At 73.1% G+C, this 57671-nt stretch carries 47 protein-coding genes and 1 riboswitch (1 of these 48 running past the window's edge); of the genes, 33 read left to right on the forward strand and 14 right to left on the reverse strand.

All coding sequences use genetic code 11. From position 1 onward, the window contains the following. Positions 1–91: 91 nt before the first annotated feature. Positions 92–2554: a DNA topoisomerase (ATP-hydrolyzing) subunit A gene (locus ACIRPP_RS30670; protein WP_403649641.1), complete on the reverse strand. Its 2463-nt coding sequence runs from the start codon at positions 2552–2554 to the stop codon at positions 92–94. Between the two features lie 836 nt (positions 2555–3390). Here ACIRPP_RS30670 and ACIRPP_RS30675 point away from each other — a divergent pair. The 4 genes from ACIRPP_RS30675 (at position 3391) to ACIRPP_RS30690 (ending at position 8197) form a co-directional block, all read left to right on the forward strand. Further along, on the forward strand, positions 3391–4764 hold the full coding sequence (locus ACIRPP_RS30675) for a M16 family metallopeptidase (RefSeq protein ID WP_403649644.1): 1374 nt from the start codon (positions 3391–3393) through the stop codon (positions 4762–4764). Then, complete coding sequence (locus ACIRPP_RS30680) at positions 4761–6149, forward strand: M16 family metallopeptidase (RefSeq protein ID WP_403649647.1); 1389 nt, start codon at positions 4761–4763, stop codon at positions 6147–6149. Before ACIRPP_RS30675 ends, ACIRPP_RS30680 begins: the two co-directional genes overlap by 4 nt. 201 nt (positions 6150–6350) lie before the next feature. Further along, a riboswitch (cyclic di-AMP (ydaO/yuaA leader) is annotated at positions 6351–6512 on the forward strand. 12 nt (positions 6513–6524) lie between these two features. After that, positions 6525–7298 (forward strand): M23 family metallopeptidase, encoded by a 774-nt coding sequence (locus tag ACIRPP_RS30685; RefSeq protein WP_403649650.1) that lies wholly within the window; start codon positions 6525–6527, stop codon positions 7296–7298. Positions 7299–7501: 203 nt separating this feature from the next. Then, positions 7502–8197 carry a GntR family transcriptional regulator gene (locus ACIRPP_RS30690; protein ID WP_403649653.1) on the forward strand — a complete coding sequence of 232 codons (696 nt, stop codon included), beginning with the start codon at positions 7502–7504 and terminating at the stop codon, positions 8195–8197. Positions 8198–8354: 157 nt separating this feature from the next. Here ACIRPP_RS30690 and ACIRPP_RS30695 read toward each other — a convergent pair whose 3' ends face one another. After that, entirely contained in the window at positions 8355–8636 is a 282-nt protein-coding gene (locus ACIRPP_RS30695; RefSeq protein WP_205079543.1) for an HPr family phosphocarrier protein, read from the reverse strand. A 177-nt stretch (positions 8637–8813) separates the two neighbouring features. Here ACIRPP_RS30695 and ACIRPP_RS30700 point away from each other — a divergent pair, with 177 nt between their 5' ends. From ACIRPP_RS30700 to ACIRPP_RS30715, 4 genes are all read left to right on the forward strand, one after another. Then, positions 8814–11639: a GNAT family N-acetyltransferase gene (locus ACIRPP_RS30700; RefSeq protein ID WP_403649656.1), complete on the forward strand. Its 2826-nt coding sequence runs from the start codon at positions 8814–8816 to the stop codon at positions 11637–11639. Positions 11640–11736: 97 nt separating this feature from the next. Further along, entirely contained in the window at positions 11737–12324 is a 588-nt protein-coding gene (locus ACIRPP_RS30705) for a DUF5998 family protein (protein WP_403649659.1), read from the forward strand. After that, entirely contained in the window at positions 12324–13553 is a 1230-nt protein-coding gene (locus ACIRPP_RS30710) for an alkaline phosphatase family protein (protein WP_403649663.1), read from the forward strand. The genes ACIRPP_RS30705 and ACIRPP_RS30710 overlap by 1 nt, the downstream gene beginning before the upstream one ends. 79 nt (positions 13554–13632) lie before the next feature. Then, the gene (locus ACIRPP_RS30715) at positions 13633–14283 is read left to right on the forward strand and encodes a thymidine kinase (RefSeq protein WP_403649666.1); all 651 of its coding nucleotides are present in this window, start codon (positions 13633–13635) and stop codon (positions 14281–14283) included. Between the two features lie 150 nt (positions 14284–14433). Here the strand turns inward: ACIRPP_RS30715 and ACIRPP_RS30720 are convergent, their stop codons facing one another. The 3 genes from ACIRPP_RS30720 to ACIRPP_RS30730 all read right to left on the reverse strand — a co-directional run bounded on the left by ACIRPP_RS30720 (position 14434) and on the right by ACIRPP_RS30730 (position 18408). Further along, positions 14434–15321, reverse strand: coding sequence for a PhzF family phenazine biosynthesis protein (locus ACIRPP_RS30720; protein ID WP_403649669.1), 888 nt, complete (start codon positions 15319–15321; stop codon positions 14434–14436). A gap of 183 nt (positions 15322–15504) precedes the next feature. Next, the gene (locus tag ACIRPP_RS30725) at positions 15505–17637 is read right to left on the reverse strand and encodes an SDR family NAD(P)-dependent oxidoreductase (protein WP_403649672.1); all 2133 of its coding nucleotides are present in this window, start codon (positions 17635–17637) and stop codon (positions 15505–15507) included. 21 nt (positions 17638–17658) lie between these two features. Next, positions 17659–18408 (reverse strand): TetR/AcrR family transcriptional regulator, encoded by a 750-nt coding sequence (locus tag ACIRPP_RS30730; RefSeq protein ID WP_403649675.1) that lies wholly within the window; start codon positions 18406–18408, stop codon positions 17659–17661. Between the two features lie 56 nt (positions 18409–18464). Here ACIRPP_RS30730 and ACIRPP_RS30735 point away from each other — a divergent pair, with 56 nt between their 5' ends. Next, a complete protein-coding gene (locus ACIRPP_RS30735) occupies positions 18465–19997 on the forward strand; it encodes an MFS transporter (RefSeq protein ID WP_403649678.1) in 1533 nt (510 codons plus the stop codon). Between the two features lie 244 nt (positions 19998–20241). Here ACIRPP_RS30735 and ACIRPP_RS30740 read toward each other — a convergent pair whose 3' ends face one another. Then, complete coding sequence (locus tag ACIRPP_RS30740; RefSeq protein WP_403649681.1) at positions 20242–21042, reverse strand: VOC family protein; 801 nt, start codon at positions 21040–21042, stop codon at positions 20242–20244. Positions 21043–21370: 328 nt separating this feature from the next. Between ACIRPP_RS30740 and ACIRPP_RS30745 the strand changes: the two genes are divergently transcribed. Beyond that, a complete protein-coding gene (locus ACIRPP_RS30745) occupies positions 21371–22222 on the forward strand; it encodes a sulfurtransferase (protein ID WP_403649684.1) in 852 nt (283 codons plus the stop codon). A 261-nt stretch (positions 22223–22483) separates the two neighbouring features. On the opposite strand, the gene sepH is transcribed toward ACIRPP_RS30745, so the two are convergent. The 3 genes from sepH to ACIRPP_RS30760 all read right to left on the reverse strand — a co-directional run bounded on the left by sepH (position 22484) and on the right by ACIRPP_RS30760 (position 26444). Next, positions 22484–23533: a septation protein SepH gene (gene sepH / locus ACIRPP_RS30750; RefSeq protein WP_403649687.1), complete on the reverse strand. Its 1050-nt coding sequence runs from the start codon at positions 23531–23533 to the stop codon at positions 22484–22486. A 393-nt stretch (positions 23534–23926) separates the two neighbouring features. Then, positions 23927–25246: a D-arabinono-1,4-lactone oxidase gene (locus ACIRPP_RS30755; protein ID WP_403649690.1), complete on the reverse strand. Its 1320-nt coding sequence runs from the start codon at positions 25244–25246 to the stop codon at positions 23927–23929. Continuing rightward, positions 25206–26444 carry an MFS transporter gene (locus ACIRPP_RS30760; protein ID WP_403649693.1) on the reverse strand — a complete coding sequence of 413 codons (1239 nt, stop codon included), beginning with the start codon at positions 26442–26444 and terminating at the stop codon, positions 25206–25208. The genes ACIRPP_RS30755 and ACIRPP_RS30760 overlap by 41 nt, the downstream gene beginning before the upstream one ends. 148 nt (positions 26445–26592) lie before the next feature. On the opposite strand from ACIRPP_RS30760, the gene ACIRPP_RS30765 reads away from it, so the two are divergent. Together ACIRPP_RS30765 and ACIRPP_RS30770 are read left to right on the forward strand one after the other, a co-directional pair. Further along, positions 26593–27720, forward strand: coding sequence for a ferrochelatase (locus tag ACIRPP_RS30765; RefSeq protein ID WP_403649696.1), 1128 nt, complete (start codon positions 26593–26595; stop codon positions 27718–27720). An 8-nt stretch (positions 27721–27728) separates the two neighbouring features. After that, positions 27729–28544, forward strand: a complete 816-nt coding sequence (locus ACIRPP_RS30770) for an inositol monophosphatase family protein (RefSeq protein ID WP_403649699.1) — start codon at positions 27729–27731, stop codon at positions 28542–28544. A gap of 123 nt (positions 28545–28667) precedes the next feature. Here ACIRPP_RS30770 and ACIRPP_RS30775 read toward each other — a convergent pair whose 3' ends face one another. Continuing rightward, entirely contained in the window at positions 28668–28841 is a 174-nt protein-coding gene (locus tag ACIRPP_RS30775) for a hypothetical protein (protein WP_192232477.1), read from the reverse strand. Between the two features lie 438 nt (positions 28842–29279). Between ACIRPP_RS30775 and ACIRPP_RS30780 the strand changes: the two genes are divergently transcribed. The 4 genes from ACIRPP_RS30780 to ACIRPP_RS30795 all read left to right on the forward strand — a co-directional run bounded on the left by ACIRPP_RS30780 (position 29280) and on the right by ACIRPP_RS30795 (position 32843). Next, entirely contained in the window at positions 29280–29933 is a 654-nt protein-coding gene (locus ACIRPP_RS30780) for a response regulator transcription factor (RefSeq protein ID WP_055494404.1), read from the forward strand. A gap of 4 nt (positions 29934–29937) precedes the next feature. Continuing rightward, positions 29938–31185 (forward strand): sensor histidine kinase, encoded by a 1248-nt coding sequence (locus ACIRPP_RS30785; RefSeq protein WP_403649703.1) that lies wholly within the window; start codon positions 29938–29940, stop codon positions 31183–31185. Positions 31186–31576: 391 nt separating this feature from the next. Further along, positions 31577–31873 carry a DUF4193 domain-containing protein gene (locus ACIRPP_RS30790; protein ID WP_003993510.1) on the forward strand — a complete coding sequence of 99 codons (297 nt, stop codon included), beginning with the start codon at positions 31577–31579 and terminating at the stop codon, positions 31871–31873. Between the two features lie 13 nt (positions 31874–31886). Next, on the forward strand, positions 31887–32843 hold the full coding sequence (locus tag ACIRPP_RS30795) for a hypothetical protein (protein ID WP_403649706.1): 957 nt from the start codon (positions 31887–31889) through the stop codon (positions 32841–32843). Between the two features lie 169 nt (positions 32844–33012). Here ACIRPP_RS30795 and ACIRPP_RS30800 read toward each other — a convergent pair whose 3' ends face one another. Next, the gene (locus ACIRPP_RS30800) at positions 33013–33477 is read right to left on the reverse strand and encodes a DUF3093 domain-containing protein (RefSeq protein ID WP_164332959.1); all 465 of its coding nucleotides are present in this window, start codon (positions 33475–33477) and stop codon (positions 33013–33015) included. Between the two features lie 57 nt (positions 33478–33534). Between ACIRPP_RS30800 and ACIRPP_RS30805 the strand changes: the two genes are divergently transcribed. From ACIRPP_RS30805 to ACIRPP_RS30840, 8 genes are all read left to right on the forward strand, one after another. Further along, positions 33535–34119: a PaaI family thioesterase gene (locus ACIRPP_RS30805; protein ID WP_192233280.1), complete on the forward strand. Its 585-nt coding sequence runs from the start codon at positions 33535–33537 to the stop codon at positions 34117–34119. Continuing rightward, positions 34116–34676 carry a dUTP diphosphatase gene (gene dut, locus ACIRPP_RS30810; protein ID WP_403649709.1) on the forward strand — a complete coding sequence of 187 codons (561 nt, stop codon included), beginning with the start codon at positions 34116–34118 and terminating at the stop codon, positions 34674–34676. The genes ACIRPP_RS30805 and dut overlap by 4 nt, the downstream gene beginning before the upstream one ends. 1 nt (position 34677) lies before the next feature. Next, positions 34678–35436 carry a DUF3710 domain-containing protein gene (locus tag ACIRPP_RS30815; RefSeq protein ID WP_403649712.1) on the forward strand — a complete coding sequence of 253 codons (759 nt, stop codon included), beginning with the start codon at positions 34678–34680 and terminating at the stop codon, positions 35434–35436. A gap of 137 nt (positions 35437–35573) precedes the next feature. Further along, a complete protein-coding gene (locus ACIRPP_RS30820) occupies positions 35574–36272 on the forward strand; it encodes an ABC transporter ATP-binding protein (RefSeq protein WP_403649715.1) in 699 nt (232 codons plus the stop codon). Positions 36273–36443: 171 nt separating this feature from the next. Continuing rightward, positions 36444–38996: an ATP-binding protein gene (locus tag ACIRPP_RS30825; RefSeq protein ID WP_403649718.1), complete on the forward strand. Its 2553-nt coding sequence runs from the start codon at positions 36444–36446 to the stop codon at positions 38994–38996. Then, a complete protein-coding gene (locus ACIRPP_RS30830; protein ID WP_403649721.1) occupies positions 38993–39673 on the forward strand; it encodes a response regulator in 681 nt (226 codons plus the stop codon). The genes ACIRPP_RS30825 and ACIRPP_RS30830 overlap by 4 nt, the downstream gene beginning before the upstream one ends. Before the next feature lie 262 nt (positions 39674–39935). Then, complete coding sequence (locus ACIRPP_RS30835) at positions 39936–40334, forward strand: OB-fold nucleic acid binding domain-containing protein (protein ID WP_164332785.1); 399 nt, start codon at positions 39936–39938, stop codon at positions 40332–40334. Between the two features lie 3 nt (positions 40335–40337). Beyond that, the gene (locus ACIRPP_RS30840) at positions 40338–41153 is read left to right on the forward strand and encodes a DUF3159 domain-containing protein (RefSeq protein ID WP_403649725.1); all 816 of its coding nucleotides are present in this window, start codon (positions 40338–40340) and stop codon (positions 41151–41153) included. A gap of 127 nt (positions 41154–41280) precedes the next feature. Here ACIRPP_RS30840 and ACIRPP_RS30845 read toward each other — a convergent pair whose 3' ends face one another. Together ACIRPP_RS30845 and ACIRPP_RS30850 are read right to left on the reverse strand one after the other, a co-directional pair. Next, the gene (locus ACIRPP_RS30845; RefSeq protein WP_164332783.1) at positions 41281–41958 is read right to left on the reverse strand and encodes a TrkA family potassium uptake protein; all 678 of its coding nucleotides are present in this window, start codon (positions 41956–41958) and stop codon (positions 41281–41283) included. Beyond that, complete coding sequence (locus ACIRPP_RS30850; RefSeq protein WP_403649728.1) at positions 41958–42629, reverse strand: potassium channel family protein; 672 nt, start codon at positions 42627–42629, stop codon at positions 41958–41960. Before ACIRPP_RS30850 ends, ACIRPP_RS30845 begins: the two co-directional genes overlap by 1 nt. A gap of 612 nt (positions 42630–43241) precedes the next feature. On the opposite strand from ACIRPP_RS30850, the gene ACIRPP_RS30855 reads away from it, so the two are divergent. The 6 genes from ACIRPP_RS30855 (at position 43242) to ACIRPP_RS30880 (ending at position 51911) form a co-directional block, all read left to right on the forward strand. Next, entirely contained in the window at positions 43242–44162 is a 921-nt protein-coding gene (locus ACIRPP_RS30855; RefSeq protein ID WP_403649731.1) for an adenosine kinase, read from the forward strand. A gap of 585 nt (positions 44163–44747) precedes the next feature. After that, entirely contained in the window at positions 44748–46793 is a 2046-nt protein-coding gene (locus ACIRPP_RS30860; RefSeq protein ID WP_403649734.1) for an APC family permease, read from the forward strand. A 69-nt stretch (positions 46794–46862) separates the two neighbouring features. Further along, positions 46863–48191, forward strand: coding sequence for a class I SAM-dependent RNA methyltransferase (locus ACIRPP_RS30865; RefSeq protein ID WP_403649738.1), 1329 nt, complete (start codon positions 46863–46865; stop codon positions 48189–48191). A gap of 605 nt (positions 48192–48796) precedes the next feature. Then, a complete protein-coding gene (locus ACIRPP_RS30870) occupies positions 48797–49339 on the forward strand; it encodes a PadR family transcriptional regulator (protein ID WP_164347331.1) in 543 nt (180 codons plus the stop codon). Then, a complete protein-coding gene (locus ACIRPP_RS30875; protein WP_403649741.1) occupies positions 49336–50130 on the forward strand; it encodes an ABC transporter ATP-binding protein in 795 nt (264 codons plus the stop codon). The genes ACIRPP_RS30870 and ACIRPP_RS30875 overlap by 4 nt, the downstream gene beginning before the upstream one ends. A 2-nt stretch (positions 50131–50132) precedes the next feature. Further along, positions 50133–51911: an FtsX-like permease family protein gene (locus ACIRPP_RS30880; protein ID WP_403649744.1), complete on the forward strand. Its 1779-nt coding sequence runs from the start codon at positions 50133–50135 to the stop codon at positions 51909–51911. Positions 51912–52135: 224 nt separating this feature from the next. Here the strand turns inward: ACIRPP_RS30880 and ACIRPP_RS30885 are convergent, their stop codons facing one another. Further along, on the reverse strand, positions 52136–53749 hold the full coding sequence (locus tag ACIRPP_RS30885; protein ID WP_403649747.1) for an MFS transporter: 1614 nt from the start codon (positions 53747–53749) through the stop codon (positions 52136–52138). Between the two features lie 581 nt (positions 53750–54330). On the opposite strand from ACIRPP_RS30885, the gene ACIRPP_RS30890 reads away from it, so the two are divergent. The 3 genes in view from ACIRPP_RS30890 to ACIRPP_RS30900 are tightly spaced (at most 2 nt apart) and all read left to right on the forward strand, a layout consistent with a single transcriptional unit that may run on beyond the window. After that, positions 54331–54762 carry a hypothetical protein gene (locus ACIRPP_RS30890; protein ID WP_403649762.1) on the forward strand — a complete coding sequence of 144 codons (432 nt, stop codon included), beginning with the start codon at positions 54331–54333 and terminating at the stop codon, positions 54760–54762. Beyond that, positions 54752–55417: a hypothetical protein gene (locus tag ACIRPP_RS30895; protein WP_403649750.1), complete on the forward strand. Its 666-nt coding sequence runs from the start codon at positions 54752–54754 to the stop codon at positions 55415–55417. The genes ACIRPP_RS30890 and ACIRPP_RS30895 overlap by 11 nt, the downstream gene beginning before the upstream one ends. A gap of 2 nt (positions 55418–55419) precedes the next feature. Next, positions 55420–57671: the beginning of a putative T7SS-secreted protein gene (locus ACIRPP_RS30900; protein WP_403649753.1), read on the forward strand. Its footprint extends 2428 nt past the window's final position; the window shows 2252 of its 4680 coding nt (coding positions 1–2252); its start codon is at positions 55420–55422; its stop codon lies off the right edge, out of view.

Here is a 57671-nt window from a genome sequence, read left to right on the forward strand (position 1 = left end):
AGCACCCCAGACCCTTCATCTGGACCAAGACCGCCGACGAGATCCTCGACAAAGTCGCCGCCTACTGCCGACGAATCTCCGACTCAGGTCACTAGACCTGGACCGGCCCGGCGACCACCGACACCGGCTTGCCCAGGGACACGCCCGAGCCGTCGCGGCGCGGGTCGGGCTCCGGCAGGGCGACGGCCGCGCCGTTCTTCTGCGAGGCACGGGCCGGCGCGGGGCCGACCCAGGCCAGGGACAGGCAGTCCTCGCTCTTCAGGAACCGCTGGCAGCGCACTCCGCCGGTGGCCCGCCCCTTGCGCGGGTACTGGTCGAACGGGGTCAGCTTGGCCGTCGTCTGGACGGAGTCGTCCAGCGTGCCGCGCGATCCCGCGACCGTGAACACCACCGCGTCCGCCGAGGGGTCGACCGCGGTGAAGTGGATGACCTTGGCGTCCGCGGACAGCTTCACGCCCGCCATCCCGCCCGCGGCCCGGCCCTGCGGGCGGACCTGGGCGGCCGGGTAACGCAGCAACTGGGCGTCGTCGGTGACGAAGACCAGGTCCTCCTCGCCCGTGCGCAGCTCGACACCGCCGACGATCCGGTCACCGTCCCGCAGCGAGATGACCTCCAGCTCCTCCTTGTTGGAGGGGTAGTCGGGCACCACCCGCTTGACGACGCCCTGTTCGGTGCCGAGCGCCAGACCGGGCGACGACTCGTCGAGCGAGGTCAGACAGACGACCTCCTCCTCGGCCTCCAGGGAGACGAACTCCGCGAGGGGAGCCCCGCCCGCCGTGTTGGGCACCGGCATGTCCTCGGGGAGCTGGGGGAGGTCCACGACGTTCAGCCGGAGCAGACGGCCCGCAGAGGTGACCACCCCGACCTCGCCGCGGGCCGTGGACCGCACCGCCGAGACGATCACGTCGTGCTTGACCCGCTTGGCGGGCGCCTTCTCCGGGAACGGCTCGTCGTTCGCCGTACGGGCCAGCAGGCCGGTCGAGGACAGCAGCACGCGGCACGGGTCGTCCGCGACCTGCAGGGGCACGGCGGCGGCCGGCGTACCGGCCGAGTCCAGCAGCATCGTGCGCCGGTCGTTGCCGAACTTCTTCGCCACCGCGGACAGTTCGGCGGACACCAGCTTCCGCAGCTCCGCGTCGGAGTCCAGGATCCGGGTCAGCTCCTCGATCTCCGCGTTCAGCCGGTCCTTCTCCGCCTCCAGCTCGATGCGGTCGAACTTGGTGAGGCGGCGCAGCGGCGTGTCGAGGATGTACTGCGTCTGGACGTCGCTGAGCGAGAACCGCTCCATCAGGCGCTGCTTCGCCTCGGCGGAGTTGTCGCTGGAGCGGATCAGCCGGATGACCTCGTCGATGTCCACCAGGGCCGTGAGCAGGCCCTCCACGAGGTGCAGCCGGTCGCGCCGCTTGCCGCGACGGAACTCCGAGCGCCGCCGCACGACGGTGAAGCGGTGGTCGAGATAGACCTCCAGGAGCTCCTTCAGGCCCAGCGTGAGCGGCTGGCCGTCCACCAGCGCCACGTTGTTGATGCCGAAGGACTCCTCCATGGGCGTCAGCTTGTACAGCTGCTCCAGGACCGCCTCGGGCACGAAGCCGTTCTTGATCTCGATGACCAGGCGCAGCCCGTGCTCACGGTCGGTGAGGTCCTTGACGTCGGCGATGCCCTGGAGCTTCTTCGAACCGACCAGGTCCTTGATCTTGGCGACGACCTTCTCCGGGCCGACCGTGAACGGCAGCTCGGTGACCACCAGGCCCTTGCGGCGCGCGGTCACGTTGTCCACGGTGACCGTCGCGCGGATCTTGAACGTGCCGCGGCCCGTCCGGTAGGCGTCGCGGATCCCGGACAGGCCCACGATGCGCCCGCCGGTGGGCAGGTCGGGACCCGGCACGTGCTTCATCAGGGCGTCGAGGTCCGCGTTCGGATACCTGATGAGGTGGCGGGCCGCGGCGACGACCTCGCGCAGGTTGTGCGGCGGCATGTTGGTGGCCATGCCGACGGCGATGCCGGAGGCGCCGTTCACCAGGAGGTTCGGGAACGCGGCGGGCAGCGCGACCGGTTCCTGCTCCTGGCCGTCGTAGTTGGGGGCGAAGTCGACCGTGTCCTCGTCGATGGACTCGGTCATCAGGCTGGTCGCCTCGGCCATCCGGCACTCGGTGTACCGCATGGCGGCCGGCGGGTCGTCGTTGCCCAGGGAGCCGAAGTTGCCGTGGCCGTCGACCAGGGGGACCCGCATGGAGAACGGCTGCGCCATGCGCACCAGGGCGTCGTAGATCGACGCGTCGCCGTGCGGATGCAGCTTGCCCATCACCTCGCCGACCACGCGGGCACACTTCACGTACCCGCGCTCCGGCCGCAGACCCATCTCGTTCATCTGGTAGACGATGCGGCGGTGTACCGGCTTGAGTCCGTCGCGCGCGTCCGGCAGGGCGCGGGAGTAGATGACCGAGTAGGCGTACTCGAGGAAGGAGCCCTGCATCTCGTCGACGACGTCGATGTCGAGGATCTTCTCCTCGTACGGGTCGTCGGGCGGCGGGGTCTTCGTGCTGCGGCGGGCCATCGCTGCCGGCTCCTTGCTGAGCGTGGGACGGATCTGACGCGGACCATTGTGGACCGCCGCACCGACAACCGGGACCAGGACCCGGTGCGGGACGTCCGGTGCGGGCGGGGTCGTGGCGGCGCGAGCAGAGTACGCGCCCACCGGGCCGAACCGTCGCGCGGGCTCCGGCAACCCGCCCTCCGGGGACGTCCGCAGCGGGCCGCACGGGCCACCGGATCCCTCCCGGGCGGGACACCGGATCCCGTCCGCGCGGGACCCCCGGCCCCCCGCGCGCGGGACCCCCGGCCCCCCGCGCGCGGGGCGCCCGGCAGCCCTCACGCGGGACGTCCGCCCTCACGCGCGCGGGCCCGCCGGCAGCCCGCGCGGGCTGCCCGGCACCCCCACGCGGGACGTCTGGCCTCAGTGCGCGCGGTCCCGCCGTCTGCCGGTGCGAGCGCTCCCCGCCCTCCAGCCCGCTCGGACCCGCCGGCCGCCCGCGCGGGCGGCCCCGGCCCCCACGCCACCCCTCACGCGCGAGACGTCGGCCCCCACGCGCGCGCAGACCGGGCCGCCCGCGCGTGAGGGAGGGCTCCGCCGGCGGCCCCCGGAGGAGCCACACAACCCGAGGCACGCTCCCGGGCAGGCGCCCCGCCCGCCACCCCGGCCGTCGCGGGCACTCCGCCCGTCCCGGGCACCGCACGCGCGCCACCACGCGCCACCACGCGCCCCGGGTTCTCGCTGTGGGCGTAGCCCGTGGCCTCCGGGAACTTCGCCGGTCCTCCGGACGCTTGCATACAGTGGCAGGACCGGCAGAAACGGCGGGTGGGACCACCGCCTCCGCGATCGAAGGGACGTACATGCCCATGGGTCACACGGCCACAGCCCAGGCAGGCTCCGGCGGCCTGACAGCGACCGAGCACCGCCTGGCCAACGGCCTGCGCGTGGTGCTCTCCGAGGACCACCTGACCCCGGTCGCCGCGGTGTGCCTCTGGTACGACGTCGGTTCGCGCCACGAGGTCAAGGGGCGCACCGGCCTGGCTCACCTCTTCGAGCACCTGATGTTCCAGGGCTCCGCCCAGGTCAAGGGCAACGGTCACTTCGAACTGGTCCAGGGCGCGGGTGGCTCGCTCAACGGCACCACCAGCTTCGAGCGCACCAACTACTTCGAGACCATGCCCGCCCACCAGCTGGAGCTCGCCCTCTGGCTGGAGGCCGACCGCATGGGCTCCCTGCTGGCCGCCCTGGACGAGGAGTCCATGGAGAACCAGCGCGACGTCGTCAAGAACGAGCGCCGCCAGCGCTACGACAACGTGCCCTACGGCACGGCGTTCGAGAAGCTGACCGCCCTCGCCTACCCGGAGGGCCACCCCTACCACCACACGCCCATCGGCTCGATGGCGGACCTGGACGCGGCGACCCTGGAGGACGCCCGCCAGTTCTTCCGCACCTACTACGCGCCCAACAACGCCGTGCTCTCCGTCGTCGGCGACATCGACCCCGAGCAGACGCTCGCCTGGATCGAGAAGTACTTCGGCTCCATCCCGTCCCACGACGGCAAGCCCGAGCCGCGCGACGGCTCGCTGCCGGACGTGATCGGCGAGGAGCTGCGCGAGGTCCTCGTGGAGGAGGTGCCCGCGCGGGCGCTGATGGCCGCCTACCGGCTGCCCGAGGACGGCACCCGCGCGTGCGACGCGGTGGACCTGGCGCTCACCGTCCTCGGCGGAGGGGAGTCGTCGCGGATCTACAACCGTCTCGTGCGGCGGGACCGCACCGCCGTCGCGGCCGGGTTCGGTCTGCTGCGGCTCGCCGGGGCGCCCTCCCTGGGCTGGCTGGACGTCAAGGCGTCCGGCGACGTCGAGGTGCCGGTGATCGAGGCCGCCATCGACGAGGAGCTCGCCCGGTTCGCCGAGGAGGGCCCCACGGCCGAGGAGTTGGAACGCGCCCAGGCCCAGCTGGAGCGCGAGTGGCTGGACCGGCTCGGAACGGTGGCGGGCCGCGCCGACGAACTGTGCCGGTACGCCGTCCTGTTCGGCGACCCGCAGCTCGCCCTGACCGCGGTGAGCCGGGTCCTCGACGTGACGGCCGAGGAGGTCCAGGAGGTCGCCAAGGCCCGCCTGCGCCCCGACAACCGCGCGGTGCTCGTCTACGAGCCCCTCGCCGCCGGGGACGAGGCACCCGCCCAGGCCGCCGCGGCCGCCGGCACCGACGAGAACGAGGAGGCGGCGAAGTGACCGAGCTCGCCACGATGGACTTCCACCCCCGGCCGCAGGCGGGTGACGCCAAGCCCTGGGCCTTCCCGGCCCCCGAGCGGGGCACGCTCGACAACGGCCTGACCGTCCTGCGCTGCCACCGCCCCGGCCAGCAGGTCGTCGCCGTCGAGGTGGTCCTCGACGCGCCCCTCGACGCGGAACCGGCCGGCCTCGACGGCGTCGCCACGATCATGGCGCGGGCCTTCTCCGAGGGCACCGACAAGCACTCCGCCGAGGAGTTCGCCGCCGAACTCGAGCGCTGCGGCGCCACCCTGGACGCCTTCGCCGACCACCCCGGCGTCCGCCTCACCCTGGAGGTGCCGGCCTCGCGGCTGGCCAAGGGCCTGGGCCTGCTCGCCGACGCCCTGAGGGCACCCGCCTTCGCCGACAGCGAGATCGAGCGTCTGGTCCGCAACCGCCTCGACGAGATCCCGCACGAGCTGGCCAACCCCTCCCGCCGGGCGGCCAAGGAGCTATCCAAGGAGCTGTTCCCCGCCGACGCGCGCATGTCGCGCCCCCGGCAGGGCACCGAGGAGACCGTCGCGAGCATCGACTCGGCGGCCGTGCGCGCCTTCTACGAGAAGCACGTGCGTCCCGCCACGGCCACCGTCGTGGTCGTCGGCGACCTGACCGGCGTCGACCTCCCGGCGCTGCTCGGGGACACGCTCGGCGCGTGGACCGGCTCGCCGGGACAGCCCCGGCCGGTGCCGCCCGTGATCGCCGACGACACCGGCCGGGTCGTGATCGTGGACCGTCCGGGAGCCGTCCAGACGCAGCTGCTCATCGGCCGCGTCGGCGCCGACCGGCACGACCGGGTGTGGCCCGCGCAGGTGCTCGGCACGTACTGCCTCGGCGGCACCCTCACCTCCCGCCTGGACCGCGTCCTGCGCGAGGAGAAGGGCTACACCTACGGCGTCCGCTCCTTCGGCCAGGTCCTCCGGTCCGCGCCGGACGGCACGGGCGCGGCCATGCTCGCCATCAGCGGCTCCGTGGACACCCCGAACACCGGGCCCGCGCTGCAGGACCTGTGGAACGTGCTGCGCACCCTCGCCGCCGACGGGCTGACCGACGACGAGCGGGACGTCGCCGTGCAGAACCTGGTGGGCGTCGCACCCCTGAAGTACGAGACGGCGGCGGCGGTCGCGAGCACCCTCGCCGACCAGGTGGAGCAGCACCTGCCCGACGACTACCAGGCCGAGTTGTACCGCCGGCTGGCCGCGACCGGCACCGTGGAGGCCACCGCGGCGGTGGTGAACGCCTTCCCGGTCGACCGGCTGGTGACCGTCCTGGTCGGTGACGCCGCGCAGATCAAGGCGCCCGTGGAGGCGCTCGGGATCGGCGAAGTGACCGTGGTGGCGGCCGAGTAGACCGCCGCGGCGGCACTCCCGCGTGGGGGCCCTGGTGACGAGAACGTCACCAGGGCCCTCTTATGCCCGAATTGAGGCGGAGGCTGCCTGTCTGCCCTGTGGCATGCGCTACAAAAACCGGGATCCGTTTGGGGATTGACCCGCCTCCCGCATAGCTTCGTGCGGGCTGTTCGTCAGGCAGTGCGCCGCGTCCGCGGCACCGGACAGTCATCGCCGAGTCCCCGTACGGCGCGAGCCAGGGGAGCCGGGGACCCACCGTCCCTGGGGTGAATCGGGCGCCCGCGCGTGTCGCGAGGGGGTCCGTAGGAGACCTTCCTGCTCCGAACCCGTCAGCTAACCCGGTAGGCGAGAGGGAAGGAAAGGACCAGCCTGTACATGGCGTTCACCCGCGCCACCGGCAAGCACCGCCGCCCCGGCCGCATCCACCGCGGCACCGCTCGTGCGGCGGGCGTCGCGGCCCTGACCGGCAGCGGCGTCGTCGGCTCCCTCGCGGCACCCGCGCTGGCCGCCGAACCCGCCGCGGCCCAGACCGGTATCACCCCCGTCATCACCCTCGGCGACACCGTCGCCGACCGGATCGACGCCCAGGCGGCCGCCCAGCACGAGGCCGCCCGTGAGGCCGCCGAGGCCGAGGCCCGCAAGGCGGCCGAGGAGGCCGCGCGCGAGAAGGCCGCCAAGGAGGCCAAGAAGGCCCGCGCCGAGAAGGAGCGCGCCGCCCGCGAGGCCGAGCGGGAGCGGCTCAACGCCTTCGTCTCGCCGATCCCGGGCTCCTACGTGTCCACCGGCTACAAGACCGGCGGCGCCGTCTGGTCCTCCGGCAGCCACACCGGTGTCGACTTCCACGCCGCGAACGGCACGCCCGTCCAGTCCGTCGGCGCCGGCACGGTCGTCGAGGCCGGCTGGGGCGGCGCCTACGGCAACCAGGTCGTCATCAAGATGCACGACGGCACGTACACCCAGTACGGCCACCTGTCGTCCGTCAATGTCTCGGCCGGCCAGCAGGTCGCCCCGGGCCAGCAGATCGGCCTCTCCGGCTCGACCGGCAACGTCACCGGCGCGCACCTGCACTTCGAGGCCCGCACGAGCGCCGACTACGGCTCGGACCTCGACCCGGTCGCCTACCTCCGCGCGCACGGCGTCTCCCTCTGACGGGTGCGCGGGCAGGCCCCGCGCCCACCCGGAACACCGCACGGCCCCGGCTCCCCGAGCCGGGGCTTTCGCGTTCCTCCGAATGTTGTCCAAAAAACAGGCATGAATGGTCCCTCGGCATCAATCAATCCGGTGAATTGCAATAGAGTCACGGAACGGACGCCTGACGACGGCGTTGCACGGGAAATAGCCGGAGGTCGCCCATGCGTGTTCCCGCACATTCACTGTGCGCCGCCGTCCGGGACGACATCGTCGCGGGAGTCCACGCGCGCGGAAGCCGGCTCACCGAGGAACTCCTGGCGCGCCGCTACGGCGTGTCCCGGGTCCCGGTGCGCGAGGCGCTGCGGACGCTGGAGGCGGAGGGGTTCGTGGTGACCCGGCGGCACGCGGGCGCGTGCGTCGCCGAGCCCACCGAGCGGGAGGCCGCGGACCTGCTGGAGATGCGTCTGCTGCTCGAACCCCTCGGTGCCGCCCGCGCGGCCCAGCGCCGTACCGACGCCCACCTCAAGGTGCTGCGCGGCCTCGTCCGCCTGGGCCAGGAGCGGGCCCGCCAGGGGAGCAGCGACGACCTGCGCTCCCTCGACGGCTGGTTCCACGAGACGCTGGCCCAGGCCGCGGCGAGCCACGCCCTGGCCTCGACCCTGACCGGGCTGCGCCACAAGATCGCCTGGATGTACGCCGTGGCGGAACCGGCCGACCCGGCCCCGACCTGGACGGAGCACGGCCTGATCGTGGACGCCGTGGCCCGCGGCGACGGGGAGCGGGCCCGGGCGGCCACCGCCCAGCACCTGGAACGGGCGCACGCCGCGCACCGGCTGCGTCCCGCCTCCGGCGCCGGACCCGCGGAGCGTGTGAGGACCTCGAAACATTCCGTCAACACACCGGGCGTACGGAATTAATACGGGCGCGGTATACAAAGAGGCGCGTAATTCGGGGGGTCCCTTTTCCTGCCCGGAAAAGGGAATGCGAAAGGCCCGCCCGGAGAACCGGGCGGGCCTTTGTGCCGATGCGGTGCGCGTCGGACGGGTGACGGTCACCGTGAAACGGGTCCGGGTGTCAGACCGTTTCGGGCAGTTCCTCGAGGCCCTCGGCGACCAGCTTGGCGAGCCGGTCCAGTGCGGCGTCCGCGCCCTCGGCGTCGGACGCGAGCACGATCTCCTCGCCGCCCTGGGCACCCAGGCCCAGGACGGCCAGCATGGAGGCCGCGTTGACGGGGTCGCCCCCGGCCTTGGCGATCGTCACCGGGACGCCTGCGGCCGTGGCGGCTCGGACGAAGATGGAGGCGGGGCGGGCGTGGAGACCCTCGGCCCAGCCGACGTTGACGCGGCGCTCAGCCATGTGATGCTGCCCTTCGCTGCTCAGGGTTGTCTAGACCAGTTTCCCATATGGTGAAGCATGCCGGCGCGGCACCTGCTCCCGCTCCGGGCACAGGGCCGGACCGCGGCCTCGGCCCTGCCCTGCGCACCCATAGCCTGCCTCGCGCCGTCGCCGGAAGCGAGCCGTACGCTGGGGCCCATGCAGACCTCCTCGGACCGGCACGAGTACCCCGCTCACTGGGAGGCCGACGTGGTGCTGCGCGACGGCGGCACCGCCCGCGTCCGCCCCATCACCGTCGATGACGCGGAGCGCCTGGTCAGCTTCTACGAGCAGGTGTCGGACGAGTCGAAGTACTACCGCTTCTTCGCGCCCTACCCGCGCCTGTCCGCGAAGGACGTCCACCGCTTCACGCACCACGACTTCGTGGACCGGGTGGGACTCGCGGCCACCGTCGGCGGCGAGTTCATCGCCACCGTACGCTACGACCGGATCGGCGCCGACGGGACGCCCGCATCCGCCCCGGCCGACGAGGCCGAGGTCGCCTTCCTCGTCCAGGACGCCCATCAGGGCCGTGGCGTGGCCTCCGCCCTCCTCGAGCACATCGGTGCGGTCGCGCGGGAGCGCGGCATCCGCCGGTTCGCCGCCGAGGTGCTGCCCGCCAACACCAAGATGATCAAGGTGTTCACGGACGCCGGGTACACCCAGAAGCGCAGTTTCGAGGACGGCGTCGTCCGCCTGGAGTTCGACCTGGAGCCCACCGACCGCTCCATGGCCGTGCAGCGGGCGCGCGAGCAGCGGGCCGAGGCGCGCTCCGTCCAGCGCCTCCTGTCGCCCGGCGCCGTCGCCGTGATCGGCACCGGCCGCACCCCCGGCGGCGTCGGCCGCAGCATCCTCGACAACATCCGGGACGCGGGCTTCACCGGACGGCTGTACGCCGTCAACAAGGCGCTCCCCGAGGGCACGGAGGAACTGGACGGGGTGCCCGCCTTCCGCTCCGTGCGGGACATCGAGGGCCCCGTCGACCTGGCGGTCGTCGCGGTCCCCTCCGACCGCGTGCCCGAGGTCGTCGCCGAATGCGGCGCACACGGCGTCCAGGGACTTCTCGTGGTCTCCGCGGGCTACGCCGAGTCCGGCCCCGAGGGACGCGAACTCCAGCGGGCCCTGGTCCGGCAGGCGCGCACCTACGGCATGCGGATCATCGGCCCGAACGCCTTCGGCGTCATCAACACCGCGCCCGACGTCCGGCTCAACGCCTCCCTCGCCCCCGAGCCGCCCCGCCCCGGCCGGATCGGCCTGTTCGCCCAGTCCGGCGCCATCGGCGTGGCCCTGCTGTCGCGCCTGCACCGGCGCGGCGGCGGCGTCACCGGGGTCACCGGCGTGTCGACCTTCGTCTCCTCCGGCAACCGGGCCGACGTCTCCGGCAACGACCTCCTGCAGTACTGGTACGAGGACCCCGACACCGACGTCGTCCTCATGTACCTGGAGTCCATCGGCAACCCGCGCAAGTTCACCCGCCTCGCGCGCCGCACGGCCGCCGCCAAACCGCTGGTCGTCGTCCAGGGCGCCCGGCACGGAGCGGGACCGCGCGGCCACGCGGTCCGCGCCACCCGCCTGCCGCACGCCACGGTGTCCGCGCTGCTGCGCCAGGCCGGGGTGATCCACGTCGACACCATCACGGAACTCGTCGACGCGGGCCTCCTCCTCGCCCGCCAGCCGCTGCCCGCCGGCCCCCGGGTCGCGATCCTCGGCAACTCCGAGTCCCTGGGCCTGCTCACCTACGACGCCTGCCTCGCCGAGGGCCTGCGCCCCCAGCCCCCGCGGGACCTCACCACCGCGGCCTCGGCGGCCGACTTCCACGACGCACTGGCCGGGGCCCTGGCCGACGACACCTGCGACGCCGTCGTCGTCACCGCCATCCCGGCCGTGGGGGAGGGCTCGGTCGGCGACGCCGCGCTCGCGGACGCCCTGCGCTCGGCCGCGGCCGCCGCCCCCGCCAAGCCGGTCCTCGTCGTCCACGTGGAGCTCGGCGGCCTCGCCGAAGCCCTCTCCGCCGCGGCGAGCACCGCACCGCAGCCCACGGCCGGCCCCCCGCCCGTGCCCCGCACCGCCCAGCCCTCCCCGGTCCCCTCCGACGGCCCCCGGCCCGCACCGCCCGAGGGCGCCCACCTCATCCCCGCCTACCCGGCCGCCGAACGCGCCGTCCGCGCGCTGGCGCACTCCGTCGAATACGCGCAGTGGCGCCGGGACGCCGCCGACCCCGGCAAGGTGCCCGAGTACGACGACATCGACGAGAAGGCCGCCGCCGCCCTCGTCGACCGGCAGCTCACCAGCGGCCAGGGCCTCACCCTCGGCCAGGACGAGACCTGCGACCTGCTCGGCACCTACGGCATCCACGTGCACCGCGCGCTGCCCGCCCCGAACCCCGACGCCGCCGCCGGGGCCGCCCGCAGCCTCGGCTACCCCGTCGCCCTCAAAGCCACCGCCCCCCACCTGCGCCACCGCGCCGACCTCGGCGGCGTCCGCCTCGACCTCGCCGACGAGGAACAACTGCGCAGGGCGTACACCGAACTGACGGAGCTGTTCGGCACCCCCGAGGAGCTGCGGCCCGTCGTGCAGGGCATGGCCCCGCGCGGCGTCGACACCATCGTCCGGGCCGTCATCGACCCGGCCGCCGGGGCCGCGCTCTCCTTCGGGATCGCCGGGCCGCCCTCGCAGCTGCTCGGCGACATGGCGCACCGCCTGATCCCCGTCACCGACCGGGAGGCCGGGTCCCTGGTCCGGGCCATCCGGACCGCACCGCTCCTCTTCGGCTGGCGCGGCTCCGCCCCCGTCGACACCCCCGCCCTGGAGGAACTGCTGCTACGGGTGTCCCGGCTGGTCGACGACCACCCCGAGGTCGCCGCGGTCACCCTGGAGCCCGTCGTCGTCGCACCGCAGGGCCTGAGCGTGCTGAGCGCCTCCGTGCGCCTGGCCCCGCCGCCCGCCCGCGACGACCTCGGCCCCCGCACCCTCCCCGCCTACTGACGTACCGGCCGGGCGCCCCGGCCGCCGCCGAGAGCCGCGGGAACCCGAGGACACGGAGCGGTGCCTCGCAGTCAGCGGTCCCCCGTAGGATGGGCGCATGGCCAAGACCAGTACGACGACCCAGGGGCTGCGGGCGGCGATCGAGCGCAGCGGCTACTACCCGGCCCTCGTGGCCGAGGCGGTGGAGGCCGCCGTGGGCGGCGAGCCCATCCGGTCGTACCTGGTCCATCAGGAGACGACGTTCGACCAGAACGAGGTGCGGCGGCACGTGACCGTGCTCGTCCTCACCGGCAACCGCTTCATCGTCAGCCACACCGACGAGCAGTCCGCCGACAGCACCTCCCCGACGCCCTACGCCACCACGTCCACCGAGTCGGTCAAGCTGAGCCGGATCTCGTCCATCGTGGTCAGCCGCGTGGTCGCCAACCCGGAGTCGTACACGCCCGGCACGCTGCCGCGCGAGGTCGTGCTCACCATCGGCTGGGGCGCCGTCTCGCGCATCGACCTGGAGCCCGCGGCCTGCGGCGACCCCAACTGCGAGGCCGACCACGGCTACACGGGCAACTCCACGGCCGATGACCTCAGCCTGCGGGTCAGCGAGGCCGGCGACGGCCCGGAGACGGTGCGCCAGGCCCTGGCCTTCGCGCAGGCGCTCTCCGAGGCGACCGCGGACCAGACGCGCTGATGGCGTACCCCACGCAGCCCACGCCTCCCGCGCGGCCCACGGCCACCACCGGCTGGGGGTCCCACCCCGAGCCCCTCGCCCCGGACACCGCGCCCGTGCCCCAGTACGGCAGCGGATCGCTCGCCGACCTGCTGCCCACCATCGCCGCCGGCATGGACGTACCCGGCACCACCGCCGCCATCGCGGAACTCGCGCCCGCCGACCGGTGCTGCGTGTTCCTGATCGACGGACTCGGGTGGGAGCAGCTGCGCGCCCACCCCGACGAGGCGCCGTTCATGACGTCCCTGCTGGCCGCCTCGCGCGGTGGCACCGGCCGCCCGATCACCGCCGGCTACCCGGCGACGACCGCCACCTCCCTGGCCTCCGTCGGCACCGGCCTGCCGCCCGGCGTGCACGGCCTGCCCGGCTACACCGTCCGCAACCCGGACACCGGCGAGCTGATGAACCAGCTCCGCTGGCAGCCCTGGACCCAGCCCGCCGCCTGGCAGCCGTATCCCACGATCTTCGAGCTGGCCCACCGGGCGGGGGTCCACGCCGCGCAGGTCTCCTCCCCGGCCTTCGTCAACACGCCGCTGACGAAGGTCGCGCTCAGCGGCGGCACCTTCCACGGGCGGCTGTCCGGCGAGGAGCGCATGGACCTGGCGGCCGGACAACTGGCCGCCGCCGACCGCTCCCTGGTTTACACGTACTACTCCGACGTCGACGGCGCCGGCCACCGCTTCGGCGTGGACTCCGACACCTGGCGCGGCCAGCTCATGTACGTCGACCGCCTCGTCCAGCGCCTGGCCGAGCAGCTCCCCGCGCGCAGCGCGCTCTACGTCACCGCCGACCACGGCATGATCGACGTGCCTTTCGACGAGGAGCACCGCATCGACTTCGACGCGGACTGGGAACTGAGCGCCGGGGTCGCCCTGCTCGGCGGCGAGGGCCGTGCCCGGCACGTGTACGCCGTGCCCGGCGCCGCCGGCGACGTGCTGGCCTGCTGGCGCGAGGTGCTCGGCGAGCAGTTCTGGGTCGCCTCGCGCGACGAGGCGATCGCGGCGGGCTGGTTCGGCCCGCGGGTGGACGAGCGGGTGTACGGGCGCATCGGCGACGTGATCGCCGCGGCGCGCGACGACGTCCTGCTGATCGCCTCCGAGCGGGAGCCGAAGGAGTCGGCGATGGTCGGCAACCACGGTTCGATGACCCCTGCCGAGCAACTGGTCCCCCTGCTCGAAGTACGCTCCTGAGGCCCGCACCACCCCAGCCGACCCCGCACACCCACCACCGGAACCCGCCCGATCCTGGCCGAAAGGTGCCCGACCCCCCATGCCCGAGCTGGTGTTCTTCTCCGGAACCATGGACTGCGGGAAGTCGACGCTGGCTCTGCAGATCGAGCACAACCGTTCGGCCCGCGGCCTGGCGGGGGTCATCTTCACCCGCAACGACCGGGCCGGCGAGGGCAAGTTGTCCTCCCGCCTCGGCCTCGTCACGGACGCGGTTGAGGTCGGGGAGGGCGCCGACCTCTACGCCCACCTGGTCGACCACCTCTCGCAGGGCGGACGCGCGGACTACGTGATCGCCGACGAGGCGCAGTTCCTCGACCCCGAGCAGATCGATCAACTCGCCCGCGTGGTGGACGACCTGGACATCGACGTCTACGCCTTCGGCATCACCACCGACTTCCGTACCCGCCTGTTCCCCGGCTCGCAGCGGCTCGTGGAGCTGGCCGACCGGGTCGAGGTGCTCCAGGTGGAGGCCCTGTGCTGGTGCGGCGCCCGCGCCACCCACAACGCCCGTACGGTCGGCGGGGTCATGGTCGTCGAGGGCGCCCAGGTGGTGGTGGGCGACGTCACCGACTCCGCCGACGAGGTCGGCTACGAGGTGCTCTGCCGCCGCCACCACCGCCGCCGCATGACCGCGGCCACGGCCCGCGCGGCGGCCCTGTCCCCGGACGTCCTGCCGGTGCCGACCGCCTGACGGGTCGCGCCCGGCCGACCCGTTCCGGCGCCGCCGACACTCCGACCGGGCGCGGCCAGGCGGATGCGGGCTGCCGCGTCGCCGGCCGCCGCAACGCCCGCCGTCAGCCGATTCGGGTACCCGCGTCGTCGGCCGCCGCACCGCGCGCCGTCAGCCGATCTGGGTTCCAGCGCCGCTGATCCGGGTCCCCGCGCCGCCGACCCGGACGCGCGGGTCCCCCGCGCGCAGCGTCACCGTCAGCTCGCCCCGACGGCCCAGGTCCTCGCCCTGGTGCAGGGTGAGGACGGCGTCCGCGGGGACCAGGCCCAGCTCACGTGCGTACGCGCCGAACGCGGCGGCCGCGGCACCGGTCGCCGGGTCCTCCACGACACCGCCCACCGGGAACGGGTTCCGCACGTGGAACACGTCGGCCGACTCCCGCCACACCAACTGCACCGTGGTCAGGTCCAGGCGCTGCATGAGCGCCTCCAGGCGGGCGAAGTCGTAGGCCAGGTCCGCGAGGCGGGCCCGGGTCGCCGCCGCCAACACCAGATGGCGGGCCCCGGCGAAGGCGATCCGGGGCGGGAAGTCCGGATCGAGGTCGGCGGACGGCCAGCCGAGCGCGGCCAGCGCCTCCGTGAGATCGGCGGCAGCGACCTCCGCCACCCGCGGCTCGACACTGGTGAGCGTGGCCCGCAAGGCCCCGTCCACCTCGGTCACCTCCACCGGTACGGTGCCGGCCCGGGTGGCGAACACCAGCTCCCCGGGGCCGGTCCGCTCGGCGAGCGCGACCGCCGTCGCGACGGTCGCGTGCCCGCAGAACGGCACCTCCGCCCTGGGACTGAAGTAACGGATGCCGTACGCCCGTCCGCCGAGTCCCTCGGGGGGCGCGGTCAGGAACGCGGACTCCGAGTACCCTAGCCCGGCGGCGATGGCCAGCATCTCGTCGTCGCCCAGTCCGGTGGCGTCCAGGACGACACCGGCGGGGTTCCCGCCGTCGGGGGTGCTGGAGAAGGCGGTGTAGTGCAGCACTTCGGGCTTCGGCGTGTTCGTCGTCATGATCCGGCCAACACCGGCCGGGGCGCGGCTGTTCCGGCTGCGGGTCCGGCCCGGGGCCGGGGCCAGGCTGCGGTCAGGCGGGTCCGCGCGCGGGTGGCCGCGCGCGGCCGGTGCGTACGTGTCCCCTTCGTGCGGCCTTCGTGGAGCCGGACACCCGGAGCACAGAGGGGCAGGTCGCCGTGCTCAGCCCGAGTGTCCGTGCCGGCGTCGCAGGCCCTCGGCGAGCGGGGCCTTCGCGAAAGCGCCGGCCGCGAGGCGGGAGGCGACGGTCCGCCGCACGATCCGGTCGGCCAGCGCCGGCACGTGCCGGGCGAGCGCCATCTCCGTCCGGCCGCGGCGGGTCGTCGCCACGTCGCGCGGGGCGCGCCGGACCGTGACCGCGGAGACCACCGCGGACACCACCCCGTCCAGGGGCTCCGGCCGGGACACCCCGTCCAGGGAGAGGCCCGCCTCGCGTGTGCTGTCGTGGATCGGGCTGCGCACCATGCTCGGGTAGACGGTCGTCACGCCGACGTGCGTGCCGACCTCCAACCGCAGCGTGTCGGCGTACGCGGCGAGCGCCCGCTTGGAGACGCCGTAGGCGGCGGCCAGCGGCAGCGGCAGCAGCGCCATCCGCGAGGCGATGAACACCACGCGGCCCCGGGCGCGTTCGAGGTGCGGCAGCGCGGCGGCCGTCACCTCCCAGGCGCCGAGCAGGTTGAGCCGGATCTGCTGGTGCACCTCGTCCGAGGGCCGCAGTTCCGCGGGCGCCGGTCCGCCCCGGCCCGCGTTGTTGACCAGCACGTCGACGCCCCCGCCGAGCAGCCGGACCGCCTCGTCGACCGCCTTGGTCACCGACTCGGGGTCGGTCAGGTCGCAGCCCACCACGGGCACCGGTGCCGTCCCGTCCGCCACCAGGTCCAGCCCGACGACCCGCGCGCCGAGTGCGGTGAACCGTTCGCCGAGCGCCCGGCCGAAGGTTCCCGACGCGCCGGTCACCAGCACCCTGCGCCCGTCCATCCGGGGGGCCGTGCGCCTCCCTGCCGTCAGGTCCCGGGCCACCTGGCGGAGGTAGCGGTCCACGTCGATGCGCATGTGCGGACGCTTCGCACCCCACCGTTCCCGCGCCGCCTGGAGTTCCGAGGTGACCTCGGCCAGCATCCGGTCCCGGTGCGGCCTGCGCAGCCGTCCGGACAGATGTGCGGCCAGCAGTCTGCCCTGCGCCTCGACGACCGGCAGCGCCGATCCCGTGGACTGCATGAGGCCGACGAAGGACAGCGCGGGCTCGTCGAGCGGGAACACGTGCCGGTACAGGGACAGCCGCGCCGGATCGGGCACCAGCTCCGGGTCGAGGAAGGGAACGGTCGCCCGGTACCCGGTGCACCACAGGACGTGGTCCACCTCGTCCTCGCGCCCGTCCGTGAAGCGCACCCGGAGTCCGTCGAAGCGCTCGATGCCCGCCCGTACGCCGATCCGCCCGGCCGCCACCAGCGCCGGGACCGTGTCGCTCAGGGTCGGATGGTCCTGGAGCACGCCCTCCGGCGACGGGGGCAGCGCCGGCCCGTCCTGCCCCCGGGCCGCCAGCCGCAGCATCGCCTGGGAGACCTGCTGGCGCAGCCGCCACGGCAGGACAGCCGCGAGCGCGCCGTTCCACTGGTCGGTGGGACGGCCCAGCAGCCGCTTGGGCAGTACCCACACGCCGCGCCGGGCCGACAGCAGCACCTTGCCCGCGTGTCCGGCCAGCTCGGTGGCGATGTCCATCGCGCTGTTGCCGGTGCCGACGACGAGCACCCGGCGGCCGGCGAACGCGGTGGGCTCGCGGTACGCATGGGCGTGCGAGGACGCGCCCGCGAAGGTGCCGGGGTACGGCGGTTCGGGCAGACTCGGGGTGTGGTTGTGGCCGTTCGCGACCACCAGATGCGCGACGGTCTCCTCGAACCGGCCCTCGGGCCCGTCTAGTTCGAGCAGCCAGCCCTCCCCGGAGCGCCGCGCGGTGACCAGCTCGGTGTTCATGCGGTAGTGCCGCGGGACGCCGAAGCGCTCCGCGTACTCCCGCACGTACGACAGGAGCTGGGAGCGCGAGGGGTAGTCGGGCCACTCGGCGGGCATCGGGTGGTCGCTGAACTCGGTGCGCGGCTTCGACGTGTTGAGCCGCAGCCCCTCGTAGGCCGCGGTGTCGTCGGAGAGCCGCCACAGGCCGCCCAGTTCCGCGGCGCGCTCCACGCCGAACACCTCGACGCCCGCCTCCAGGAGGGCCTTGACCGCTGCGATGCCCGCGACCCCGCCCCCGACGACGGCCACCCGTCCCGGCCCCGCCGTGTCCTGCTCCGCGCCCATCGCCTCGCGCCCTTCGCCGCCCTAATCCAACGTGCGAGGGATTATTACCTCCGGACCGGCGCCGGCACCAGACCCCGCCGGTCCGCCGGCCGGCGGCGGACCGTACAGCGCGTCGAGGAAGCGGCGCACCCACAGGCGGAACTCGTACCGCTCGCGCTCGCGGTCGGCGGGGGAGGCCGCGGCCAGCGCCGTGACGTGGCCGTGCGCGGCCCACACCAGGCTGCGCACCGTGACGTGCGGGGTCGTCTCCCGGATCGTCCCGGCCTGGGCCGCCTCCAGCAGGGCGCGTTCGACCTCCCCGTACAGCGGCAGCGCGTACGCGCGGTCCAGGCCGCCGCCGCGCGTCGGGTCGAGCCAGCGGCGCAGCCACAGGAACGTCGTGTGCGGGTGTTCCTCCAGGAAGTCCACGAAGCCGTCGGCGAGCGCCCGCAGCGCCGCGGCCAGCGGCGGACCCCCCTCCGTGGCGGCCCGCCCGAGATCCGCCACCAGCGGGGCGAGCGCCGCCCGCTCCGCTTCGTGCACCCGCTCGAAACAGGCGTCGTACAGGACGTCCTTCGCCGGGAAGTGGTGGTGCAGGCTCGACACGTCGATGCCCACCCGCGCCGCGATGTCGCGCAGCGACGTCCCCTCCGCCCCCCGCGCCGCGAACAACGCAGTGGCCTCCCTCAGGATCAGCTCGCGGGTTGGGGGCCCGTCCCGCTCCGCGCGCCGGGGCCTGCCCGGCCCGCGCCGGGCGGGCCGCTCATCGGGTGTCTGACCGCTCTTCCTCATCCGGCCCAGTCTGGCTAGGATCCGCAGACCTCGCAATCAAGCAGTTGGGGGATTTCATGAGCGCTACCACCGGGTCCGAAGCCGTTCCCCCCGGACACGGGGCGCCCCCCGCTGCCGACACGGACACCGCCGACACGGACACCGCCGACACGGACACCGCCGGGATCGACACCGCCGACACGGACACCGCCGGGATCGACACCGCCGGGACCGACACCGGGGGCGGCGCGGAGGTGCCCCGCGCCGCCCTCCTGCGCTACGCCCTCGGCTCAGCCGGCATGGGCGTCTACGTGACCGTCCCCGGGCTGCTGCTCCTCTACTTCCTCACCGACACCCTCGGAGTGGCGCCGTGGCTGGCCGGACTGGCGCTGCTGTTGCCGAAGGCCGTCGACATCGTTCTGCACCCCTTCGTCGGCTCCCTCTCCGACCGCGAGCGCGCCCGCCGGGGCACCCGACTGCGGCTGCTGACGGCGGGCTGCGCGCTCGCCCCGGCGTTCGTCGCGCTGTTCGCGGTGCCCGGGCCCGTGGCCGACCGGCCGTGGGCGGCGGCGGCCTGGGTGGCCGGCTGGTTCGTCGTCGCCAACGCCCTGTTCGCCGCCTACCAGGTGCCGTACCTGTCCACGCCCACCGACATGACGGTCGGCTACCACGGCCGGACCCGGGTGCTCTCCTTCCGGATGGTGGTCCTCACGGTCGGCATCCTGGTCGGCGGTGCAGTGGCACCGCTCCTGGCCGGAGAGGGCGACTCGGTCGCCCGGTACGCGGTCATGGCTCTCGCCCTCGGCGCCTTCACCGTCGTCTTCCAGGCCGTCGGCGTCGGCGGTGTCCGCGCCCTCGTGCCCGCCGGGCCCCCGCGGGACGCCCCGGCCCCGGAGCGCACGGCACCCGGGCGGGCCCTGGGCCAGGTAAGGGACGTGCTGCGCGCCAATCCGTCCTTCCGGGTCCTGGTCTCCTGCTACCTCCTCGTCTCCACCACGACCCACCTCGTGCTGGCCGGCCTGCCGTACTACGCGCGGCACGAACTGGGCCGCCCCGGCTTCACCACCGTCCTCATGGCCGCCTTCGTGGCCCCCGCCCTGCTCACCACCCCCCTGTGGTTCCGCCTCTCGCGGAGCTGGGGCAAGCAGCGCTGCCTGCTCGTGTGCCAGGGCTTCTTCGTCGTCGGCGCGCTCGGTCTCGCCGCCGGCGACGCCGCCGGGATCGCGGTGCCGGTGCTGTGCACGCTGCTGCTCGGGACGTGCTTCGCGGGCCTGCAGCTCTTCCCGTTCGCGATGGTCCCGGACACCGTCCGCGCGGGCGGCGGCGCCGAGATCGAGCGGACCGGCGCCTACACCGGCGTGTGGACCGCGACGGAGGCCACGGGCGCCGCGGCCGGCCCCTACCTGTACTCGGCGGCCCTCGGCCTCGGCGGGTACGCAGCCGCACGGGCCGGCGAGGAGGTCACCCAGACCGGCGGCGCCCACACCGCCATCCTCCTGGGCTTCACAGTGCTGCCCGCCCTGCTCATGGCGGCCGCCCTGGCGGTGCAGTCCCGCTACCGTCTCGACGCGCGCCTCACCCGGGGCGGGGCCCCGGTGGACGGCGGGTGAGAGCGGCCGAGGTGTCTGACGGGGCGTGAGCCGCCGGGCGACCCGGCCGTCGTGATGCGGGATCAGGTGACCCGACCGGCCGGGACCGCACGCCTACCGCCCCCGCAGCCACAGTGGACAGGGCCCCTGACGGCACTACCACCGGCTCCGTCCTGCCGGACAGGCCCGCCCCCTCCGCGGCCGACGACCCCGCTCCCACGCGGCGCGGGACCCGCAGACGCGGCGGTCCGAGGCGCCCCGCGGGTCAGTCCGCCGGCTGCAGCAGCGCGAAGCGGGCCCCCTCCGGGTCCGCCACCGTGGCCACGCGGCCGTGGGCGCTGTCCCGGGCGGGCTTCAGCACCTGGCCGCCGAGGTGCACCACGTGGTCGGCCGCGTCGTCGGCGTCGGCCACCGTGAAGTACGTCAGCCAGTGCGGGCCCCGGTCCCGGGGCAGGGCGTTGCCGACCCCGTGGACCCCGGCCACCGGGCGTCCGTCCAGCTGGAGGGTGACGTAGTCGAGGTCGGCGGACACCACCGGCTCCTCGTCGTAGCCGAACACCGTCTCGTAGAACTTGGCGACGTGGCCCGACTCGAAGGTCGTCAGCTCGTTCCAGGCGGGCGTGCCCGGTACGCCGGTGACGGCTGTGCCGAAGGGCTCGGCCACCTGCCACACGCCGAACACGGCACCCGCCGGGTCCACGCCGATCGCCAGGCGCCCGGCGTCGGCGGCGTCCAGCGGGCCCACGCCCACCGTGCCGCCGCACGAGCGGATCACCTCGGCGGTCCGGTCCGCGTGGGCCGAGGCGAAGTACGGGGTCCAGGCGATGGGCAGCCGGCGGTCGGGCGGCAGCAGGCCGATGCCGGCCACGTCGGCTCCGTCGAGCAGGGCCCGCACGTACGGGCCGAGCTGCTCGGGCCCGGGCCGGAACTCCCAGCCGAACAGGGCCCCGTAGAACTCCTCGGTCGCTTGAAGTCCGTGCACCATCAGGCTCACCCAGCAGGGTGTGCCGGGGGTGTGCCGGGGCGCCTCGCCGTTCGGGCGGGCGGTCCCCCGTGCGTCGGTCATCGTCACTCTCTTCTCGGCCGCCCGGCGGCGGCCGTGCTCATCTCGGCCCCGGCGCGGGGTCGTGTCGCATCCGTTCCGCGGACCGTCTCCGTCCCGATGGGCCCGCACCGGCCCGGGCGCCGCGCGCTCACGCGCGTCCCGTGTGACGCCCTGTCCCGGAGGATGCCCGATGTGCGGGCCGTCATCCTTGTCGGCGCGCTGTCGTGCGGGTGGCGATCGGCTGTACAGCATGTGCCCGATCCCGTACGCATGGTGATCGGACCTGTCCGGCGGAGCAGATTAGCCGGACGAGGGCGAGTCGGCCACCCCGTGCGCGAGGATGGTGACCATGAACGCCATCATCTCCGCATCCGAACTCGCGAGCGAACTCGAGGGCTCCCGTCCCCCCGTGCTGCTGGACGTGCGCTGGCAGTTGAGCACCGCCGCAGCGGCCGGTGAGCCGCCCTTCGACGGGCGGGCGGCCTACGCGGACGGCCACCTCCCGGGTGCCGTGTTCGTGGACCTGGACCGGGAGTTGGCGTCCGCACCGGGCGGCCGCGGCCGCCACCCGCTGCCGGACCTCGCCGAGTTCGGTGCGGCGATGCGCCGGGCGGGCGTGTCGGCGGACCGGCCGGTGGTGGTGTACGACGGCGGGCTGGGCTGGGGAGCGGCCCGCGCGTGGTGGCTGCTGCGCTGGACGGGTCACCCGGACGTGCGGGTCCTGGACGGCGGGTTGCCGTCCTGGGATGGGCCGTTGGAGACCTCGGTGCCCCGGCCGGCTTCGGGCGACTTCGAGCCGGTGCCGGCGACGGCGGGGCTGCTCGACGCCGACGGCGCGGCGGAGCTGGCGCGTGCCGGGGTGCTGCTGGACGCGCGGGCGGGGGAGCGGTACCGCGGGGAGGTGGAGCCCGTCGACCCGGTGGCCGGGCACATCCCGGGCGCGGTCTCGGCCCCCACCACGCAGAACGTGGGACCGGACGGCCGTTTCCTGCCCGCCGGGGAACTGGGCGCGCGGTTCAAGGAGCTGGGCGTCACTCAGGGGGTGCCGGTCGGCGTGTACTGCGGTTCCGGTGTCTCCGGGGCGCACGAGGTACTGGCGCTGGCCGTGGCGGGTATCCCGGCGGCGCTGTACGTCGGTTCGTGGTCGGAGTGGTCGTCCGACCCGCGGCGGCCGGTGGCGGTCGGACCGGACCCCCAGTAGTCCGGACCCGCAGTGGTCCGGACACCCAGCAGTCCGGACCCCCAGTAGTCCGGACCCCCAGTAGTCCGGATACCCAGCAGTCCGGACACCCAGCAGTCCGGACCCGCATATGTCCGGACCCGCAGTAGTGCGGACCCGCAGTAGTGCGGACCGGTCCGCCGGCCAGGACCGGAAGCACACCAGGGGCGCTCGCCGCACGGCGAGCGCCCCTGAGTGCGTCACTGCTCGTCAACCGGCCGTGGTCCACAGGACCCGAACGGCTTACTCCTGCTTCTTCCGCCGCGTGCCGAACACGATCTCGTCCCAGCTCGGCACCGCCGCGCGGCGCCCCGGACGGACACCGTCCGCCTCGGCCTGCCGGTCGGTGGCACCGATGAGACGGTCCCGGTGGGCGCCGACCGAACGCGGCATCAGCACGTCCGCGTACGCGGATCCGGCCGAGGCGGCGGGAGCGGGCGGCTCCTCCACCTCGGGCTCGCTGTCCGGTTCCTCCGGAGCCGTCTCGGGTGTGCGCTCCGGCACCACCAGGTCGCCCCGGAAGCTGGGCACCGCCTCCAGCAGGCTGGTCAGCGAGTCCCGTTCACCGGCGGCCGACGCCGTGGCCGTGGTCTCCTCGGCCGGTTCGGCGGCCGGGGGCAGGCTCGGCCGTTCGCGGTCACCGGTGCGGTCCAGCGGCCGGTCGCGCGGCAGCCGGGCGATGCGCGGCACGAACGGGAAGCTGGGTTCGGGCGCGGCGAGGTCGTCGGACTCGCCGATCAGCGAGCGCGCCTCCTCGTCGACGGCCTGGACGAGCCGCCGCGGCGGGTCGTACGTCCAGCTCGCCGAGTGGGGTTCGCCCGCCACCCGGTAGACCAGCAGGACCTCCCAGGTGCCGTCGTCGCGGCGCCAGGAGTCCCACTGCACGGTGTCCTTCTCGGCGCCCCGCAGCAGCAGCCGTTCCTGCACGGCCTCGCCCAGCGGCGGACCGGAGTTCTCCCCGGGCCGCCGGACCGGGGTCTTGCGGGCGCGTTCGGCCATGAAGGCCCGCTCGGCCAGCACCGGGCCCTCGAAACGACGGACGCGGTCCACGGGGATGCCGGCCATCTGGGCGACCTCTTCCGCGGTCGCACCGGCTCGTATACGTGCCTGGATGTCGCGGGGGCGGAGATGGCTCTCCACCTCGATCTCGATCTGGCCGAGGCGGGGACGGTCGCCGCGCACGGCGGCGCGGAGCCGTTCGTCGATCGGAAGCGTGTACTCCGTGCTGTCCGCAGCCTTCAGCACCAGCCGTGTGCCGTCATTCGAGACGGCCACGACACGCAGTTCGGGCATGGGGACCTCCCGGGTGGTGCCTGCCGACGTCACCTGCGTCGCTGCTTCCGCTAGTCGAGTGTGGCCTGCCCGGGTGCAGCCTGCCACAACCTTGCCGAGTTGCCCGGCGTGTCGGGCGCGGGCCCTGGAACGCCGTTATGGCACGGTTACCTGTTCGCAACGCTCAGTGACCCATCGCGTCACCCTGTACAACTAGCCCCCTCTTGGTGGTCCGCGAAGGTCCCGAGCACCCTGACGGGCGACCGGACCCAGGGCTCGCCACAGTACTCCATTCGGGCCACGTGCGTGGATGGGCGCGCCGTCCAACTTCTCGCAAGGGATGGTACTTGGCCGCCCTTCCCGACTTCCGCGATCTTGAACGTGGGGAACTTCACGGAATCACCGGAAACGGAACTAGGAGCCCAGAACCCTGCGGAGATGGTCATTGCGGAAGCGCCGGTCGGGGTCGAGCCGGTCCCGAAGCGCCGTGAACTCGGCGAACCGCGGGTACACGCCGGAGAGATGGGAGGCGTCCCGGGTGTGGATCTTCCCCCAGTGCGGCCGGCCCTCGTGCGCGGTGAAGATGCGCTCGGCCGCGGTGAAATACGCCTGGTGGGGCGTGCCGCGGAACATGTGCACGGCGATGTAGGCACTGTCCCGGCCGGAGGCCGTGGAGAGCGTGATGTCGTCGGCCGGAGCGGTCCGCACCTCGACCGGAAAACTCACCCGCAAAGGTGAACGGTCCACCAACGCCCTGAGTTCACGCAGGGCGTCGGGCAGCGCCTCGCGCGGAACCGCGTACTCCATCTCCACGAAACGCACCCGGCGCGGCGAGGTGAAGACCTTGTAGGGAATGTCGGTGTAGGTCCGCGCGGACAGGGCGCGGCTGGACATCCGCGCGATCGCGGGAATGGCCGGCGGGGCCGCACGGCCGACCCAGTTGGCCACCTGGAAGACGCCGTTGGAGAGGAACTCGTCCTCGAACCACCCCTTGAGCGGCGGCACCGGCCGCTCCGGTCCCGCGCTGCGGTTGTTGCGCTTGGTGTTGGTGCTGCCGGTGTGCGGGAACCAGTAGAACTCGAAGTGCTCGTTCTCGGCGTGCAGTTCGTCGAACTCCGCGAGCACCCGGTCGAACGGCATCGGTTCCTCGCGTGCCGTGAGCAGGAAGAGGGGCTCCACCGCGAAGGTGATCGCGGTGACGATGCCGAGGGCGCCCAGACCGATCCGGGCGGCGGCGAAGACGTCCGGGTTCTCCTTCGCGGAACAGGTGAGCACCGAGCCGTCGGCGGTGACCAGTTCCAGCGCGCGGATCTGGGCGGCTATGGAGCCGGAGTCGCGGCCCGTGCCGTGCGTGCCGGTGCTGACCGCGCCGGACACCGTCTGCTCCATGATGTCGCCCATGTTGGCCAGCGACAGGCCTTCCCGCGCGAGCGCCAGGTTGAGCCGCTTCAGCGGGGTGCCCGCCTCGACGGTGACCGTCCCGGCCGCGCGGTCGATCTCCCGGATCCCGGTCAGCAGGTCGGGACGCACCAGCAGCCCGTCGGTGGCCGCTATGGAGGTGAACGAGTGCCCCGAGCCCACCGCTTTGACCGGCATACCGTCATCGGCGGCCCGCCGCACGGCCGCCGCCAGCTCGTCCACGGAGGCGGGCGTGACCTCCCGCGCGGGGCGCACCGTGACGTTGCCTCCCCAGTTACGCCATGTGCCGTTCTTCGCGCTCACCGTGCTGACCAACGGAGCCTCCCCGACCCGGAGCCGGCCGCTTGAGCCGGCGGTACCCCAGGAAACCGACCACGACCGCGACGGCCCCGGCCACGGCCGAGACCCCGTACCCGGCACGCGCCCCGGCCGCGTCGATCACCCAGCCGGCCGCGGAGGAGCCGAGTGCGACCCCGACCGCGAGCCCGGTGCTCACCCAGGTCATGCCCTCGGTGAGCTGCGCGCGTGGTACGTGCTCTTCGATGAGGGACATGGTCGTGATCATCGTGGGAGCGATGGCCAGACCCGCAACGAACAGCGCCACGGCCAGAAACGGCAGGTTCCCGACCAGTAGGAGGGGGATCATACTCACGGCCATGGCACAGACGCCCAGGAGCCAGCGGCGTTCCGCCGGACCCGCGAAGCGCAGCAGCCCGAAGACGAGCCCGGCGGCACAGGAGCCCAGTGCGTAGAGGGACAGCACCACGCTGGCGGCGGCCTTGTGCCCACGCTCCTCCGCGAAGGCCACGGTGACCACGTCCACCGCGCCGAAGATCGCACCCGTGGCCACGAACGTGGCCACGAGGACCTGCAGGCCGGCGGACCGCAGGGCGGTGCCGCCGCCCTTGCGCTCACGCGGGTGGGGCACCGGTTCGGTGGCGCGCTGCGCGGTCAGCCAGAAGACACCGACCGCCAGGAAGCAGGCGGCGAGCAGCGGGCCCGCCTCGGGGAACCACGCCGTGGACAGGCCGATGGAGATGATCGGCCCGAAGATGAAGCAGACCTCGTCCACCACCGACTCGAAGGAGTAGGCGGTGTGCAGCTGCGGGGTCCCCCGGTACAGGGCCGCCCAGCGGGCCCGGATCATCGCGCCGAGGCTCGGCACGCAGCCGATGCCGACACAGGCCACGTACAGCACCCAGTCGGCCCATCCGTAGTGGGCGGCGAACAGCAGCAGGGCGGCCGCCGCGAGGGACAGCGTGGTCGCCGGGCGCAGCACCCGCCGCTGCCCGTACAGGTCCACCAGACGGGAGACCTGCGGGCCCGCCACGGCCGCGGACAGGGCGATCGTCGCCGACAGGGCGCCGGCCAGCCCGTAGCGCCCGGTGATCTGGGAGATCATCGTCACCACGCCGATGCCCATCATCGACAGCGGCATCCGGCCGATGAACCCCGCGGCGGAGAAACCCTTGGTGCCGGGCGCGGCGAACAGGGCACGATAGGGGCTGGGCACAGGGTCTCCGGAGGATGAGTAAGGCGCCGTCCGAGCCGGCACAGCTTACCGCCCGGTTCACCCGGTTGCAGCACCCCGGGGCGGTGTCCGGACCCGCTCCCGGCCCTCCGTTTCCCGCCCGTCAGCTCCGGGTGGCAGGATCGTGGGCATGCCTGACGTGCTCGATCCCAGCCCCTACGACGCCCTGCTCCTGCTCTCCTTCGGCGGCCCCGAAGGCCCGGACGACGTGGTGCCGTTCCTGGAGAACGTCACCCGCGGGCGCGGCATCCCCAAGGAACGTCTCAAGGAAGTCGGTGAGCACTACTTCCTCTTCGGCGGGGTCAGCCCCATCAACGAGCAGAACCGGGACCTGCTGGCCGCCCTGCGGAAGGACTTCGCCGACCACGGCCTGGCGCTGCCGGTCTACTGGGGCAACCGCAACTGGGCGCCCTACGTGACCGACACCCTGCGCGAGATGGTCCGCGACGGCCGCCGCCGCATCCTCGTCCTGGCCACCAGCGCCTATGCCTCGTACTCGGGCTGCCGCCAGTACCGGGAGGACCTCGCCGAGGCCCTCGCGACCCTGGAGGCGGAGGGGCTGGAGCTGCCGAAGGTGGACAAGCTGCGGCACTACTTCAACCACCCGGGCTTCGTGGAGCCCATGGTCGACGGCATCGTCGAGTCGCTGGCCGGCCTCCCCGAGGAGGTCCGCGACGGGGCGCACATCGCCTTCTGCACCCACTCGATCCCCACGGCCGCCGCGGACACCTCCGGCCCGGTCTCCGAGCACGGCGACGGCGGCGCCTACGTCCGTCAGCACCTGGAGGTGTCCCGGCTGATCGCCGACGCCGTCCGGGAACGCACCGGCGTCGACCACCCCTGGCAGCTCGTCTACCAGTCGCGCTCCGGAGCCCCCCACATCCCCTGGCTCGAACCGGACATCTGCGACCACCTCGAGGAGCGGCACGCGGCCGGCGTCCCGGCCGTGGTCATGGCCCCCATCGGCTTCGTCTCCGACCACATGGAGGTCATCTACGACCTGGACACCGAGGCCGTCGCCAAGGCGGACGAACTCGGGCTGCCGGTCCGGCGCTCGTGCACCGTCGGCGCCGACCCGCGGTTCGCCGCCGCGATCCGCGACCTGGTGGCCGAGCGGGCCGCCACCGAGCGCGGGCAGGAGATCGCGCCGTGCGTCCTGGGCGCGCTCGGCGCGAGCCACGACGTGTGCCCGGTGGGCTGCTGCCCGGCCCGCGCCCCGCGTCCCGCCGCCGCGGGCGCCGACAGCCCTTACGCGTGAGGAGCCCCGTGACCGACCCCCTGCACGCGGATCTGCTGGACCTGGCCCGCACGGCGGCCCACCGCGCGGGCGAACTGCTGCGGGACGGCCGCCCGGCCGACCTCGCCGTGGCCGCGACCAAGTCCAGTCCGATCGACGTCGTCACCGAGATGGACATCGCGGCGGAGAAGCTCATCACCTCGCTGATCGCCGAGCGCCGGCCCCAGGACGGCTTCCTCGGCGAGGAGGGCGCCGCCACCGAGGGCAGCAGCGGTGTCCGCTGGGTGATCGACCCGCTCGACGGCACGGTCAACTACCTCTACGGGCTGCCCACCTGGGCCGTCTCCATCGCCGCCGAGCAGGACGGCGAGGTGGTGGCCGGGGCCGTCGTGGCCCCGATGCGCCAGGAGGCCTACCACGCGGTCCGGGGCGGGGGCGCGTGGGCGACCGGCGCCCGGGACGGCGAGCGCAGGCTGGCCTGCCGCCCGGCGCCGCCCCTCGACCAGGCCCTGGTCTCGACCGGCTTCAACTACGTGCGGGACGTCCGCGACCACCAGGCGGACGTCGCGCGGCGGCTGATCCCGCAGCTGCGGGACATCCGGCGCAGCGGCTCCGCCGCCGTCGACCTGTGCGATGTCGCCGCCGGCCGCCTCGACGGCTACTACGAGCGCGGTCTGCACCCGTGGGACCTGGCCGCGGGCGACCTCATCGCCCGGGAGGCGGGCGTGCTGACCGGCGGACGCCCCGGACAGGCGCCCTCCTACGACCTCACCGTCGCGGCCACCCCGGGCGTCTTCGAGCCCCTCCAGCGGCTCCTGGAGGACTTCGGCGCCTGGCACGACTGAATGGCCCCGCACGGGCGGGAGCGCTCACGTGAGCGGGCCCCGCCCCGCACGGGCGGGAGCGCACACGTGAGCGGGCCCCGGCGCTGGATTCGCCGGGGCCCGCTCACCATGCGTACGAACCGGTCAGATGCCGGACAGGCCGACTTCCACACCGTGTTCCGCGGCGAGTCGTCGCAGGTCCTCGAGCTCGCCCTGCTCCACCTCGACGAGGAACTCGTCGCCCTCATCGCGGGCCCGGGACAGATCGGACTCGGTCGTCCTTATGCGCTGCAGAAGTCCTGCGGTGAAAGCGTCCATGCTGCGCCCCCTCGTCCTGGGTCGTGGGTCGATGGCACGGGGGTGTGCCGTTCGAAAGGGTCGATCACGCCCGAAGCGGATGCCCGGCGCCGCTCGGCCGGGGGGCTACGGTGCCGGACACCCCTGCCCGCTCTGCGGAAGCGGACCACTACGTACCGCATGGTGGTACGGCACAAGCAGAGCGTGATCGCGGGGTGTAAGACCCGTCCTCCCCAGGCTCCCTTCCGTGGAAACCTAACGGCACGAGAAAATCTCGTATTCCCGTTCCGTTCCCCCGGGTTTCCTCCGCCCGGCACCTGCCCGCACCCGCGGCGCTCCCGACTTACCGCCGACTTACGGCCGAAAAGGGCAGGATGGAATCCCACACACTCACCGGTAACCCTGCACGCGCGCGCCCGCCCGGCGCCGCCCGGCAGGACATGAGGAAGGACAAGCGACGTGCGCGTACTCGTCGTCGAGGACGAGCAGCTGCTCGCCGATGCGGTGGCCACCGGACTGCGCCGGGAGGCCATGGCCGTCGACGTCGTGTACGACGGTGCGGCCGCCCTGGAACGCATCGGCGTCAACGACTACGACGTGGTCGTCCTCGACCGCGACCTCCCGCTCGTGCACGGCGACGACGTCTGCCGCAAGATCGTCGAGCTCGGCATGCCCACGCGCGTGCTGATGCTGACGGCCTCCGGCGACGTCAGCGACCGGGTCGAGGGCCTGGAGATCGGCGCCGACGACTACCTGCCCAAGCCGTTCGCGTTCAGCGAGCTCATCGCGCGCGTGCGCGCCCTGGGACGGCGTACCAGCGTCCCGCTGCCGCCCGTCCTGGAGCGCGCCGGCATCAAGCTGGACCCCAACCGCCGGGAGGTCTTCCGCGAGGGCAAGGAGGTCCAGCTCGCGCCGAAGGAGTTCGCCGTCCTGGAGGTGCTCATGCGCAGCGAGGGCGCCGTCGTCTCGGCCGAGCAGCTGCTGGAGAAGGCCTGGGACGAGAACACCGACCCGTTCACCAACGTCGTGCGCGTCACCGTGATGACCCTGCGCCGCAAACTGGGCGAGCCGCCGGTCATCGTGACCGTGCCCGGCTCCGGATACCGGATCTGATCCCATGGCCACCACGCCAACCCCCACACCGGCGTCCCCCCAAGCACCTCCCAAGCCCACCTGGGACCCCCGCAGGCCGGTGCCGCCCTTCCCCTGGCTGCGCCCCACCATCCGCATACGGCTCACGCTGCTGTACGGGGGCATGTTCCTGATCGCCGGCATCCTGCTGCTGTCGATCATCTACCTGCTCGCGGCGAACGCGCTCAATGTGGGCAGCGACCTGCCGTTCCAGATCCTGTCCGGCAACGTGGAGAGCCAGACCTGCCACCTGGGCGGCGCCCAGGTGCCCGCCGACGAGCTGAACCGGGCGCTCAACGAGTGCGTCAACGAGCAGCGCCAGCACGCCCTGGACAACCTGCTCAGCCGCTCGCTGCTGGCCCTGCTGGGCCTCGCGATCATCGCTTTCGCCTTCGGGTACGCCATGGCCGGCCGGGTGCTCTCGCCGCTCGGCCGGATCACCCGCACGGCCCGCGCGGTGGCCGGTTCCGACCTGTCCCGCCGCATCGAGCTGGACGGTCCGGACGACGAGCTGAAGGAGCTGGCCGACACCTTCGACGACATGCTGGAGCGCCTCCAGCGGGCCTTCACCGCCCAGCAGCGCTTCGTCGGCAACGCGTCCCACGAACTGCGCACCCCGCTCGCGATCAACCGCACGCTGCTGGAGGTGCACCTCTCGGACCCGGACGCGCCGGTGGAGCTCCAGCAACTGGGCAAGACGCTGCTGGCCACCAACGAGCGCAGCGAGCAGCTCGTCGAGGGGCTGCTGCTGCTCGCCCGCAGCGACAACCAGATCGTCGAGCGCAAGCCCGTGGACCTCGCGGAGGTCGCCGAGCAGGCGATCGACCAGGTGAGCGCGGAGGCCGCGGCCAAGGGCGTGGAGATCCGCGGCCGCCACGAGCCCGCCGTGGTCCAGGGCAACGGCGTGCTGCTGGAGCGGATCGCCCTGAACCTGGTGCAGAACGCGGTCCGGTACAACGTGCCGGGGGACGGCTGGGTGGAGGTGACGACCGAGGTCCAGCACGGCCGGGCGGTCCTGGTGGTGTCGAACACGGGGCCGGTCGTGCCGGCGTACGAGATCGACAACCTCTTCGAGCCGTTCCGGCGGCTGCGGACCGAGCGCACGGGCAGCGACAAGGGCGTCGGACTCGGACTCTCCATAGTCCGGTCGGTGGCCCGGGCGCACGGCGGGCACATCTACGCGCAGCCGCGCGAGGGGGGCGGACTCGTGATGCGTGTCACGTTGCCGATGTGAGATCACGACGCGGCCGGACGGTGTTCGCTTTGCGCGGAATTTTTTGGGCACCCGCCCGACGGTCACCTGTGTGATCGATCACAGGTCGGATTTCCCCGCCGTCCACTCTCCGTGATCATGAGGCCGGTCGAAAGGTCGGGAAAGTCCCGGTTTTCAGGGCCCCTCATCACGGGAAGTACACGGTGAGGCGCCTTTGGCGCCCAGTGTCGGGACCGTGTACGGTCCCCATCGCCATCCCAGCCGATCACTCATGAGGAGTCCGGTTGGGTGTCGATTGAGTAACAGACCTTGATGTGAGGCAAAATCTCCGCCTCAGGTCGGGCACAAGTCCGGCCTCTCACGCGTTACGTGCGCTGGAGACACCGCATACACCCAGAGGGGGAGAGCGAGCATGGCAACCGACTACGACACTCCACGCAAGACCGACGACGACGTCGACTCGGACAGTCTGGAAGAACTGAAGGCCCGGCGCAACGACAAGTCGGCGTCCGCCGTGGACGTCGACGAGTTCGAGGCCGCCGAGGGCCTGGAACTGCCCGGAGCGGACCTCTCGAACGAGGAGCTGGCCGTCCGGGTGCTGCCCAAGCAGCAGGACGAGTTCACCTGCATGAGCTGCTTCCTGGTGCACCACCGCAGTCAGCTGGCCCGGGAGAAGAACGGCCAGCCGATCTGCCGCGACTGCGACTGAGGGAGGGTCGGCCGTGACTGGCTCGACCCCTTCCCGGAAGCGCCGCCTCTTCGCAAGGGGAGCGGACCAGGGGCCGCCGAGCGGCCCGCAGCACGAAGCGCGTGACCACGAGCGGGGCCCGACCGGTACCGGAGGGGCCTCGCTCGAACACGCCGGACACCAGGGTGACCTCCCTGCTCCCGCGGAGGTCCCCGCACCCGTGGCCCGCAGAAGGGCCGCGGCCTTCCGCGACAAGGCCAGGGAGGGAGCCCGCAAGGGCGGAGTGCGCGCGCGTGCCGGACTGGCGTACCTCGCGGACCGGATCATCGAGATGGCCCCCCGCGTGCCCGTACGCGACCTCCAGACCCTGCGCGCCCAGTTCCCCGGGCTCGGGCCCGAGGAGCTCGCCGACAAACTCGTCGCGGGTGCCGCCAACGCCACGGCGACGGTCGGCGCCGGAGTGGGCGCGGCCGCGGCCATGCCCGTACCGCCCGCGATGCCCGCCGAACTGGCCGCCGAGGTCACCGGCGTCGCCGCGATCGAACTCAAGCTGATCGCCGAACTCCACGAGGTGTACGGCGTCCGCCCGGCCGGCACCCTCGCCCGGCGCAGCACCGTGTACCTCAACACCTGGTCGGAGGAGCGCGGCGTCGAGGCGACCAAGCCGTCGACCGTCAGCGCGGCGCTCAACAGCCGGATGAAGCGCGAACTGCGCCAGCGGATCATGAAGCGCACGGTCCGCAACCTGCCGAACCTGATGCCCTTCCTGGTCGGCGCCGCCGTCGGCGCCTTCATGAACCGCAGGGACACCCGGAAGCTCGCCGCCCGCATCCGTGCGGACCTGCGCCGGATCCAGGTGCCGTGGGACCGGCTGGCCCCGCTGCCCGCCCTGGAGACCCCCGCGGACGCCCTCGACATGGACCGGCTCACCGAAGGACCGCACCGGCACCGCGACGGCCGCGGCCCGGAGGGCGACGGCCCCGCCGCCTGAGCACGCCCCCGGGCGCGGACCGCGCCCTGGCGGCCACCACCACGACCGGTCCGTACGTCCGGCCCGCGTCCCCGCGCTGCTTCCCTGTCCGCGTGCCCCCCGCGCCGAGTCCGGTCCCCGCGTCCCCGCGCCGAGTCCGGTCCCCGCGTCCCCGCGCCGCGGACGGCGGCTAGGCGGCCGCCTTCGCCGCCCGCAGCGCCGCCGCCAGCCGCTCCGGCTCGCGGGTCGACAAAAAGACGTACGGCGTCGGGTCCGCGGGATCGGTGATCTCCACCCGCACCGCCGTGGGGATGTAGGCGCGCAGCAGCATGAAGCAGCGCGGGTCGGCCTTGTGCGTGCGCCAGGCCCGGGCCTCCTCGGCGTCCAGGACCTCCGCCTCGCCCAGGGCCGTCACCGGGATCCGGGCCTCGCCCGCGACCAGGCTGCCGCCCACCACCCGGATCCGCGCCGATCCGTAGGAACTGACCACGACGGCCGCCGCCGCCGAGCCCGCGGCCAGACCGCCGAGGCTCGGCAGCGTGCCGAACGGCATCAGGATGAGGGCGAAGGAGACACCCGTCAGGAACGAGATCAGCCACCAGGTGCGGGGCGCGGTCAGGCGTTCTTCGTACGGGGCGGCGGAGAGCTGCTGCATGGATCCAGCTTGGCACGGTGTCGGTACCACGCCGACGCGCGGGTAAGGTCTGCGCCTGTGAGTGGTAATTCCCCAGCTCTTCAGCCCCCGGCCGACGCCGGGAAACCCGTGCGGCACCCGGACGCTCCCGCCCCCGGCGAACTCCTCGGCGCGCACTACGCCCAGTGCTTCGGCTGCGGCGACGACCAGCCCCACGGCCTGCACCTCCAGGCGCGCGCCGGCGAAGGCGTGTCGGTCACCGCCGAGTTCGTCGTGCAGCCCGCCCACCAGGGCGCTCCCGGCCTCGCGCACGGCGGGGTGCTCGCCAGCGCCCTGGACGAGACCCTCGGCTCCCTGAACTGGCTGCTGCGCGTGATCGCTGTGACCGGCAGGCTGGAGACCGACTTCGTCGGCCCGGTGCCCGTGGGCACCACGCTGTACCTCGAGGCCGAGGTGACGGCGGTGGCCGGGCGGAAGATCTACTCCACCGCCACCGGCCGCGTCGGCGGCCCCGACGGCCCCGTCGCGGTCCGCGCCGACGCGCTGTTCATCGAGGTCAAGGTCGACCACTTCATCGACAACGGCCGCCCGGAGGAGATCCGAGCCGCGATGGACGACCCCGACCAGGTGCGCCGGGCCCGGGCCTTCGAGGTGAACCCGTGAGCGGGACCGGCCGTGCCCCGCTGGAGGTCCTCCTCCGGCGCGTCGACCCGGACGTACCGCTTCCGACGTACGAGCACCCCGGCGACGCGGGCGCCGACCTGCGCACCACCGAACCGTGCGAACTCGCCCCCGGGGAACGGGCCGTCCTGCCCACCGGGGTGTCTGTGGCGCTGCCGGAGGGGTACGCGGCGTTCGTGCACCCGCGATCCGGTCTGGCCGCGCGCTGCGGCGTCGCCCTGGTGAATGCTCCGGGGACGGTTGATGCCGGGTACCGTGGGGAGATCAAGGTGATCGTGGTGAATCTCGACCCGCGCGAGACCGTGCGGTTCGAGCGCTTCGACCGGATCGCCCAACTGGTCGTCCAGCAGGTCGAGCGGGTCCGCTTCGTGCCGGTCGCGGAGCTTCCCGGCTCGGCGCGGGCCGCAGGGGGCTTCGGCTCCACCGGCGGTCATGCCGCGGTGGAAGGTAAGAGCGGTACAAGCGATCAGGCCGCCGAGGGCGGCACAGCGGGTGGGAATCGATACGCTTCGGTCGTATCCGACCGGGAAGGACAATGACGTGTTCGGACGTCGCAAGAAGAGGGATGCCGCCGAGGACGCGGCCGGCGAGGCCGAGCAGGTCGTCGACGGTGTCGACACCGAGGTGGAGCAGGAGCGCGAGCGGCTGAGGCTCGAGCCGGCGCCGCGGCCCGACGGGCCCTGGGACAGCACCGAGGTCCGTGAGCCGGGCGAGGGGCGGGTCGACCTGGGCGGTCTGTTCGTCCCCGGCGTCGACGGCATGGAGCTGCGGGTGGAGGTCGCGGGCGACGCGATCGTGGCGGCCACCGTCGTCCTGCACGACAGCGCCATCCAGCTGCAGGCCTTCGCGGCTCCCAAGCGCGAGGGCATCTGGGGCGAGGTCCGCGAGGAGATCGCGACCGGCATCACCCAGCAGGGCGGCATCATCGACGAGGTCGAGGGCCCGCTGGGCTGGGAGCTGCGGGCCCAGGTGCCGGTCCAGCTGCCGGACGGCACCGGCGGCTTCCAGGTCGTGCGGTTCGTCGGCGTGGACGGCCCCCGCTGGTTCCTGCGCGGCGTGATCTCCGGCCAGGGCGCGGTCCAGCCGCAGGCGGCCGGACTGCTGGAGCAGATCTTCCGGGACACCGTCGTGGTGCGCGGGGACGGCCCCATGGCGCCCCGCGACCCGATCGTCCTGAAGCTGCCCAACGACGCCCAGATGGTGCCCGAGGGCGTCCAGCAGGAGGAGGCGGAGGGCTCCCGCTTCGCCGGCGGCATGGGCCAGCTGCAGCGCGGACCGGAGATCACCGAGGTCCGCTGACCGTCTACCCGTATGAGGGGCCGACCCCGGCAGACCGCCGGGGTCGGCCCCTCACGCGTGTCCGGTGCGCGCCCCCCTGTTGATCGACGGGTGGGCAGCGGCGATACTGACGCCCGGTCCACGGGGAGGGCGGTCGGATGAGTCGGGTGGTCACCGAGACCGAGACCATGGTGCGCGTGACGGACGTCCACAAGTCGTACGGCACCGGGGCCGCGGCCGTCCACGCGCTGCGCGGCGTCTCCTTCGACGTCCCGCGCGGGGAACTGGTCGCCCTCAAGGGGCGGTCCGGGTCGGGCAAGACGACCCTGCTCAACATCGTCGGCGGGCTCGACACCCCCGACCGCGGACGGGTCGGCGTCGACGGGGTCGACCTCGCCGACCTGGACGAGAACGGGCTGCTCGCCCTGCGCCGGGACCGCGTCGGCTTCGTCTTCCAGTCCTTCGGGCTCATCCCGATCCTCACCGCCGCCGAGAACGTCGGCGTCCCGCTGCGGCTGCGCCGCGCCGACGCGCGTGAGCGGGAGGAACGCGTCGAGCTGCTGCTGTCCCTGGTCGGCCTGGCCGACCACGCGGCCCAGCGGCCCGGCGAGCTGTCCGGCGGCCAGCAGCAGCGGGTCGCCATCGCGCGCGCACTCGCCAACAACCCCTCGCTGCTCATCGCGGACGAGCCGACCGGCCAGCTGGACGCGGAGACCGGGCACGCCGTGATGGAGCTCCTGCGGGCCGTCGTGCGCAGTGAACGCGTCACCGCCCTCGTCGCCACCCATGACGCCACCCTCCTCGACCTCGCGGACCGGGTCCTGGAGCTCAACGACGGCGAGATCGTGGAGCACTGACCCCGCCGGCGGCACCCGGCCGCACGGTCCGCCGGTCCGGGGCGCCGCGCACCGCACCCGGCCGCCGGCGTCCACGACCGGCCGGCCGCCCGGGCCCCGGCGCCTGAGCAGCGGTGTTCCGGACGTATGGTCGAGGCCGCGCAGCAATGGTGAGCGGAAGACAGTGAGGCCATGGGACGCGGGACGCTACGGATACACCTCGGTGCCGCACCGGGCGTCGGCAAGACCTACGCGATGCTCGCCGAGGCGCACCGCAGGATCGGGCGCGGCACCGACTGCGTGGTCGCCTTCGCCGAACCCCACGGCCGGCCGAGGACCGAGGCACTGCTGGACGGCGTGGAGCGGATACCGCCCGCCCGCCTGGAGCACCACGGGGAGATCCGGCCCGAGATGGACGTCGACGCGGTGCTCGCCCGCCGCCCCCGCGTGGCCCTCGTCGACGAACTCGCCCACACCAACGTCCCCGGCTCGCGCAACGCCAAGCGCTGGCAGGACGTGGAGGAACTGCTGGCCGCCGGGATCGACGTGCACTCCACGCTCAACATCCAGCACCTGGAGTCCCTGGGCGACGTGGTGGAGTCCATCACGGGCGTCCGGCCCACCGAGACGGTGCCCGACGAGGTGGTGCGGCGGGCCGACCAGATCGAACTGGTCGACATGACCCCCGAGGCGCTGCGCCGCCGCATGGCGCACGGCAACATCTACCAGCCCGACAAGGTCGACGCCGCTCTCTCCAACTACTTCCGTCCCGGCAACCTCACCGCCCTCAGGGAACTCGCCCTCCTGTGGGTCGCCGACCGGGTCGACGAGCACCTCCAGCGCTACCGCAGCGAGCACGACGTGTCCGCGATCTGGGGATCCCGCGAACGGATCGTCGTCGGCCTCACCGGCGGCCCCGAGGGCCGCACCCTGATCCGCCGGGCCGTCCGGCTGGCCGAGAAGGGCGCCGGGGGCGAGGTGCTGGCCGTCTACATCGCCCGCGGCGACGGCCTCACCACCGCCTCGCCCAGCGAACTCGCCGAGCAGCGCACCCTGGTGGAGAACCTGGGCGGCACCTTCCACCACGTCGTCGGCGACGACATCCCGGGCGCCCTGCTCGCCTTCGCCCGCGGCACCAACGCCACCCAGATCGTGCTGGGTTCCTCGCGCCGCAAGGCCTGGCAGTACGTCTTCGGCCCCGGCGTCGGCGCGACCGTGGCCCGCGAGTCCGGGCCCGACCTGGACGTGCACATCGTCACCCACGAGGCGATCGCCCAGGGCCGCGGCCTGCCGGTGGCCCGGGGGGCCCGGCTGGGACGGTCCCGTGTCGTCTGGGGCTGGACGGTCGGCGTGGCGGGCCCCGCGCTGCTGGCGCTGCTGCTGAGCGCCGTCAACCCGGGCCTGGCCAACGACATGCTGCTGTTCCTGGTGCTGACCGTGGCCGCCGCCCTGCTCGGCGGCCTGTGGCCCGCCCTGGCCTCGGCGGCGTCCGGATCGCTGCTGCTGAACTACTTCTACACGCCGCCCCTGCACCGCTGGACGGTCGCCGACCCGAAGAACATCGGCGCCATCGTGATCTTCGTCGCGGTCGGGGTGGCCGTCGCCTCGGTCGTCGACCTCGCCGCCCGCCGCACCCACCAGGCGGCCCGGCTGCGCGCGGAGGCGGAGATCCTCTCCTACCTCGCCGGCAACGTGCTGCGCGGCGAGACCGGCCTGGAGGACCTGCTGGAACGGGTACGGGAGACCTTCGGCATGGAGTCCGCCGCCCTGCTGGAACGCGCGGGCGACCTGGAGCCGTGGACCTGCGCGGGGCGGGCGGGCACCGACCGGCCGGTGGACCGCCCGGAGGACGCCGATGTGGACGTCCCCGTCGGCGACCACATGGCCCTCGCGCTCACCGGCCGGGTGCTGCCCGCCGAGGACCGCCGGGTGCTCGGCGCGTTCGCCGCCCAGGCGGCCGTCGTCCTGGACCACCGCCGCCTGCGCGAGGAGGCCGACCGGGCCAGGGCCCTCGCCGAGGGCAACCGCATCCGCACCGCGCTCCTGGCCGCCGTCAGCCACGACCTGCGCACCCCCCTCGCCGGGATCAAGGCGTCGGTGTCCTCGCTGCGCTCGCCCGACGTCGTGTGGTCGCCCGAGGACCGGGCCGAACTGCTGGAGAGCATCGAGGACGGCGCCGACCGCCTGGACCACCTGGTGGGCAACCTGCTCGACATGTCGCGGCTGCACACCGGCACCGTCACCCCGCTGATCCGAGAGATCGACCTCGACGAGGTGGTGCCGATGGCGCTCGGCGGCGTGCCCGAGGGCGAGGTCGCCCTGGACATCCCCGAAACCCTGCCCATGGTCGCCGTCGATCCCGGCCTCCTGGAGCGGACCATGGCCAACCTGGTGGAGAACGCCGTCAAGTACAGTCCCGCCGGCACACCCGTACTGGTGGCCGCCAGCGCCCTCGGCGACCGGGTCGAGGTCCGTGTGGTGGACCGCGGCCCGGGGGTGCCCGACGAGGCGAAGGACCGCATCTTCGAGCCCTTCCAGCGCTACGGTGATGCCCCGCGCGGGGCCGGCGTCGGCCTCGGCCTGCCCGTCGCGCGGGGCTTCGCCGAGGCGATGGGCGGCACCCTGGAGGCCGAGGACACCCCCGGCGGAGGTCTGACCATGACGGTCACCCTCCGTGCCGCGGGAGCCGTCCCCGAGCCGGCCCGCCCCGCAGAACCCGCGGTACCCGAAAGGCAGTTTCCATGACTCGTGTGCTGGTGGTCGACGACGAGCCGGCGATCGTGCGCGCCCTCGTGATCAACCTCAAGGCACGCTCGTACGACGTCGACGCCGCCGAGGACGGGGCCGGCGCCCTGCGACTGGCCGCCGACCGCCGCCCCGACGTGGTCGTCCTCGACCTCGGGCTGCCCGACATGGACGGCGTCGAGGTGATCCGGGGACTGCGCGGCTGGACCCGCGTGCCCATCCTGGTGCTGTCCGCCCGGCACGCCTCCGAGGACAAGGTGCTGGCCCTGGACGCGGGCGCCGACGACTACGTCACCAAGCCCTTCGGCATGGACGAACTGCTGGCCCGGCTGCGGGCGGCCGTGCGCCGCGCCGAACCGGCCGGGGGCGACGAGGACGGCGTCGTGGACACCGGCGAGTTCACCGTCGACCTGGCCGCGAAGAAGGTCAACCGGGGCGGCAAGGACGTGCGGCTGACGCCGACCGAATGGCACCTGCTGGAGGTCCTGGTCCGCAACCGCGGACGCCTGGTCGCGCAGAAGCAGCTGCTGCGGGAGGTGTGGGGGCCGTCCTACGGGACGGAGACCAACTACCTGCGCGTGTACATGGCGCAGCTGCGGCGCAAGCTGGAGGCGGACCCGTCGCACCCCAGGCACTTCATCACCGAGCCCGGCATGGGGTACCGCTTCGAGAAGTGACGGCCGGGCCGGCCCCGGCGTGGTGGCCCGGGCAGGCCCCGGAGTGGTGGCCCGGACCGACCCCGGCGTGGTGACCAGGGCAGGCCCCGGCGTGGTGGCCCGGGGCGGTGTCCGCCGCGGTGACCGGGGCGGACGCCGGTGCCCGCCACCAAGGGCCCCGCCTTGCGGTGGGGAGGTCCTCCGGCGGAGGCGGGCACCGGCCGGTTCGGGGCGCCGGCTCCGCGGGTACGTAACCGTCAGTGCACCCCGGTACGCTTCAGACATGAGTGCTGTTCCTCGTCCCGAGAAGCCGGCGGGTCGGTTCCGGCGCATGCTCGACCGGCTCTCCTCCTCGCAGGAGGAGCTGGAGTCGGAGGAGCTGCGCGAGGACGCCGACATCGCGGGCTGCACGCGGATAGGAGACTGCCAGGACCGGCAGGTCGTCACGGTTACTGGTACCTTGCGCACGGTCACGCTGCGCCCGCGCGCGGGAGTCCCGGCCCTGGAGGCCGAGCTGTTCGACGGCTCCGCCGCCCTGGACGTGGTGTGGCTCGGCAGGCGCTCCATCATGGGGATCGAACCGGGGCGCAAGCTGATCGCATCGGGCCGGATCTCGATGAGCCGGGGCCGCCGGGTGCTGTTCAACCCGAAATACGAATTGAGACCCCTGGGACGGGAGTAGCCGGTGACGTCGCTCGACAAGCCGACAACCGAAGACACATCCGCGGACGACGCCCGGGCGGTGACCGAAGCCGCCCTGTTCGAGGCGTTCGGCGGAGTGCGGGGCATGGTCGAGACGGTGCTGCCCGGGCTCCTCTTCGTCAGCATCTACACGATCAACAAGGACCTGCACATGTCGGCGATCGCGGCGCTCGCCGTGTCGCTGGTCCTGGTCGTGGTCCGGCTGGCCATGAAGGACACCGTCAAGCACGCCTTCAGCGGGGTCTTCGGCGTCGGCTTCGGCGTGGTCTTCGCGATGATGACCGGCAACGCCAAGGACTTCTACCTGCCCGGCATGCTCTACACGCTGGGCCTGGCCCTCGCGTACATCATCACGGCGATGGCGGGCGTCCCGCTGATCGGTCTGATGCTCGGGCCGATCTTCCGGGAGAACCTCTCCTGGCGCACCCGCAACCCCGGCCGCAAGAAGGCCTACACCAAGTCCAGCTACGCCTGGGGTCTGATCCTGCTCGGCAAGAGCGCGATCCTCTTCCCGCTGTACTGGTGGGCCGACACCACCCAGCTGGGCTGGGTGCTGGTCGCGCTGAAGATCCCGCCGTTCCTGCTGGCGGTCTACCTGACCTGGGTGTTCCTGGCGAAGGCCCCGCCGCCCATCGACGTGTTCGCGGAGATGGAGGCGGAGGAGCGCGCCGAGAAGGACCGCGAGGCGGCCCGGGCCGCCGCGACCGCGGAGACGCCCGGAGCCCACGCCGGGCCCGAGGACACCGGCACGGCCACGACCACGACCACGTCCACCGGACGGCACCGCAGGGGCGCATAGCCCGCGGCCCGCGGCCCGCGGCCCGCAGCCCGCGGCCTGCGCGGAGCCGCTGCCCGCACGTGCGTGAGGGGGCGGCCGGGGAGGATCTCCCGGCCGCCCCCTCACGCGTGTGTCAGGCGGAGCCGACTCAGCGCCCGGCGTCGCCCTTGCGCACCGACAGCAGGTCCTCCAGCTGCTCCTCACGGGCCTGGGCGGCCACGAACAGCAGCTCGTCGCCCACCTCCAGTGAGTCCTCCCGCGTCGGCGTCAGCACGCGCGTGCCGCGGATGATCGTGACCAGCGAGGTGTCCTGCGGCCATTGCACGTCGCCGACCTGGGTGCCGGCCAGGGCCGACTCCTCCGGCAGGGTCAGTTCGACGAGGTTGGCGTCGCCGTGGCTGAACCGCAGCAGACGGACCAGGTCGCCGACGCTGACCGCCTCCTCCACCAGCGCCGACATCAGGCGCGGGGTGGAGACGGCGACGTCCACGCCCCACGACTCGTTGAACAGCCACTCGTTCTTGGGGTTGTTGACCCGGGCGACGACCCGGGGCACCCCGTACTCGGTCTTGGCGAGCAGCGAGACCACCAGGTTGACCTTGTCGTCGCCGGTGGCGGCGATGACCACGTTGCAGCGCTGCAGCGCCGCCTCGTCCAGCGACGTGATCTCGCAGGCGTCCGCCAGCAGCCACTCCGCCTGCGGAACGCGCTCGACCGAGATCGCGGTCGGCGTCTTGTCGATGAGCAGGACCTCGTGGCCGTTCTCCAGCAGCTCGCCCGCGATGGAGCGGCCGACCGCCCCGGCCCCGGCAATGGCGACCCTCATCAGTGACCGCCCTCCTCGTCGGGCCCCTTGGCGAACGCCGCCTCGACCCGGTCGATCTCCTCGGTGCGCATCATCACATGCACCAGGTCGCCCTCCTGCAGCACCGTCTGCGAGCTGGGCAGTATGGCCTCGCCGAGCCGGGTCAGGAAGGCCACGCGGACCCCGGTCTGGTCCTGGAGCCTGCTGATCCGGTGCCCCACCCACGCGGGCGAGGTGTGCACCTCGGCGAGCTGCACCCCGCCGGTCGGGTCGCGCCACAGAGGCTCGGCACCCGACGGGAGCAGCCGGCGCAGCATCTGGTCGGCCGTCCAGCGGACCGTCGCCACGGTGGGGATGCCGAGGCGCTGGTAGACCTCCGCGCGGCGGGGGTCGTAGATGCGGGCGGCGACGTTCTCGATTCCGAACGTCTCGCGGGCGACCCGCGCGGCGATGATGTTGGAGTTGTCACCGCTGGAGACGGCGGCGAAGGCGCCGGCGTCCTCGATGCCCGCCTCGCGCAGGGTGTCCTGGTCGAAGCCGACCCCGGTGACCCGGCGGCCGCCGAACGCGGAGCCCAGGCGGCGGAAGGCGGTGGGGTCCTGGTCGATCACGGCGACCGTGTGGCCCTGTTCCTCCAGGGTCTGGGCCAGGGCGGAGCCCACCCTTCCGCAACCCATGATGACGATATGCATTACTTCACACCGCGCTTCCTGCAGGCCTTGCGGCCTTCACGACTCTGGTGCTCATGTCCCTCTTTCGGCTCGCCAGGCAACACGTCCGCGGCCCGGCTGCGGACCGCAGGGCAACATCATGCCGGGGGATCGGGATCCTGACGCCCTTCGGGGCGCGGCCCGTCGGGTCGGACGTGGTCGCGACGCCGGAGGGCCCGCCCGTCCAACGTATCCCTCCGGCCCGCGACGGCCGAACGGACGGTCGAACGGACGGCCAGACGGGCGGCCGAACGGACGGCCTGACGGGCGGCCGAACGGGCGGCCAGACGGACGGACGGACAGACGGACGGCCAGACGGACGGGCGGATCATGGCAGTGCCACCGGGTCCGGAGGTTCGTCCGGGCCGTTGTCCACAGCGGGCGTCCGGGCAGTTGTCCACAGCCGTCGACAGGGCGCCCGGGGGTCCGACAAGATCGACGGGTCGGCGCGCCACGGGCGTCCGGTCGGCCTCCGGCTGGTCGGGGGCCGCCGACGGGCGTGAAGACGGGTGCTCGGCTGGACGTGTTGCTGGGCGTGAAGAGGGGCGCCCGCCAGGGCGCGCAGAACAAGGGAACCGGTATGGGGGAATCCGTATGACCACCGACATCGACGTGCTCGTGCTGGGCGGCGCGGGCGTGGACACCATCGTGCACGTGCCCGAACTGCCGCTGCCGTTCGCCGACAGTCACATGATCCGCCCGGGCATCGTCACCCGCGCGGGACAGAGCGGGGACTTCGTCGCCCTCGGCACCACCGCCCTCGGGCTGCGCACCCACCACATCGACCTCCTCGGCGACGACCCGGAGGGCGACCTCGTCCGCGCGCTCCACCGCGACCACGGCATCCCCTTCACCGCCGTGCCGCAGCCCCGCGGCACCAAGCGCGCCGTCAACCTCGTCGATCCGGGAGGGCGGCGGCTCTCCCTCTACGACGCGACCCGCTGGGGCGAACAGGACCGGCTGCCCGAGGAGACCGTCCGCGCCCTGGCCGCGACCAGTCGGCACGCCCACGTGGTCATCACGCAGCCCTGCGCCGACGCCCTGCCCGCGCTGCGCGCGTCCGGGGTGACCATCTCGACCGACCTGCACGACTGGGACGGACGGAATCCGTACCACGAGCCCTTCGCCCTCACCGCGGACCTGGTCTTCCTGTCCGCCGCCGCGCTGGCCGACCCGGAGGCGACCATGCGCGACATCGCCGGGCGCGGACAGGCCCGGGTGGTCGTCGTCACCGCGGGGGCCGACGGCGCGTACGTCCTGGCCGACGGCCGCCTGACCCACGTCCCCGCGGTGCCGCCCCCCGCGCCGGTCGTGGACTCCAACGGCGCCGGGGACGCCTTTGCCGCCGGGTTCCTGTACGGCTGGCTGCACGACGAACCCCCGTTCCGTTGCGCCGGTTACGGCACGGTGGCGGGCGCCCACGCCTGCACGGTGCCCGCCACCCGCGTCGACAGCATCGGACGGGAGGAACTGCTGGCCCGCGCCGCCTCCGCGGACCCGGTCAGCGGCGGGTGATGCTGCGCACGCTGGCCAGGGCCAGCAGGGCCACGCCGACGAGGGCGGCTGCGGCGCCGATCAGTTCTGCGGTCGCATGCATGGAACCTCCACGGAGCGCGGCGGGCCGGACAACGAAGAAGGGGGGACGTGCGGGACAGATGCGGCGGGACCAGCGGGACGAGCGGCACACGGGACGAGCGGCACACGGGACGAGCGGCACACGGGGCAAAACGGCACACGGGACAAGCGGCACACGGGACAAGCGGCACACGGGACGAACGGGGGAGTCGGATCACGACGCGTTTCCGGCACGACCGTGCCGGAGCTCCGCCCGGACCGGCCCCGGAACCGGATCCGGGCTTAGTCATATAGGCATGGAAGCCTCGCGCCCGGCGTGATCCGTGCCCACCCCCGCCGCCCGATTCACCCGGAGGGCAGACCGAAACCGCACGGGAGGGGGCGGAATCCGGACGGGAGACGGACGACGGGAGGAGGCCGGGCGGAGGCCGCGCGGAGGACCGGGCGGAGGACCGGGCGGAGGACCGGGCGGAGCAGGGGTGGCGGCTGGGCGGGCCCGTGACCGACGGCCTACGATCCTCTGTTGTGTCCAAACTGACCGACGTGCCCAAACGCATTCTCATCGGGCGCGCACTGCGCAGCGACCGGCTGGGGGAAACGCTTCTGCCGAAGCGTGTGGCACTCCCCGTCTTCGCTTCCGACCCGCTGTCCTCCGTGGCGTACGCGCCCGGTGAGGTTCTGCTGGTCCTCTCCATCGCGGGCCTGTCGGCCTACCACTTCAGCCCCTGGATCGCCGCCGCGGTCGTCGTGCTGATGTTCACCGTCGTCGCCTCCTACCGGCAGAACGTCCGCGAGTACCCCAGCGGCGGCGGCGACTACGAGGTCGCCAACACGAACCTCGGCCCCCGCGCCGGACTCACCGTCGCGAGCGCCCTGCTCGTCGACTACGTCCTCACGGTCGCCGTGTCCATCTCCGCCGGCATCGAGAACCTGGGCTCCGCGATCCCGTTCGTCGTGGAGAACAAGGTGGCCTGCGGCATCGGCGTGATCGTGCTGCTGACCCTGATGAACCTGCGCGGCGTCCGGGAGTCGGGCACGCTCTTCGCGATCCCCACCTACGTCTTCGTCTTCGGCGTCTTCACCATGATCGCCTGGGGCGCGTTCCGGGGCCTGGTGCTCGGCGACGACATGCGTGCCCCCACGGCCGACTTCGAGATCCGGCCCGAGCACCCCGGTCTGGCCGGCTTCGCCCTCATCTTCCTCCTGCTGCGCGCCTTCTCCTCCGGCTGCGCGGCGCTCACCGGTGTCGAAGCGATCTCCAACGGCGTCCCCGCCTTTCGCAAGCCCAAGGCGCGCAACGCCGCCACCACGCTCGCAATGATGGGCCTGCTGGCCGTCACCATGTTCTGCGGGATCATCGCCCTCGCCTCGGCCACCCACGTCCGGATGGCCGAGAACCCGGCCACGGACCTGGTCCACGACGGTGTCCCGCTCGGTCCCGGCTACGTACAGGACCCGGTGATCTCGCAGGTCGCCGAGGCCGTCTTCGGACACGGCAGCGTGCTGTTCATGATCCTGGCCGCGGCCACCGCTCTCGTCCTCTTCCTCGCGGCGAACACCGCCTACAACGGCTTCCCGCTGCTCGGCTCGATCCTCGCGCAGGACCGCTACCTCCCCCGCCAGCTGCACACCCGCGGTGACCGCCTCGCCTTCTCCAACGGCATCCTGCTGCTCGCCGGCGCCGCCGGACTGCTGGTGTGGGTCTACGGAGCCAACTCCACCCGGCTGATCCAGCTCTACATCGTCGGCGTGTTCGTCTCCTTCACCCTGAGCCAGATCGGCATGGTCCGGCACTGGAACCGCCTGCTGGCCACCGAACGGGACCGGACCGCGCGGCGCCACATGATGCGCTCGCGCGTCATCAACGCCTTCGGCGCCTTCTTCACCGGCCTCGTCCTGCTCGTCGTGCTCGGCACCAAGTTCACCCACGGCGCCTGGGTCGCCCTGCTCGGCATGTGCATCTTCTACGCGACGATGACCGCGATCCGCCGCCACTACGACCGCGTCGCGGAGGAGATCGCCGCCCCGGACACCCCGGGCGACGACATGGTGCGCCCCTCCCGCGTGCACTCCGTCGTCCTCATCTCCAAGATCCACCGGCCAGCCCTGCGCGCTCTCGCCTACGCCAAGCTGATGCGCTCCGACAGCCTGGAGGCCCTGAGCGTCAACGTCGACGCCGCCGAGACGAAGGCGCTGCGCGACGAATGGGAACGCCGCGGCATCGAGGTCCCGCTCAAGATCCTCGACTCCCCGTACCGCGAGGTCACCCGGCCCGTGATCGAGTACGTCAAGGGCCTGCGCAAGGAGTCCCCGCGCGACGTCGTCTCCGTGATCATCCCCGAGTACGTCGTGGGCCACTGGTACGAGCACCTGCTGCACAACCAGAGCGCCCTGCGGCTGAAGGGCCGCCTGCTGTTCACCCCGGGCGTGATGGTGACGTCCGTGCCGTACCAGCTCCAGTCGTCCGAGGCCGCCCGGCGGCGCGCCCGCAAGCGGCAGAACTGGAGCGCGCCGGGCGCGGTACGGCGGGGTCCGAAGGAGCGGGCCAAGGACACGTCCCCGCACCCGTAGACTGGTGGGCTGTTGTCGCGGACCGACCGGTCCGCCCACCCGCTCTCGATGTTGTGGAGTCACCCCGCCATGCAGGCAGAACCGAGGAAATCACTGGTGGGGGAGGAGTACGAGGTCGAGGTCGGCCCCGTCGCCCACGGCGGCCACTGCATCGCCCGTACGTCCGCCGGCCAGGTGCTGTTCGTCCGGCACGCGCTGCCCGGGGAACGCGTCGTCGCCCGCGTCACCGAGGGCGAGGAGGGCGCCCGCTTCCTGCGGGCCGACGCCGTGACGATCCTGGACGCCTCCAAGGACCGTATCGACGCCCCCTGCCCGTTCGCCGGACCCGGCCGCTGCGGCGGCTGCGACTGGCAGCACGCCAAGCCCGGCGCGCAGCGCCGCTTCAAGGGCGAGGTCGTCGCCGAGCAGCTGGAACGCCTCGCCGGGCTCACCCCCGAGGAGGCCGGCTGGGACGGCACCGTGATGCCCGCCGAGGGGGACAAGGTCCCCGCCGGCCAGGTCCCGTCGTGGCGCACGCGCGTGCAGTACGCCGTCACCGCCGACGGCCGCGCGGGGCTGCGCCGGCACCGTTCGCACGAGGTCGAGCCGATCGACCACTGCATGATCGCCGCCGAGGGTGTCAGCGAACTCGGCATCGAGAAGCGCGACTGGACGGGCATGGACTCCGTCGAGGCGATCGCGGCCACCGGCTCCCAGGACCGCCAGGTCATCCTCACCCCCAAGCCCGGCGCCCGCCTCCCGCTCGTCGAACTCGACCGCCCCGTCTCGGTCATGCGTATCGACGAGCGCTCCGGCCAGGTCCACCGCGTCCACGGCCGCCCCTTCGTCCGCGAACGCGCCGACGGCCGCACCCACCGCGTCGGCAACGGCGGCTTCTGGCAGGTCCACCCGAAGGCCGCCGACACCCTGGTCACCGCCGTCATGCAGGGCCTGCTGCCCCGCAAGGGCGACATGGCGCTCGACCTGTACTGCGGCGTCGGCCTGTTCGCGGGCGCCCTCGCCGACCGGGTCGGTGAAGCGGGCGCCGTCCTCGGCATCGAGGCCACCAAGCGCGCGGTCGAGGACGCCCGCCACAACCTCGCCGACTTCCCCCGCGTCCGCATCGAACAGGGCAAGGTCGAGTCCGTCCTGCCCCGCACCGGCATCACGGAGGTCGACCTCGTCGTCCTCGACCCGCCGCGCGCGGGAGCGGGCCGCAAGACGGTCGAGCACCTCTCCTCCCTGGGCGCCCGCAGGATCGCCTACGTCGCCTGCGACCCGGCGGCCCTGGCCCGCGACCTCGCGTACTTCCGCGAGGGCGGATACCGGGTGCGGACGCTGCGGGTGTTCGACCTGTTTCCGATGACGCACCACGTGGAGTGCGTGGCGATTCTGGAGCCTGCGGGCAAGGGGTCCTGACCCGTGTTTTTGTCGCCCGGGTGAGTTGCTCGACCTGTTTTCCCTCCGTGCAGCGGTCCGCCGGCCGGGACAACCTGAAGCCGGCCTACCAGGGCCTCCCCGCCAAGGGGTGCACCTCCGCCCAGCGCCAGAAAGTTGTCGACCTGGCCGGCGACCGCGACGACGACCGGGCACGCGAACCCGTCCGCCACTGTGGGCGACGCGGTACGCCATGCCCTCGGGGGTCGCAGGCCGGCCTGCGGGGGCTGCTCCCCGCCGGGTGGGTCCTTCGGGAGCGTGGCCGCCCGGAACACAACTCGGGCTGCACCCGGCCCGTCGAGTTCGCGATCGACCGTTGACGGGCCGACCGGCAAACCCCCCCTCAACGGTCATGGGTACCGGCTGCGCGCTGTCTCCACCGGGCGCTCCGGCCGACGAGCGCTTCCCATCACGGGCAGCGACGACATCCTCGGTGATCTTGCTGGGGGCCACCTTCACGTCGAGGCGGCAGAGGACTCGGCCGACCGCTGCTGGACGCTCCAAGGACGGCGGCGACGGATCACCGGCTTGACGCCGCATTGACTAACCGTTAGCTATTGGTGAGTCGTGGAGGAGGAGGGCCGTCCGTGCAGGACGTGGTGCTGGCGCTGCTGGTCAAGGGGCCGTCGCACGGGTACGACCTGCGCGGACGGCTGCTGGCCGCGCTCGGGCCGCTGGGAGAGACCCTCAACGCCGGGCAGGTGTACGTGACACTCACCCGGCTCGAGAAGGCGGGTCTGGTCGTACGGGAACGCGAGGACGCGTCCGCGCGCGGTCCGCGACGCAAGGTGTACGCGCTGACCGGGGCCGGACGGGAGCGGGTGGCCGGTTGGCTGGCCGAGCCCGCCGAGGCCCGGGCGGACGTTGCGGGGTTCCACCTGAAACTGGTCGCTGCCGCCGAGTCGGGCATGGCCGATCCGCTCGCGCTCGTCGAGGCACGGCGCCGCGAGCTGCGGCGCAGTCTCGCCGAGGTCCAGCACGCCGTCCTCGCTCACGACACGCACTCGGAGGCCGGACTGCTCCTGGAGGGTGTCGCCCTCCGGCTACAGGCCGATCTGCGCTGGTTGGAAGCGTGCGAACGGACTTGGTCCGCCCGCACCCCGTTCGGAACAGGTGGAGGGCACGGATGACGACACGAGGCGGTCGGCGGGGCAGACGGCTTTCCGGGCGCGGCGACAGCGCGGACGTGGCGGCAGGTCCGGTGCTGCGGACCGTCGGTCTGTCACGGGTCTACGGGCGGGGCGAGAACACGGTGGTGGCCGTCGACCGGGTCGACCTCGACGTACCCTCCGGGCAGACACTGGCCGTGACCGGTCCCAGCGGCTGCGGAAAGTCGACGCTGCTCCATCTGCTGGGCGGCCTCGACCGGCCCGACGAGGGTGAGGTGTGGCTCGGCGGGCAGCGCATCGACCTGCTCGGCGAACGCGCGCTCGCCCGACTGCGGCGCCGCGCCGTCGGTTTCGTGCACCAGGACTTCCACCTGATGGACGAACTGACCGCCGCCGAGAACGTGGAGCTGCCCGCGCTGCTCGCCGGTGACACGCCGCGCACCGCCCGCCAACGCGCCGCCGCCCTTCTCGACCGCGTCGGACTCGCGGACCGGGGCCGGTATCTGCCGTCCGAGCTGTCCGGAGGGCAGCGGCAGCGGGTCGCCATCGCCCGCGCCCTGGTCAACGAGCCGCTCGTGGTCCTCACCGACGAACCCACCGGCAATCTCGACACCGCCGCGACCCACGACGTCCTCCGCCTCTTCGCCGACCTGCGGGCCACCGGACAGACCCTCGTACTCGTCACCCATGACGAACGCGTCGCCGCCACCGCGGACCGGGTCGTCTCCCTTCGCGACGGGGCGCCGGCCGAGGACACGTCCGTGGCCGTGGACGGCTCGCACCTCGGCGCGCTCCTCGGCTGGGAGGAGTGACCATGGGCCGTCTGCTGCTGATCTGGCGGCTCATCGCACGGGACCTGCGGCGCCGTCCCGGTGAGGCCGTCATGTTCCTTGTCGTGGTCACGGCCGCCACCGCCTCACTCACCCTGGGACTGGCCACCGACAATGCCGTGGCCGCCGGGTACATGAAGGCCCGTGAGGCCACCGCGGGACCCGACATCACGGCCGTCACCACCGCCACGGACCCTGCCGCGATGGCCCGACGCATCGCGGACGCCCCCGGCGTGGACACGGTCGCCGACCCGGTCCCCGGCTTCTCCACCACCGTCCACGCACACGGGCGCACGGAGAACACCGCGGTCGAAGGGCGTGAGCACACGGCGGCCGCCGTGGACCGGCCACGGGTGACCTCCGGCACGTGGGTCCGCAGTGGCGGCGCGGTGCTCGAACGCGGCTTCGCCCAGGCACTTGGCGTGCGTGTCGGAGACGATGTCACCATCGGTGGGCGCAACTACCCAGTCGTCGGTACGGCCGTCAGCGCAGCCACCGGCGTGTACCCGAACAGCAACTGGGCCACGGGCCCGGGACCTTCCGACGGCGGCGGCCGGATCTGGCTCACCACCGACGACGCCCGCGCGGCAGCCGACGACGCGTCCCCCCTGCACCTGTTGAACATCAAGCTGTCCGACCCCGACGCGGCACAGCGCCTGGCAGACACCCTCTTCACCGACGATGTCAAAGGCCGGAACTGGGTCAACACCCATCCCTGGCAAGGCTTCGTCGAAGGGAACGCGCGGTTGCTGAGGTCCGTCCAGCCCGCCCTGGTCATCGGCGCGGGACTGCTCGCAGCGGCCTCGCTCGTCACCCTCGCCTCGCTCGCTGCCGTACGCGCCCCGCGGGACCACCGGCGCGCGGGCCTTCTCAAGGCAGTCGGCGCCACGCCCCGTACCGTGGCCGCGCTGCTGCTCGCGCAGTACCTGCTCCTCACGGTGGCGGCCGCCGCTGCCGGAGTCACCGTAGGATGTCTGACCGCGCCCGAACTGGCCGACCCCAGCGCCGGGCTGCTCAACACGGTCAGCCCGCCGACCACCGGCATCGTCGTGGCCGCCACCCTGCTCGCCGTAACGGTGGCACTGACCGGCACCCTCGGCCCGGTCCTGCGCACCGGGCGCTCCAGCACCATCGACAACCTGGCCGATCCGGCGCACCTGACCGCGGACCGTTCTCGGCTGCCGGCCATGACGGCCCATCTCCCTACGCCGCTCCTGATCGGGGTACGGCTGGTGGCACGCCGTCCCGGCCGCGCGGCCCTGAGCGCGGTGGGCACGGCCGCCACTACGGTCATGGTGACCGCGGCCCTCACCTTCCGGGTGTCGCTCGAAGCGGAGATCGCCCGGGGAACGTCAGCTTTCGAGGACATCCGCAACGCCCTGACAGGCCAGGTCATGTTCGGTGTCACGATGGCCCTGCTGGCGCTGTCCGTGCTCAACACCGTCTTCGTCAGCTGGAGCACCGCCGTGCAGGCGCGGCGTGCGCTGGCCGTCACTCGCTCCCTGGGCGCCACCCCCGGCCAGGTCGTCGCGGCACTCTGCATCGCCCAACTGCTGCCCGCCGTCGGCGGGATTGCAGTGGGGATTCCTTTGGGGCTCGGCTTGTTCTCGCTGTTCAGCGCGGTCGTGGTGGTACCCCCGGGCACCTGGCTCGCGGCCGCTGCCCCGGCCGTACTCCTTGCCGTGGCGGCACTGGCCGCCCTGCCCGCCTGGCTCCACACCCGCAGCCCCGCCGGGCGCCTCCTCAACGCCGGACCCGCCTGACCGACTCCCTTCGCCGGAGCACGGAAACATCTGGCTTGAAGTGCGGGTTCCGCATCCGTCGACCGGGCCGTGGTGGTGATGCGAGGCCGGCGAGCTCGGTCATGCGCGTCCAGGCCCGGTGACGGTCGACCGACTCGATCGGATGGACGGAAGCCGTCGGTGGACGGCCTTCCGGGCACGGCTGTCCTGGAGCCGGCCATCGCGATCCCGGGCCTGCCCGAGGCTCAGCGGGCAGCGGCGTTCTCGGCGGCCGTCGCCGCGGCGGCCGGCTCGTCGTCGGCCGGTCGGGGCGCCGTGTTCCTCGGGCCGCGCAGCGCGACGTATACGAGGAGGGCGGCCATGACGGCGACGCCTGCCCACATGGCCTGCTGCCAGCCGTCGACGAAGGACTGCTGCGCGGCGTCGACGAGGCTCGGGGCATGGGTGCCGGTGGCGGGGGCGACCTCGACGGCGTTGGCGATGCCCTCGCGGGCGGTGTCGGCGGCTTCTTGGGGGATGCCGGCCAGCTTGCCGTCGATGGCGCTGCGGTAGCCGCCGGCGACGAGGGCGCCGAGGAGAGCAACGCCCAGCGCGGTGCCGAGTTCGCGGGTGACGTCGTTGAGAGCAGAGGCGACGCCCTGCTTGGCGCGGGACAGGGAGCCGGTGATGGCCTCGGTGGACGGGGTCATCGCCAGGCCCATGCCGATGCCCATGGCGAGCATGCCGGGCAGGAGGGAGAGGTAGCCGCCGTCCACGGAGACGAACAGCGCCATCAGGGCGAGGCCGAGGGTGGACAGGGTGATACCGACGCTCATCGTGGAGCGGGCGCCGGTCGCGGCGGCCATCCTCGGGGCCAGGCCGGAGGTGATCATCATCATGACGGCCATGGGCATCATCGCCACGGTGGACAGGAGACCCGACCAGCCGAGGACCGCCTGGAAGAACGGGAAGAGGACGACGGCGATGCCGGCCTGGACGCCGAAGACGACCAGCAGGGTGATGGAGCCGCCGGCCAGGCCGCGCTCGCGGAAGAGGCGTACGTCGAGCAGGGAGGCGTCGCGGCGGCGCAACTCCCACCCGACGAACACAGCGGAGGCGATCACTCCGATCGTGAGGCCGATCAGGGTGACGGGGTCGCTCCAGCCGCGCTCGGGGCCTTCCTGCAGTACGAAGATCAGCCCGATGATTGCGAGGGAGGAGAGCAGTGCCCCGACGGTGTCGAAGGGGTGGGTGGCATGGTCGCGCGAGTCGGGGACCGACCTGAGCGTCATGGCCAGGGCGACGGCGGCCAGGGCGACGGGCAGCACGAACAGCCACCGCCAGTCGGCGACGTCCACGAGCAGGGCGGAGAGGAACATGCCGAGGATGCCGCCTCCGCCGGCGACGCCGGTCCACACACCGATGGCCTTGCCGCGTTCTTCCTCGGGGAAGGTGGAGGTGATGACGGACAGGGTGATCGGCATGATGATCGCTGCGCTGACACCGGCGGCCACGCGGGCGCCGAGCATGACCGCGGCCGAGGGGGCGAGGCCGGCCACGACGCCGGCCGCACCGAAGATGATCAGCCCGGTGATCAGCATGGGCTTGCGCCCCAGCCGGTCTCCGATCGCGCCGAGCGGCAGGAGCAGGGCGGCCAGGGCCAGGGTGTAGATGTTGATGATCCACAGGACGGTGGTCTGGGACGCGCCCCACTCGACGGCCATGTGGGTCTGCGCGACGTTCAATCCGGACACCGAGGCGATGACGGCCATCAGCGCGATGGAGGCGGCGATCAGGATCGCGCGCAGCTGACGCGGGTCCGGTGCACCCTCGTCGCTCGGCGGCAGGGACGCCGTCCGGTGAGGCTGATCGGTGCTCATGTCTTCCTTCCGCAAGGGCATGGGGGCTCAGCGCCGGAACAGATCCGGTCGCAAGAAGTGAGGTAGACCGGCGCGTGGAGCGCGATCACACGGGTGCGTTGCGCGGGCTGCCGTTGGTCTGCGCAGGCATGGTGCGCCTCCTTTCGTACGTCTCCGTGTGGAACATCTGCCGACGACGCTAGGCCGATATTGCATAAGGGGCATACGTAGTTGCGCGGAACGCAAGAAGGTGGTGCGCTGGACAGCCTCGTAGGCAAACGGATCCCGCCCCGCCCTGGGCGTCGCGCGGGGCCGGTCGCTCGCTGAACGGTCAGCGTTGCGTCGGGCGGGATCAGCTGGTCACCGGCCACGAGGAAAGGCGGCCCTCGTGCCCGCGCGTACAGCCGACGGCCCCCAACCCCTCCGCGGCGGTGCGACCGCCCTGCCCCGCTCGGCTCGGCTCAACTCGGCTTGGATCGGCTCAGCTCGGCGCGGGGAGTCCGGTGAAGGAGCCGTGGATCTTCCACAGAACCACTGACCCCTCCCGGCACGTCGTGTTCTACGGTGCCACGGTCGCGCAGGACAGGAGCGAGGAGGGGTTCGTGGAGCACGCGAGGACGGCGTTGGCCGAGCGGATCGCGGAACAGCGGGCCGGGGTCGGTGATCCGCGGGCCCTGGTGGGGGAGATGCGCCGGTCGGTGCTGCTGGTGCCGTCGGTGGACGGGCGGTTGTGGAGCGCGCACTCGGGTGGGGTGCGGTGGGTGTGTGCCTTCACGGACGAGACGGCGCTGGCCCGGTTCGCGGAGCAGCGCGGGATGACGGAACGGCCGTTGGACTACGCGGCGCTGCTGGGGGCCCGGATCGTGGACGAGATCGTGCCGGGGCTGGGGGAGCCGGCCGGTCTGGCGGTGGACATCGCGACCGCGGACGGGTCGATGTTCTTCCCGCCGGTCACGGGGATCGTGCCCGACGAAGCCGCCGTGGACGCCGTGGACGCCGGCTCGGACGGGGAGGGGGACGGGCGTGGCCGCTGACGATGTGGACCTGAATCTCGATGCGGCGTCGGTGGCGAAGTTCACCAAGGGAGTGGGCGCCACCATCGACGGGCTGGGGGAGTTGGGCGGTGCCACCGGCTCGATCATGGGCAAGGGCTTCTCCGGGCTGTCGATGACCGGGATGGAGGCCGGGCACCACGGCCTGTCGACCGACTTCGAGGACTTCTGCGAACGCTGGGAGTGGGGCGTGCGCGCCCTGGTCAACGACGCCAGCCAGATCGCGAACCGGCTCGGCCTCGCGGCGGGGACGCTGTGGGAGCACGACCAGTACGTGGCCGGATCGCTGAAGGTGGGGGTCAACGCCCTGATGGGCGGCAACCCGCACGCCTCCGAGGAGGAGATCGCCCAGCAGGGGTGGGGTGAGGTGTTCACGCCGGACGCCTTCGACCCGGACTGGAGCCGCGAGTCGTTCGACCGGGCCGGTGAGGAGATCGAGCAGACCTGGAAGGACACCGGCCGTTCGCTGCTGACGGAGGGGCGGGGCGGACAGCAGGCGGAGTGGCTCAACGAGCGGCTGGGCATCGACGAGAACGAGTGGAACCGGGCGTTGGACGAGACGTTCGGCCCGTCGCCCGTGGAGCGCGCCCAGCAGGCGCAGCAGCAGGGTGGTTCGGGTGACAGCGGGGGCAACTGAGCGTGGGCATAGGCGACTTCATCAAGGACATCACCCCCGACTCGGTCGAGGAGGTGGTCGAGGACGGTGTCGAGTGGCTCGGTGACAAGGTCGAGGGCGCGGGCAACTGGACCGCGGACCGGCTGGACGACGTCGGCTGGGAGTCCGGCGCGGACTGGGTGCGCGAGCAGTCCCGTTCGGTCGCGAACCGGATGGGCGCCGAGGTCGACGAGATGGACCTCGGGGACACCGAGGACAAGACGAAACTGGTCTACGGAAGCCCCGACAAGATCCGCTCCACCGCCGAGAAGCTGCGCGGCTTCCAGAAGGCGTTCGACGACGCGGGCGGTGGACTGAAGGGACTGGACCCCGCCCGCTTGAAGGGGGAGACGGCCGAGGCGCTGCGCACGGCGGTGAGCACCCAGCCGCCGAAGTGGTTCGAGGGCGCCGACGCGTGTGAGAAGGCGGCCGCCGCGCTGGAGTCGTTCGCCTCCACCGTGACCTGGGCGCAGGGGCAGGCGCAGACGGCGATCGAGAAGTGGAAGGACGGCGTGAAGGCGTCCGAGGACGCCGCCGACGCCCACCGCAAGAAGGTCGACACGTACAACAAGGCCGTCGACCGCTACAACGCCCTGCCCGCCGACAAGCGCGACCCCTCCACGCTTCCGCCCTGCCCGGCTCCGACGTTCGACGATCCGGGCAAGAAGCTGATGAAGGAGGCGCAGGAGATCCTGGCCGAGGCCCGCAAGCAGCGCAACACCGCGGCCGAGACGGCCCGCACGGCGGTGCGCGCGGCCCGGGACATGGCGCCGGAGAAACCGTCGTACACGGAGCAACTCGGCGACGGCCTCCAGGAGTTGCAGATCATGGGGGACCATGTCGGCGGCGGCGTCATCAAAGGCACCGCCGGTCTGCTCAACTTCGTGCGCGGCATCAACCCCCTCGACCCGTACAACCTCACTCACCCCGCCGAGTACGCCACCAGCCTCAACAGCCTGGCCGCGGGGCTGGTGCTGGCCGCCAACGACCCGGTGGGCACCGGCAAGCAGATGGTCAGCGACTTCATGAAGGACCCCTACGAGGGCTTCGGCCGTCTGCTGCCGGACGTGGCGCTGACCGTGGCCACGGGCGGGGGTGGCGCCGCCGTCAAGGGGGTGCGCGTCGCCGCCGACGCGGCCGACGCGGCCCGGGTGCGCCGGCTGGTCGATGACGCGCCCGACGGCACCCACAACCGGCCGGACGGCGACCGCACCACCGACGGTACCGACCCGGTCGACCTTGCCTCGGGGCGGATGTTCCTGCCGCAGACGGACGTGGAGATTCCCGGCATCCTGCCGCTGGTGTTCACCCGCCGCACCGAGTCGGGCTGCACGGCCGGCCGTTTCCTGGGGCCGTCCTGGACCTCCACCGTCGACGAGCGCCTGGAGATCGACCCGGTCGGTATCGTCCACGTCACCGCCGACGGGCTGCTGATCACCTATCCGCACCCCGCCCCCGGCACCCCCACCCGCCCGGAGTCCGGCCCCGCCCGCACCCTGCTGGCCCGCCACGGTGACGGCGACTACACGCTCACCGACCCCGACACCGGCCTGACCCGCCGCTTCACCGCTCCGCCCGACGCCGAACCCGGCGGCGACGGAACCGCCTGGCTGGCCTGCGTCACCGAACGCAACGGCCACACCGTCACCGTGGACCGCGCCGCCGACGGCCTGCCCACGGCCCTGGTCCACTCGGCCGGCCGTCAGCTGAAGCTGGCCACCGCCGACGGCCTGATCACCGCACTGCACCTGGCCGGCGGGGGCGAGAACGGCGCCGGCCTGCCACTGATGTCCTACGGCTACGACGAGGACGGCAACCTCACCACCGTCACCAAACCCTCCGGCGCGACCACCACCTTCGTCTACGACGACCGCCGCCGCGTCACCGCCTGGATCGACTCCAACGGCAGCCGCTACGACTACGTTTACGACGACCGTGACCGTGTCGTGGCGGAGGGCGGCGAAGCGGGCCACGTCCAGATCACCCTGGCCTACACCGAACCCGACCCGGACACCGGCCACCGCACCACCACCCTCACCACCGCCGCCGGCCACGCGACCCGCCACCTGATCGACCACCGCTGCCGGGTGATCGCCACCACCGACCCGCTCGGCCACACCACCCGCTTCACCTACGACACCCGCGGCAACCTCCTCACCCGCACCGACCCCCTCGGCCGCACCGCCGTCCACACCTACGACGCCGAGGACCGGCTCCTGTCCGTCGTCCGCCCCGA

Source organism: Streptomyces sp. NPDC101219 (genome assembly GCF_044767675.1).
Lineage (GTDB): Bacteria > Actinomycetota > Actinomycetes > Streptomycetales > Streptomycetaceae > Streptomyces.

Coding starts and splice junctions, on each gene's coding strand:
- ACIRPP_RS30670 (WP_403649641.1), bottom strand. CDS start 2,554: ATGGCCCGCCGCAGCACGAAGACCCCGCCGCCCGACGACCCGTACGAG.
- ACIRPP_RS30675 (WP_403649644.1), top strand. CDS start 3,391: ATGCCCATGGGTCACACGGCCACAGCCCAGGCAGGCTCCGGCGGCCTG.
- ACIRPP_RS30685 (WP_403649650.1), top strand. CDS start 6,525: ATGGCGTTCACCCGCGCCACCGGCAAGCACCGCCGCCCCGGCCGCATC.
- ACIRPP_RS30690 (WP_403649653.1), top strand. CDS start 7,502: ATGCGTGTTCCCGCACATTCACTGTGCGCCGCCGTCCGGGACGACATC.
- ACIRPP_RS30695 (WP_205079543.1), bottom strand. CDS start 8,636: ATGGCTGAGCGCCGCGTCAACGTCGGCTGGGCCGAGGGTCTCCACGCC.
- ACIRPP_RS30700 (WP_403649656.1), top strand. CDS start 8,814: ATGCAGACCTCCTCGGACCGGCACGAGTACCCCGCTCACTGGGAGGCC.
- ACIRPP_RS30705 (WP_403649659.1), top strand. CDS start 11,737: ATGGCCAAGACCAGTACGACGACCCAGGGGCTGCGGGCGGCGATCGAG.
- ACIRPP_RS30710 (WP_403649663.1), top strand. CDS start 12,324: ATGGCGTACCCCACGCAGCCCACGCCTCCCGCGCGGCCCACGGCCACC.
- ACIRPP_RS30715 (WP_403649666.1), top strand. CDS start 13,633: ATGCCCGAGCTGGTGTTCTTCTCCGGAACCATGGACTGCGGGAAGTCG.
- ACIRPP_RS30720 (WP_403649669.1), bottom strand. CDS start 15,321: ATGACGACGAACACGCCGAAGCCCGAAGTGCTGCACTACACCGCCTTC.
- ACIRPP_RS30725 (WP_403649672.1), bottom strand. CDS start 17,637: ATGGGCGCGGAGCAGGACACGGCGGGGCCGGGACGGGTGGCCGTCGTC.
- ACIRPP_RS30730 (WP_403649675.1), bottom strand. CDS start 18,408: ATGAGGAAGAGCGGTCAGACACCCGATGAGCGGCCCGCCCGGCGCGGG.
- ACIRPP_RS30735 (WP_403649678.1), top strand. CDS start 18,465: ATGAGCGCTACCACCGGGTCCGAAGCCGTTCCCCCCGGACACGGGGCG.
- ACIRPP_RS30740 (WP_403649681.1), bottom strand. CDS start 21,042: ATGACCGACGCACGGGGGACCGCCCGCCCGAACGGCGAGGCGCCCCGG.
- ACIRPP_RS30745 (WP_403649684.1), top strand. CDS start 21,371: ATGAACGCCATCATCTCCGCATCCGAACTCGCGAGCGAACTCGAGGGC.
- sepH (WP_403649687.1), bottom strand. CDS start 23,533: ATGCCCGAACTGCGTGTCGTGGCCGTCTCGAATGACGGCACACGGCTG.
- ACIRPP_RS30765 (WP_403649696.1), top strand. CDS start 26,593: ATGCCTGACGTGCTCGATCCCAGCCCCTACGACGCCCTGCTCCTGCTC.
- ACIRPP_RS30775 (WP_192232477.1), bottom strand. CDS start 28,841: ATGGACGCTTTCACCGCAGGACTTCTGCAGCGCATAAGGACGACCGAG.
- ACIRPP_RS30785 (WP_403649703.1), top strand. CDS start 29,938: ATGGCCACCACGCCAACCCCCACACCGGCGTCCCCCCAAGCACCTCCC.
- ACIRPP_RS30790 (WP_003993510.1), top strand. CDS start 31,577: ATGGCAACCGACTACGACACTCCACGCAAGACCGACGACGACGTCGAC.
- ACIRPP_RS30800 (WP_164332959.1), bottom strand. CDS start 33,477: ATGCAGCAGCTCTCCGCCGCCCCGTACGAAGAACGCCTGACCGCGCCC.
- ACIRPP_RS30820 (WP_403649715.1), top strand. CDS start 35,574: ATGAGTCGGGTGGTCACCGAGACCGAGACCATGGTGCGCGTGACGGAC.
- ACIRPP_RS30825 (WP_403649718.1), top strand. CDS start 36,444: ATGGGACGCGGGACGCTACGGATACACCTCGGTGCCGCACCGGGCGTC.
- ACIRPP_RS30830 (WP_403649721.1), top strand. CDS start 38,993: ATGACTCGTGTGCTGGTGGTCGACGACGAGCCGGCGATCGTGCGCGCC.
- ACIRPP_RS30835 (WP_164332785.1), top strand. CDS start 39,936: ATGAGTGCTGTTCCTCGTCCCGAGAAGCCGGCGGGTCGGTTCCGGCGC.
- ACIRPP_RS30845 (WP_164332783.1), bottom strand. CDS start 41,958: ATGAGGGTCGCCATTGCCGGGGCCGGGGCGGTCGGCCGCTCCATCGCG.
- ACIRPP_RS30850 (WP_403649728.1), bottom strand. CDS start 42,629: ATGCATATCGTCATCATGGGTTGCGGAAGGGTGGGCTCCGCCCTGGCC.
- ACIRPP_RS30855 (WP_403649731.1), top strand. CDS start 43,242: ATGACCACCGACATCGACGTGCTCGTGCTGGGCGGCGCGGGCGTGGAC.
- ACIRPP_RS30865 (WP_403649738.1), top strand. CDS start 46,863: ATGCAGGCAGAACCGAGGAAATCACTGGTGGGGGAGGAGTACGAGGTC.
- ACIRPP_RS30875 (WP_403649741.1), top strand. CDS start 49,336: ATGACGACACGAGGCGGTCGGCGGGGCAGACGGCTTTCCGGGCGCGGC.
- ACIRPP_RS30880 (WP_403649744.1), top strand. CDS start 50,133: ATGGGCCGTCTGCTGCTGATCTGGCGGCTCATCGCACGGGACCTGCGG.
- ACIRPP_RS30885 (WP_403649747.1), bottom strand. CDS start 53,749: ATGAGCACCGATCAGCCTCACCGGACGGCGTCCCTGCCGCCGAGCGAC.